Raw genomic sequence first — 57671 nt, 5'->3', positions numbered from 1 at the left:
GCTCGGCGCGTGTTCGAAAGATCAGGCTCGTGGCGGCCAGCGCCCCCCGACCGAGGTCGGTTTCATCACGCTCCAGCCGCAGCCATTGGTATTGCAGTCCGAGCTGGCGGGTCGCACGACCTCTTATCTGATGTCGGATGTGAGACCCCAGGTCTCGGGCATCATCAAGTCGCGTCGCTTCGAAGAGGGCGCGCAGGTCAAGGCGGGCCAGGTGCTGTATGAGATCGACCCGGCCCCCTACGCAGCGGCGGCCGCCCAAGCGAAGGCCGGGCTGGCCAACGCCAAAGCATCGGTCGAAGCTACGCGCCTGAAAGCGCAACGCTTTGGGGAACTGCTCGCCATCGAAGGCGTGGCTCAGCAGGAAGCCGACGACGCGAGAATGGCGTATGAGCAGGCGCTTGCGTCCGTCGCGCAGATGGAGGCGTCGCTGACGAGCGCTCAAATCAATCTCGACTTCACGCAGGTACGCGCGCCCATTTCCGGCCGCATCGGTAAGTCGAGTGTGACTCCTGGGGCGCTCGTGACCGCCAACCAGGAAACCGCGCTGGCCACGATCCGCACGCTCGATCCCATCTATGTGGACATGACGCAATCGAGCGCCGAGCTGCTGAAGCTACGCCGCCTGATCGGCGATGCCCGCATGAAGTCCGGCCAGGCAAATGTGCACCTGAAGCTCGAAGACGGCTCGCACTACAGCCACGCCGGCACCATCAAATTCCAGGAAGTGGCGGTCGATGTGTCTACCGGCTCAGTGACCTTGCGCGCAGAATTCCCGAATCCCGATGGCGTGCTGTTGCCAGGAATGTATGTGCGGGCGGTGCTCGATCAGGCCGTCAGCACGACCGCGATCCTCGCGCCTCAACAAGGCGTCACCCGCGATGTGAAAGGCAATGCGACCGCGCTGGTACTCACTGCGGATAACAAGGTCGAGCAACGCACGCTGGTGGCGGAGCGAGCCATCGGCGATCGCTGGCTGATCAGCAACGGCCTGGCCGAGGGCGATCGTTTGATCGTCGAAGGCACCAGCAAGGTGCGCATCGGCGACCTCGTGAATCCCGTGGATATGGGCACGGGTACCAAAGCAGCGTCCGCCGAAACGGCCTCCCCGACGACCGGAGGCTGATCGATGCTCGCCAAATTTTTCGTCGGGCGCCCCATCTTCGCGTGGGTGATCGCCATCGTCATCATGTTGGCCGGCACGGCAGCGATCACCACGCTGCCGATCGCGCAGTACCCGGACGTGGCGCCGCCCACCGTCGCGATCATGGCCAACTATGTCGGCGCGGATGCGCAGACCGTTGAAAACAGCGTCACCCAGATCATCGAGCAGCAGCTCACGGGTCTCGACGGCTTGTTGTACTTCTCCTCATCGAGCAGCTCGAATGGCCAAGCCAACATTCAAGTGACGTTCGAGCAAGGCACGAACCCGGATACCGCGCAGGTTCAGGTTCAAAACAAGGTGCAACAGGCGCTGCCGCGCCTGCCTTCGTCGGTGCAGCAGCAGGGCGTGACCGTCGTGAAGTCGCAAAATGACTTCCTGATGATCGTGGCGGTGTCGGATACCACCGATCGCGGCCAGGCCAGCGATCTCGCCGACTTCCTGGTCAGCAACCTGCAGGATCCGATTGCTCGCGTGCACGGCGTGGGTGGTGTGCAGGTGTTCGGCGCGCAATATGCGATGCGCATCTGGCTCGACCCCGCGAAGTTGCTGTCGTACAACCTCATGCCCAGCGATGTGCGGGCAGCCATCGAATCGCAGAATGCGCAGGTGTCGGCCGGCAAGATCGGCGGCATGCCCTCGCTGCCCGACCAGCAGCTCAACGCGACGGTCACCGCGCAGTCGAAACTGCAAACGCCGGAGCAATTCCGCGCCATCATCGTCAAGAATGATCCGAGCGGCGCAACCGTGCGGCTCGGCGATGTCGCGCGCGTCGAGCTCGGCAGCGAAAGCTACGACGCCGTGTCGCGCGCGAACGCCCATCCGGCATCGGGTCTTGCCGTAAAACTCGCCCCCGGCGCCAACGCACTCACCACCGCGGAAGGCGTGCGCAAAGTGGTCGACGAGCTGCGCTCCGCCCTGCCCTACGGCTACGAAATTTCGTTCCCACGCGATAGCACCGCCTTCATCAAGATCTCCATCGAGGAAGTGGTGAAGACGCTGATCGAGGCAATCGTGCTGGTGGTCATCGTGATGTTCGTGTTCCTGCAGAACTGGCGCGCGACCCTGATTCCAGCGATCGCGGTGCCGGTGGTGCTGCTCGGTACGTTCGCCGTGCTGCAAGTGTTCGGGTATTCGATCAACACCCTGACCATGTTCGCGATGGTGTTGTCGATCGGCCTGCTGGTGGACGATGCCATCGTCGTGGTGGAAAACGTCGAGCGCATCATGCGCGAAGAGGGTCTCGGCCCGCATGAGGCCACGCTCAAGTCCATGGGCGAGATCACGCCGGCGCTGATCGGCATCGCCACCGTGCTGTCGGCGGTGTTCCTGCCGATGGCCTTCTTCAGCGGCTCGACCGGTGTCATCTATCGACAATTCTCGATCACCATCGTGTCGTCGATGATCCTGTCCGTCGTGGTCGCACTGATCCTGACTCCGGCGTTGTGCGCGCAGATCCTCAAAGTGCACGGCGAGCAGGAGCATCGCGGCTTCTTCGGTTGGTTCAACCGCACGTTCGATCGCGCGGTGAATCGCTACGAGCACGGCGTTCTCAAAGTACTCAAGCGCCCCCTGCAAGGCATGCTGGTGTTCGGCGCGATCACGGCGGCGCTGGCGTTGTTGTTACTGCGACTGCCGACGGGCTTTCTGCCCTCCGAGGACCAGGGTCAGGTGATGGTGCAGTTCCAGTTGCCCGCCGGCGCTTCGATGAGCCGCACGCTGGAAGTGGCCAAGACCATCGAGAAACATTTCCTCGAAACCGAGAAAGACAACGTCAACACCCTGTTCACGCTGTCCGGCTTCAATTTCAGCGGCAGCGGCCAGAACGCCGGCATGGCGTTCGTGAACCTGAAGAACTGGAAAGAGCGCAAAGGCATCGAAAACCGCGCCGACACGATCGCACAACGCGCGACCATGGCGCTGTCCACGGTTCGCGACGCCCAGATCTTCTCGCTCAATCCGCCGTCGATCGCCGGCCTCGGCCAGTCGGGCGGCTTCGAGTTCCAGTTGCAGGCGAATGCGGGCACCAGCCGCGCGACGCTGACGCAGATGCGTGACCAACTGCTCGGCAGCGCGCGTGGCGATTCGGATCTCAGCGCCGTGCGCCTCGGTAGCCTGCCCGACACGCCGCAGCTGCATATCGACATCGATCAGGCAAAAGCCAGCTCGCTCGGCTTGTCACTTTCTGACGTCAATTCGGCGCTGAGCGCTGCATGGGCCGGCGTGTATGTGAATGACTTCATCGATCGTGCGCGCGTGAAGCGCGTTTACATGCAAGCCGATGCGCCGTTCCGTTCGTCACCGGACGATCTGGCGCAGTGGTACGTGCGCAGCCAGAACGGCACGATGACGCCCTTCTCCGCCTTCGCAACCACGAACTGGACGTACGGTCCGGAAAGCCTGAGCCGTTACAACGGTCTCGCTTCGTATTCGATTCAAGGCGCGGCCGCCCCCGGCGTCAGCTCGGGCACCGCGATGGACAAGATGGAAGAGCTGGTCGGCAAACTGCCGCCAGGCGCCGGCTTCGACTGGAGCGGCCTGTCTTATCAGGAACGTCTGGCGGGCGGCCAGAAAGCCTTGCTCTACAGCGTCTCCATCCTGGTCGTGTTCCTATGTCTCGCGGCGCTGTATGAGAGCTGGTCGGTGCCCTTCTCGGTCATGCTGGTGATTCCGCTCGGCGTCATCGGCGCCGTCCTCGCGGCGACGATGCGTGGTTTGGAGAACGATGTGTACTTCCAGGTCGCACTGCTGACGACCATCGGTCTGTCCGCGAAGAACGCGATTCTGATCGTCGAGTTCGCCGAAGCCGCCTACTTGCGAGGCGCCAATCTGATGGATGCCGCTATCGAGGCTGCACGGCTGCGGTTGCGCCCCATCATCATGACGTCGCTGGCATTCGTCGCGGGCGTGATGCCGCTGGCTGTCTCGACGGGCGCCGGCGCAAACAGCCGTATCTCCATCGGCACCGGCGTGGTCGGCGGCACTGTGACCGCAACCGTCCTCGCCATCTTCCTCGTGCCATTGTTCTTCGTCCTGGTCCGCAAGCTGTTCAAGGATCGCCCCGCGATCGTGCCGGCGCCGGAAGGCGGCGTGCGCAGCGAAGGGGCTCAACATGCGTAAGCACGCTTCCACTTTCACTCTCGCCGCTGCGGTCTCGCTCGTGCTGACAGGTTGCACGATGGCCCCTCGCTATCAGCGCCCCGCGGCTCCCGTGCCTGATACCTGGCCCGGCGGTGCCGCTTACGCTCCGGCGCAAGCCAGTGAGAAAACGGCGGCTGAGCTGCCGTGGCGCGAGTTCATCCAAGATGACAAGTTACAAAAGGTCATCGAACAGGCGCTCGCCAACAACCGCGACCTGCGCAGCGCGCTCGCCAACATTCAGTCGGCACGCGCGCAGTATCGAATCCAGCGATCCGACCTGCTTCCGAAGATCAACGGCACCGTCAGCGGTACGCAACAGCATACCTTGAACACATTTGGCGGCGTCGCGGGCTCGACGTTCGAAAACGAGTTCTACACGGCCAACCTCGGCTTCAGCGCCTTCGAACTCGACTTGTTCGGTCGCGTGCGCAGCTTGTCGAACGCTGCGCTGCAGACCTATCTGGCCACCTCGGAAGCGGGCCGAGCAACGCGCATCAGCTTGATCGCGGAGACGGCGAGCGCTTATCTCACGTTGGCAGCGGACAACAGCCGCTACGACCTGGCGAAGAGAACCCTCGAAAGCGCACAACGGTCGATGGAAGTGACGCAGAAGCGCCTGGAAGCCGGCGTCTCGTCACGACTCGATGTGCGGCAGGCTGAAACGATCTATCAGCAGGCCAAAGCGGATCTGGCCAACACAACGGCGTTGATCGCACAGGATCGAAATGCACTGGAGCTGCTGACGGGCGGGCGAGTTCCCGATGAGCTGTTGCCGTCGGAACTGCCTGAAAACCATCAGTGGCTGGCAGATGTGCCGGCGGGCCTGTCATCGTCGGTGCTGCTATCACGACCGGACGTGCTGCAGGCGGAGCATCAATTGCAGTCCGCCAATGCAAACATCGGCGCCGCTCGCGCCGCATTCTTCCCGCGCTTGTCACTGACGGCGAGCACTGGTCTTGCGAGCCCGGAGCTGTCGAATCTGTTCAGCGACGGTGCGTCGATCTGGTCCCTCGGTGCGAATCTGGCCGTGCCCATTTTTCAGGGAGGCGCGAACGTCGCGAACCTGGCTTACTCCAACGCGCAGCGAGATTTGTATGTTTCGCAGTATGAGCTCGCGATTCAGACGGCCTTCCGGGAAGTCGCCGACGCTCTTGCCGTCCGCGGCACGATTCAAGATCAATTGAATGCGCAACGCGCGCTGGTCGATGCGGCGGCGGATAGTTATCAGCTAGCCGATGCTCGCTACACTAAGGGTGTGGATACGTTCTTGAATGCGCTCGATGCGCAGCGCACGTTGTATAACGCGGAGAAGTCGCTGGTGTCCGCTCGCCTCACGGCTAGTAACAACGTGGTGACGTTGTACCGCGTGCTGGGTGGTGGGCTCGCTGGCGAAGAATAAGAGCTTTGCGTTTGATGTGTCGCGGCCCGCAGCGGAAGGCTGAGTTTGCTGCGTCGGTGGGCTGCAGCGGAAGGCTGAGTTTGCTGCGGCGGTGGGCTGCAGCGGAAGGCTGAGTTTGCTGCGGCGGTGGGCTGCAGCGGAAGGCTGAGTTTGCTGCGGCGGTGGGCTGCAGCGGGAGGCTCAGGGATGTCCTCCCGGCACCGCGACACACGCCGTCGCTCCGCTTCGCTCGCGCTGACGCGCGCGACTTTGCTGCACATTGCGCTGCGCAGTCCTGCTCCGCGCAAGCCCAGGGTGTACATCCATGTACACCCGCTCGGCGGAGCGAAGCAGTGCTTCGCTGAAAGACACCGCCGAGCCCATGTGGCTGCTAATGGACCACCATCCCTGGATGGATCCATTTGCCGGGAGGACATCCCTGAGCCTCCCGCTGCCGAGACGTCGGTGGAACGCAAAACTCGGCGTCTCAGCATCTTGGCGACTCCGAGTTCTTCTCTTTACACTCACCGCGCACTCCGACGTCTCGGTAACGAGGCGGTAACTCCGCGCAGCGCCTAACGCTACCGCGCTCTCTTCTCTTCACCCTCACCGCGCACTCCGACGTCTCGGCAGCGCCAGGGTGGGGTGTCTCCTCCCGGCAGCTTTGCGGTACAGGGACGGGACCGCAACAGCAGGGCTCATCATGGACGTGCGGTGTAGGAGCGCTAGCGCTCCGGCCGTGCCCGGTGCCGGGAGGAGACACCCCACCCTGGCGCTGCAACCCACCGACGCCGCAAACGCATTCCGGCAACAACGGCCGCCTTGCACCGCCAACCTCACTTCTTCTTCGAAGCCTTCGAAGCCTTCTTCTTCGAGGCGCCACTCGACTTCCGCGATGAGGTAGCTTTCTTTCGCGTCGTCGCCTTCTTCTTCGCCGAAGTCGACTTCGGCCACCCCTGCTCCATCTGATCGTACGATTCCTTGCTGACCGTGGAGCGCGATTTCGGTCTGCTCTTGCCCGCGCGTTTGCGGCGGTTGATGTTCTCCACGAGGGAGTTCTTGCGTTTGCTGGCCATGTCGCCTCCGCGTCGTTGCACGCCTCGGTAACGGCCGCGAGCTTGCGTTGGTTCGCCTGTCGGTACAAATCGCGCGTCCTCGATCGCGGGTGATTCGACATCGTGCCGTGGTGTAACCTGCGCCTCTAAATCGACACCGCGAGTCCTCCAATGAGCGAGACCAATCTGCAGCTGCGATCCTTGATAACCGCCGGCGGTGAGCTGCAACTGTCGTTGCGTCAGGTGCAGATTCCCGAGCCGGCGGCGGATGAGGTCGTGATTCGTGTGTTGGCTTCGCCGATCAATCCCTCCGATCTCGGTTTGCTGCTCGGCCCTGCCGACATGTCCACCGCCAAAGCGGGCGGTACTGCTGACAGTCCGACGCTGACAGCAAAGATTCCACCCAACCTCCTGGCCGGAATGGCGCCACGCGTCGATCAATCTATGGTCGTTGGCAACGAAGGCGCTGGTGTCGTCGTCAAGGCGGGCGCGGACGCGCAGAAACTCGTTGGCAAAACCGTCGCTGCACTCGGTGGCGGCATGTACGCGCAGTATCGCGTCGTCAAAGCCGCCGCATGTCTGGTGCTGCCAGAAGGAACCACGCCTGCTGAAGGTGCTTCCTGCTTCATCAACCCACTCACCGCGCTCAGCATGGTCGAGACCATGCGGCGTGAGAATCACACCGCGCTGGTTCACACCGCCGCCGCGTCGAATCTGGGGCAGATGCTCAGCAAGATCTGTCAGAAGGACGGCGTGCCGCTCGTGAACATCGTGCGCAGTGCTGAACAGGCCGAGACGCTGCGCAAGATCGGTGCGAAGTACATTTGTGACAGCACCTCGCCGAACTTCATGGCGGAGCTCACCGACGCGCTTGCGGCGACTGGCGCAACGCTGGCCTTCGATGCAGTCGGCGGCGGCAAGCTCGCCAATCAAATCCTGATCGCCATGGAAGCCGCCATCAACCGCAAGATCACGACCTTCAACCGCTACGGCTCGCCAGTGCACAAGCAGGTGTACACGTATGGCGTGCTCGATACGCGGCCGATCGAGATCGATCGCACCAACGTCGGCATGGCGTGGGGTGTCGGCGGTTGGCTGCTGACCTGGTTCCTGGAGAAGATCGGCCCGCAAGCGACGCAGAAGCTGCGCGAGCGCATCGTGGCCGAGCTGAAGACCACCTTCGCCAGTCATTACACCGCGGAGATCTCGTTGATCGAGGCTCTGCAGCCCGAAGTGATCCAGGCCTACAACCGGCGCGCGACCGGTGAGAAGTACCTGATCAATCCGAACAAAGGTTCTTGATAGTTCCGCGATGAATTCCGGTTCCCCAACCTCGGCGCATGCCGCAAGCGCCTGCGTGCGCTTCGAAGAAGTTCCCACGCAACACGGCTATCGTCTGGGCTTCGCCAAGCTCAACGCCGAGAAATCGTTGAACGCGCTGTCGCTCGACATGATCCGGCTGCTCGATCCGCAGCTGCGGCGCTGGGCGGAGGATCCGGGAATCGCGTGCGTTGTGCTGCACGGCGCGGGCGAGAAAGCCTTCTGCGCCGGCGGTGATATTCGCAGTCTCTACAAAGCCGTGAAGGAGCAGCCAGGCGTCATGCCGAATCCCACGGCGCTGGCCTTCTTCACCGAAGAGTATCGGCTGGATTATTTGTTACATCGCTATCCAAAGCCGCTCCTGGTCTGGGGCAGCGGCATCGTGCTCGGTGGCGGACTCGGATTGATGGCCGGTGCGAGTCATCGCGTCGTCACCGAAACATCGCGCCTCGCCATGCCGGAGATCACGATCGGATTCTTCCCCGACGTGGGCGCGACGTGGTTTCTGCAGCGGATGCCGAATCGCACCGGACTGTTCCTGGCACTCACTGGCGTGCAGATCAACGGCAGCGATGCGCTCGTTGGCGGCCTCGCCGATTACTCGCTGCGCTCCGCGGATCGAGACGCCTTGTTTGCACGCCTGCCACAAGCGATGTGGACCGCCGACGCGACCGAAAATCGCAACGTGCTCTCTGCCCTGCTCCGCGAGTTCGCGAGCCGCGCAACTGACATGATGCCGGCGCCTAACTTCAAGACTTACGAGCTAGAGATTCAATCGTTCTGTGACGGCGAATCCGTCGAGGACATGGTGTCTCGGATTGTTCGCTACGACGGTAAAGAGGAGTGGCTAAAGCGTGCCGCCGCAACGCTTGCCGCCGGATCACCGACTTCGGCCGTGTTGGGCTTCGAACTTCAGCGCCGCACGCGTGGACTCGATCTCGCCGAGACGTTTCGACTCGAGCTGATCGTTGCACTCCAGTGCTGCGCCCGGCCGGACTTCCCTGAAGGCGTGCGCGCATTGTTGATCGACAAGGATCAAAAGCCGCAGTGGCAACCGCGCACCTTGGATGCGATCACCTCGCAGTGGATCGACGGGCACTTCGCAGCGCCCGACTGGCCGGACTCGAGACATCCACTCGCCGATTTGTAACGGCGTTAGTTTTTCGGCGGTGTCGGCGGAATATTCAAACCCGCTTCCACCGCGGGCCGCGACAGGAACGCCCGCAGCACTCGCTGCACGTTGAGGAAGGTTTTGAAGCCCACCAGCTCGGCCGCCTCATAGAACCCGACCAAGTTGCGCACCCACGGAAAGATGGCGATGTCGGCGATGGTGTATTGGTCGCCCATCATCCAGCTCTTGCCTTCCAGGTGTTTGTCGAGCACGCCGAGCAGACGTTTCGATTCGTTGACGTAACGATCGCGCGGCCGCTTGTCTTCGATTTCCTTGCCGGCGAACTTATGGAAGAACCCGACCTGGCCGAACATCGGCCCGATGCCGCCCATCTGAAACATGACCCACTGAATGGTTTGGTAGCGCAGGATAGGATCCTGCGGTAGCAACTTGCCGGTCTTGTCGGCCAGATAAATCAGGATGGCGCCCGACTCGAACAACGGCAGCGGCTTGCCGCCCGGCCCGTTCGGATCGATGATGGCCGGAATCTTATTGTTGGGGCTCAGCGACAGGAATTCCGGCGTCAGCTGATCGTTGGTGTCGAAGCTGACCCGATGCACTTCATACGGCAGGCCGATTTCTTCCAGCGCGATCGACACCTTCACGCCATTGGGCGTGGGCAACGAATATAGCTGCAACCGGTCCGGATGCCGGGGCGGCCATTTCTTGGTGATCGGGAACGCTGAAAAATCTGCCATGACGAGATCCTCATTGCTGCGGACATTGTCGCACTATCCGAGGCCCTCGCGAGACCCCGACCGCGGAATAACTGTCATGTCAGATTTTCCTTGTCGAATGCAAACCGATCTGCAATCGACCGTCTGGACGGACCGTGGCCTTTAAGTTGTTGTAATCCAGGTAGCTGGGATGATGGGTGTCCATGGGGTGCTGATGTGTGGCGGTGATTACCACCACTGGGGCTCCGGAAGCTTCACCGGCACGAATGCCCGCGGCCGCATCTTCAAACACCACACAATCATCGGCGCTCCATCCGAGCTGGCGGGCGGCGAGCTGATAACACGCAGGATCAGGTTTGCCTCTGGGAATATCTTCGGCGGTGATGAAGACGGACGGTGTCGCCAATCCCGCCGCCGCCAGTCGCCGAACGGCCAGCGCTCGTGGCGCCGACGTGACGATGGCCCAGCGATCCTGTGGAAGTTTGGAGACAAATTCTCGCGCACCCGGGATCGCATGCACGCCTTCGACATCTTCGATCTCGGCGAGCGTGATTGCATTTGCCTCGGCTTCCGGATCGATGCCGGGAATATTCAATCGGCGTACCGAGTCCACCGCGCGCCGGCCATGAATGTCGTGCAGAAATGTGCGTGCGTCGATGCCGAATTGAGCGGCCCAGCGGGTCCAGACTCTTTCCGCCGCCTCGATGGAGCTGAGCAGCGTGCCATCCATGTCGAAGAGGATGGCCGCGAACGAGCGGCCGCCGAACAGAGCATCGAATTGAGTCATTCCAGCGACGGTCTCCAGGGGTACGGCGTAACTTAACACACCCTGCTGGCACGTCGCCCGAGCCTGCCCGGTCGCGGGCAAGCCGATTGTGTCAGACTATCCCTCCACCTCTTCATGGGCGAGCGCATGGTCATTCATCTGGTCGACGGCACTTACGAGCTGTTCCGTCATTTCTATGGTCTGCGCCGCTTCAATAAGGGTAAAGACAAGCCGCTCGGCGCCGCCAATGGCGTGCTGCACACCGTATTGGAGCTGATCGAACAAGGTGCAACCCACGTGGGCGTCGCGACCGATCACGTGATCGAGTCGTTTCGCAATCAGTTGTGGGCGGGCTACAAGACCGGCGAAGGCATCGACCCCGCGTTGTGGGCGCAATTTCATCCGCTGGAACGAGCGTTGCTTGCGATGGGCATCGCAACCTGGCCGATGGTGGAGCTGGAAGCGGATGACGCGCTGGCCTCGGCCGCTCACCTCGCCGCTGCGGATCCTCGCGTCGAGAAGATTTGCATCTGGACGCCGGACAAAGATCTCGCCCAATGCGTGCAAGAGGATCGCATCGTGCAGATGGATCGTAAGAGCAAAGCGATGCGCAATGCCAAAGAGGTGCAGGAAAAGTTCGGTGTGCCGCCCGCGCTGATTCCAGATTTTCTGGCGCTGGTCGGCGACACCGCGGACGGCTATCCCGGGCTGGAAGGCATCGGCCGCGTGGGCGCAGCGCGGCTCGTGAACAAATATGGACCGATCGAAAACTTTCCCGCAGAAGTGCTCGGCGCCGAGCGCATGGATCAAGCGCTGCTGTTCAAGCGCCTCGCGACCCTACGCACCGACGCCCCGCTGTTCGACAACGTCGATGCGCTTCAGTGGCGCGGTCCGAAGGAAGAGTTCGTTGCGTATGCAGAGCAGTCAGGCGATGCGCGATTGCTCGAACGATGCCGCAAGGCTGCCGCGAAGCTCGCCGCGTGACTATCGCATTGCCAAGTACTGCTTCGCTTCTTTGACCGCCAATCGCGGCGAATCTGGCGCCGCCAATTCGAGCAGCTGAGTGTAGAAAGCGCGCGCATTTGCCGTGTCACCAACAGCGCGCGCCGCTGTAGCCGCACCGAGCAGACTGTTGAAGCGCCTTGGATACAGCTGCAGTGATTGTTGATAGGACGCAAGCGCCTCGGCCGGTTTCTTTTGTTCGCTATAGAGATCGCCCAGCAGCTCGTACGCAGGCAACGTCGGCGCAGGCGTCACGGCATGTTTCGGCGTCGCGACTTCCAGCTCGGCCGCCTGCCGCATGATCTCGATGCTCTTTGCTTCCTGATGCTGTGCATGTGCGGACCAGGCTGCCAGCTCGAAATCCAGCACTTTGATCGTGCGAGCAAATTGATCCTCGCCCGCTTTGCGCGCGATGCCTTCCAACTCATCAAGGCGCGTCAGCACGAGCTGCACCTCTTCATTCTTCCCGAGATGAGCGGCACCGAGGCCGCGGGCGAATTGGGCCGTCGCTTCGGCCCACATGAAACGATCCCAATCGAGGTACGTTGGCGTGCGCGGTTCGATCTGCAACGCCGCCTTCCAATCACGTCGCTCGAGCGCATAGCGAGATTGCGTGGAGGCGAGATGAAAAGCAGTCTTGAAGCTCGGCTCCATGCGCGGCGTGCTTTGCAATCGATGCAGCTGTGCCGCCGCTTCCTCATCCGCACCCTGCTGCAAATACGCGTAGATCAGATACTCGATGGCATGCGCGAACTCGTCCCAGACCAGCTCGCCCCGCTCACCCGCCGGATGTAACAACGCGGCGTCGGCCGCTCGCAAGTTACCCTTGATGACGCCATCCCAATCGCCAAGACGCGTATAGATATGCGTCGGCATGTGTAGCGCATGAGGATTGTTCGGCGCGATCGACTCATACTTTTTGGTGATGTCCAGGAGCTCGCGCTCACGGCCCGGCACGTCGTTGGCATGCACGAGGTAATGCATCACGCCCGGATGGTCCGGCTGCTTCTGATACACCTTCAGCAGAATCGCCGCGGACTCGTCCGCGTGTTCTCGCAGATTGCCGCTCGCAGGTGTCGTCGCCAGATGGGACAACGCGTAGAAGATCGCCGCCTCGTCATCGCCGGGCAGCGCTTCGTAGGCTTGTCGTGACGCCTGTTCCCAACGACGAATGCGCGTCCAGTAATCAGTCGATTCGGGCGGCGCGAAAAATGCTTCCGCTGCGGCGATGAATTCCAGCTCACGCGTGCTCGATGGCAACGACTTTGCCTTGCGCACCTCGTCCCAGCCACGGGCCAGCGCAGCCGCATCCGGACGCGTCGGCCACAACGGTTGAAACAAGGTCATCGCCACGCCCCAGTGAGCCATGGCACAACTTGGTTCGGTCTGGAGGGTCTGTTCGAACGCTTCCCGCGCCTGCGGGTAAGTCATATGGTGGAGCAGCGTGATCGCGTAGTTGAACTGCGTCTGCGCCGGTGCCGTGCACGACACCGCAAAGTTGACCTTGCCCAAGGAGGAATGACTATGCTCGGCGGCGCTCGCCATTACCGTCAGTAGCAGCCCCATGAACAACGCGCTTCGCAAGTCCAATCCGCTCTTCATGCTCGCCCCCACCGCTGTGGCAAGGGTCAGCCTGGGCGCGTGGGAAGTCCGTTGCAAGGGGTCAATGAGACCCTGCGCCCGATATCGCCAAATGCGATCCGTTCGCATCTGCCTTGACTACTGACTGACCGCCAGTCATTATTTGGTCATGACACAGCACGACGTGAGCCAGTGGCCACTGGTCGTTTCCATCATCGACAGCGCCACCTTGAAGGACGACCTGCGCGAGGTCGCGGCGCGCTGGCGCGATTGGCTGTCGTGGAACGAGCCATTCGCAGCCCTGCAGATCTTCAGCGCCTGCGACGAAGGGCTGCTGGCCGAGCGCGACCGCGCGCTGAGCTGGTGGCTCGATGCGCAACGTCGTCAGATTCGACGCAACGTGGTCGCGCTCGCCTCCGTCATCCCCTGCGCTCATTATGAAAAAGTGCCGCACATGGGGACGCACGAGTTCTTCGGCATTCCCACCGCGACCTTTGCAACGATCGGCACGGCACTGTGCTGGCTCGAGGCACGAGCCTTCCGGCCGCACGAGCTCGCCTTCAATCGCGCGGCGGTCGAAGCCAGCCTCGCTGGGGTTGCATAGTGACGGTGGCACCCGTTCGAGCACGGGGCCGTCCACGCACCAAGCCCGCCGAGCTGCGGCGGGAAGAATTGCTCGATGCCGCTCAACAACTCTTCGTCGACAAAGGCATCGGCGCCACCAGCATCGATGACATCGCCAGCGCTGCCGAGGTCGCCAAAGGCACGTTCTATCTGTACTTCCCTTCCAAGGAGGCGCTGCTGCATGCTCTGCAGGAACGATTCGTTGCCGGCTTCCTGGAGCGTCTGGAGATCGCCATGGACCGCTGCGGGCCGGATCGCTGGCGGCCGAAACTTCAAGTCTGGGTGAGAACCGTCATCGAGGGCTATCTGGAACACGTCCGGCTGCACGATGTGATCTTCCATGAGGCCCAGCCGTACGATCGCCATTCGATGAGCAACAACCCGGTGATCGACCAGTTGACGACGCTGCTGAGCGAAGGCGCGAAGGCTGGCGCCTGGATCGCCGAGGAGCCCCGCTCCACCGCGATCATGTTCTTTCACGCCCTGCACGGCGGCGTCGATGCAGCCATCGCCGACAGCAAGAAAGTCAATCGGACCCGGTTGACTCGGACGATCACCACGTTCGTCGAGCGAGCCCTCAGCGTGAATTGAGCCTCGCGAGGGGCTTTCGGCGAGCGGCCTGGGTGGCGCAAGATGCTGGCCGTCCTTTGGCCATGGATGTCCCATGAAATATTCGAGCACCTGGTTATTGAGTCTGCTCGGCTGCCTGATCGCGCCGGCAGCCTTTGCGCAGCAGTTCAGCGTGGCAGTGTTCAGCAAGACCGCCGGCTGGCACCACGAGTCCATCAATGAAGCCGTCACGGCCATCCGCGGGCTCGGCAAGCTGCATCACTTCGACGTGTTCTGGACCGACGACCCCAATCGGCTGTTCAAGGAAGACGAGCTGACCAAGCACGCGGCGGTCATGTTCCTGCTCACGACGGGCGATGTGTTGAACGACGAGCAACAGGCTACGTTCGAGCGCTACATTCGCAGCGGCAAAGGGTTCGTCGGCGTGCACAGCGCTGCCGATACCGAGTATCGATGGCCCTGGTACACCAAGATGGTCGGGCACATGTTCCGCCGTCATCCCGCGATCCAGACCGCGATGGTCAATGTCGAGAGCCGCGACTTTCCCGGCATGGAACGCTTTGCACCGCGCTTCCTGACCACCGAGGAATGGTACGAGTTCGACGCGTCTCGCTCGCCGTCACTGCGCTATCTGCTCTCGGTGGACGAATCGACGTATGAACCTACGGAGCAGCGCCGGGCGGAAGCCAAGACCGTGCCCATGCATCCGATCAGCTGGTATCAGCCCTATGACGGCGGCCGCGCCTTTTATACGGCGTTGGGACATCTGCCGGCCACCTACTCCGATCAAGTGTTCATGCACCACTTGTACGGTGGGATTTATTGGGCAGCAACCGGCAAGGGCCTCAAGTCGCCTTAGCTCCGCGAAGGCGCAAGCCCAGCAATACCACCGCGCCACTGATCATCACGATGAGCGCGACATAGCTTGCGTGCTGCGACTCGGCGTAAGTGATGCTCGAATAGAGCAGATACGCGCACGTCGCGATGAAAATCAGGGGTAGCACCGGATACAGCGGCACACGGAATGGCCGCTCGCGTTCCGGATCCCGTCGACGCAGCACGAACAGTGCGATACCGCTGAGCATGAAAAAGAACCAGAACACCGGCGCGGTGAATTCCACCATGGTGGAGAAGCCGTCTTTCTCCAGTGCGCCGAAGGCGATGAGCGCCAGCGCAATCACGGCCTGAACGACAAACCCCACGATAGGCGCATGGCGCGTGCCCTGCCACTGCCCCATGAATCGCAACGCCGACCAATCCTGCGCCACCGAGTAGTTGCTGCGCGCGCCGACGATCATGGTCGAGTTCATGGACGTGAGTGCCGAGATCGCGACGATCACGCCGAGCAACTGGCCGCCCAACGGACCCAACGCGCCCTCCATCACATCGATGCCGACGGCCTTGCTCGCCTTGAGCTGCTCCAGGCCCAGGCCGTGCAACACGCTGGCCACGAAAATCAAATACGCGATCGTGATGATGCCGATCGAAATGACCAGCGTGCGCACCAGCGCACGCGGCCCGCCGCGAACCTCGGCCGAGACGTAGGCCGCTTCGTTCCAACCGCCGAACGTCAGCAGCACGAACACCATTGCGAGACCGAACGCCCCTACCCCCTCCGACGCAGCTGTTGCGGCGACCGGGGCCGAAGGTTCCAAGGTCATGCCGGCGATGGCGACCACCAACACCCCACCGATCTCCAGCAACGTGAGCGCGTTTTGCACGCGCGAGGAGCTGCGCAGCCCGATGAGGTTGACGACGGTCAGCACCACGACAGCCACCGTCGCATACACTGCCGAGGAGTACTCACCGAAACTGTACAGGCGCGTGAGATAGTCGCCCAGGATGAAGCCGAGCAGCGCAATCGAGCCGGTGCAGATCACAGCACTGCGCGCCCAGGCGAACAGGAAGCTCACATTCTTACCGTAGGCGCGCGTAAGGAAGGTGTAATCACCGCCCGCGCTTGGATAGGTGGCGGCCAACTCCGCGTAGGTGAGCGCGCCGACCAGCGACAGCACGCCACCCAACACCCACGCGAACAGCATTGTCGTGGGTGAACCGGCAATGCCGGCGACCAGCGAAGGCGTCTGGAAGATGCCCGCGCCGATGACGATGCCGACCGTAATCATGATCGCATCGAAGACGCTGAGCGTCGGCGTCGGTACGTCTGAAGCCGCCGAGCGCGTGGCAATTCCCTCTGGCGCGCGCTCTCCGTCGAGCGATCTGCTCACTAGAGACGGGTGCCCACGAAGTTCGAGGTCACATCGTTGCGAGTCACCTGCGCATCGATGCGATTGCCTGTTACCACTCCCTTCAGACGCGTTTGTACATTGCCTTCCGAGAACATCATCTCCACTTGAGTGCCACGCACTTCGGCGTTGCTGACGTCATCGCTGCGCTTGCCCACCGTCCCTGACAGCTTCTGGAAGGTCTGCACCAGATTCACATTGAAGCTGTCCTTGCCGCGCTCCTGCTTGAAAGTCCACTTGCCTGAAACATCGGCCGGCACGATCCACAGATAAGCCGCGCCGTCGGTCGACACGGAGCTCTCATCCGGCCGCCAGTCGTCCATCAGAAACGAATGCGAGACGACGCGCGTGCCCGGCCTCATCTTCAGGATGGTGGGGCGCAGTTTCAGATTCAGTTCCGGCAGCAAGTACAGCGTGACCACGGTGGCGGCACTGAAATCCGTCTCGAAGATATCGCCCTGGATGACCTTGACTTGGTCGCCGACCCCTTCGGCGCGCACCATGCATTGAGCCAGTTGCGCCATTTCCGGGTTGTATTCCACGCCTACCGCACGAGCGCCGAACTGCTTCGCCGCGGCGATCGCGATCTTGCCGTCGCCGGCGCCGAGGTCATACACCAGATCGTTCTTACCGACATGCGCCATCTCGAGCATTCGAGTGACCAGCGGATCGTTGGTCGGCACCCAGACCACGTCCTTGCCGGCCTGCCCGGTCGAGGGCTTGTACGACTTCTCGCAGTCTTCGCGCCTGGCTTCGGCACTCAGTGCCTGCGCTGCGACTCCACCGAGCAGCAGCCCGAGCCCCCAGGCTCGCACCCATCGTTGCAGACCATGACGAGTCGACATCGGCATGTTTGATCCTCCCCGCGAATCTGGGTGAACGCGGCTTCACCCGCAAAAGTTCACCGACAATAGCGTCATTGATTGACTCTCGTGGCGCTCAGGTTGCGCATCGTAGTCTCAGTAGTTCGCGCACGCCACGCAAAACCAGGAACCAGTCCGTGACACAAGCCGTCCTTGTGCCAGCTTCGGCGTCGTCACGGAGACTGTATGCCCGCCCTCACCGTCAATGGCAAATCGCATACCCTCGATGTTCCACCCGACATGCCCCTCTTATGGGTGCTCCGCGACGTCATCGGATTGACCGGGACGAAGTTTGGTTGCGGGATTGCCGCCTGCGGTGCATGCACCGTGCACGTCGATGGCCAACCCACGCGTTCGTGCGTCACGCCGGTCGCCGCGGTCACGGGTAAGAAAATCGTCACGATCGAGGCGCTGGACCAGGATCCCGTGGGCCGCAAAGTGCAGGTCGCATGGCGTGAGCTGGACGTCGCCCAGTGCGGCTACTGCCAGTCCGGGCAGATCATGTCGGCCGCTGCCCTGCTCGTCACCAACCCTCGGCCTTCGGACGCGGATATTGACGCCGCCATGGCCGGCAATATTTGTCGCTGCGGCACTTATGGACGCATTCGCACTGCCATCAAGCGTGCGGCGGAGGCGACATGAACGCAGTGATCCGCTCACTCAGCGAACAGAGCACCTCGCGGCGACTGTTTCTGCAAGGAAGCGGTGGTCTGCTGCTCGGCTTTGCGTTGCCCGGCTTCGGCGCGGAACAGCCGCGCAACGAGAAACCGTCCGAAGCGGTCGTCGGTCAGGCCACCAGCGCGATGACACAGGAGTCCGCCGGCCTGGCGCCGAATGCGTTCATCCGGATCGACCGCGCCGGGGTCGTGACGTTAATCATCCACAAGGTTGAAATGGGCCAGGGGACATTCACCTCTCTGCCCATGCTGCTCGCCGAAGAATTGGCCGTCGATCTCGATCGGGTCAAGTTGGAGCAAGCACCGGCAGACAACGCACGCTACGCCGACCCGCTGCTGGGCGGCCAGGTCACGGGCGGCAGCACGTCGATTCGCGCCACTTGGACACCTCTGCGGCAAGCCGGCGCGACGGCGCGAACCCTGCTCATCTCGGCAGCGGCACAGCAATGGAAGGTCGATCCCAGCACCTGTGTCGCACGCAATGGCGTGGTGACTCATCAAGCCAGCAATCGAACGCTCAATTACGGCGAACTGGTCGACGCCGCAGCGCAGCTTCCCGTGCCCAAGGAGGTTACGCTGAAGCAACCGAAGGACTTCACGCTCATCGGCAAGGCGCACCAGCGGCTCGACTCGCCCGAGAAGATCAATGGTCAGGCCCGCTTCGGCATCGATGTGAGATTGCCGAACATGAGTGTCGCGGCGATCGCGATCTCTCCGGTGCTGGGTGGCAAGCTGCAAGCCGGCGACGAAAACCAGGCCATGGCAGTCAAAGGCGTGCGCCAGGTCATCAAGCTCGATCATGCGGTCGCGGTGCTCGCCGATCACATGTGGGCTGCAAAGCAAGGACTCGCGGCGCTGTCGCCGACTTGGAACGAAGGCGCCAACGCCACGCTCACGACGCAAACGCTGGTCGCAGGCCTGCGTGCCGCTTCGGAGAAACCAGGCGCAGTCGCTCGCAACGATGGCCAGGCGGACAAGGCGATTGGCGCTGCGACCCGTAAGGTCGAAGCGATCTACGAAATGCCTTATCTCGCGCACGCGACGATGGAGCCCGTGAACTGCACCGTCGATCTGCGCGACGGGCTATGCGAGCTTTGGGTCGGCACCCAAGTGCCCGCACTCGCTCAAGGCGTCGCCGCCAAGATCACCGGCTATCCGCTCAACAAAGTGCGCGTCCACAATCATTATCTCGGCGGCGGTTTTGGCCGCCGCCTGGAAACTGACTTCATTGCGCTGGCGGTGGAAATCGCCAAACAGGCACGCGGCCCGGTGAAGGTGGTTTACTCGCGCGAAGACGACATCCAGCACGACATGTATCGTCCTTACTACCTTGATCGCATGTCCGCGGGGTTGGACGACAAGTCGTTGCCGGTTGGGTGGTTTCACCGCATCACCGGCTCTTCCATCCTGGCGCGCTTCGCGCCGGCCGCCGTCCAGAACGGCATCGACAGCGACGCAGTCGAAGGCGCCAAAGATCAGCCGTACGCCATTCCAAATGTGCGCGTCGAGTATGTGAGGCATGAGTCGCCGGTGCCGACCGCGTTCTGGCGCGGCGTGGGTGCGACTCATAACATCTGGGTGGTCGAAAGTTTTATCGACGAACTGGCTGCGGCGGCCAAGCAGGATCCGCTGGCTTATCGTCAGGGCCTGTTGAAGAACCAGCCTCGCATGCGCAGCGTGCTCGAGCTCGCTGCCAACAAAGCGGGATGGTCCAAACCGCTCAGTGCCATTGAGGGACGGCGCATGGGCCGCGGCCTCTCGGTGCAATTCGCATTCGGCAGCTACATGAGCCAGGTCGCGGAGATTTCCGTCGGTGCGGATGGCGAGGTGCAGGTGCATCGCGTCGTATGCGCCGTCGACTGCGGGCACATCGTCAATCCAGACACGGTCATCGCGCAGATCGAAAGCGGCGTCGTATTCGGTCTGAGCGCCGCGCTCTGGAACGAAGTCACCTTCGACAAAGGCCGCGTGCAACAGAACAACTTTACCGACTATCGCGTGATGCGGATCAACGAGGCGCCCACCATCGAGGTGCACCTGGTCAAGAGCAACGATGCGCCGGGCGGCATTGGCGAGCCCGGTACGTCGGCGATTGCCCCGGCACTGACCAATGCTATCTTCGCCGCCACCGGCACGCGGCTGCGCAAGTTGCCAGTGACTGCGACGTCATTGAAGGCGTAGTTCAGCGCTCGGCCACGCCGTCGGAAACAGGCGGCGGGCATTGCCGCTGTAGATCTTATCGATCACGTCACGCGGCAACGACAGACCGCGAAAGGGGGCTTCGAACTCAGCCGATCGCAACGTATCGCCACTACTCAGAAACCGCCAGTCGTCACGCCAGGCCTCATCCGCCTGGGCCGCGCAGGCGCTGTCCTCCTGCGGCCCCTGACAAGCAATATCGGTCGCGTACAGGATGCGATCCTGAAACTGGAGGAAGAAGCGGCGCACCTTGTCGCGCTCAATGCTCGCTTGTCGCTGCAGATGTGACAGACGCGCGGCGAGATCGACCGATGTGTTCGGATAACGATTCAGAAACTCGCTGATTCGATCGACACTCCACTCGAGCGACGCGAGGTGCACGCCAACGAACCGCAGCTTCGGATGACGTTCGAGCAGCCGATCGCGCGCCGCAATCTGCTGCTCATAGCTCGGCCACTCGGCATGCGTGGCCATGTGATATTGCGGATGGGTCTTGAAGTACTCACGGTCGCTGCTGATGGTCATTTCCGACAACGGCAGCCAGGCGTTACGTGGCTCTCCCAGATGACCGAGCACAACGATGCCCTGCCCTTCGAGCATGCGAAAAATGGGCGTGAAACGCGGATCGTCGATCATCACGACGCGGCCATCGGCGTCACGCTGCTGCATGCCGATATCCTTCCATACTTTCACCGCGACGGCGCCCGCAGCGAGTGCATCGCTCAGATGACGCATTACGCCCTGCTCCCAACCCGGCTGATCGCTGCCGGCCGCATCGAAGGTCGTGGCGAACGCCACGCGGTCGGGATAGGCTTCGCGCAGCGCCAGCGCATCCCGATGCTGCTCTGGCAGCGGTGGAAAATCGCTGTAGTTGACGTTGATGGTCAACAGCCGAAAGTTATCGGCGCTCGCGCGAGACAGCAGCGTCGGCAGCGGTCCATGCAAATGGACGTGAGTATCGATCTTCTCGATGTTCGCAAAATCACTGGCCTGATAAAGAGGTTGCTCTGCGTGGGCGGTTAACGCGACTGTCAGCAGGATCGCTGCCATCCAACGGCGAACTGATGCTACGCCGTGCACTGTTGCCTCAGTGTTTGCTTGGCTGATTCATCGAGCGGCTGCGCTGCGAGCTGCGCCGCATACAGCGCGGCGCCAACGTCAGGTGTGTACACCGGCGCACGGTACTCAAATCCCTGGTTCACCGACTCGAGCGCCGAGCGGAAAGCGTCGCGTGAGAACATCGCGCCATTGAACACGCCGCCACTGTGCGATACAGGCACGACGTCGCCCACCGGCACAGCCAACGACCGGCGCACGGCCGCCACGCACTCGACCAATTCCTTCGCCGCCCGATCGAAGATTGCCAGCGCCTGCGCATCGCCCGCTTGAGCAGCTTCATGCACGAGCACGGCCAACTGAGCAAACACGCTACGCACGCTGCCCGACTCGCCATAGATGCGTGCACACAGATCCAAGTCGATCGCAATGCCGAACCGAGCACGCACGAGCTCGTACAACGGCCCGCGCGTGGTTCGACCATCGCTCATGCGAGAGAACAGATTCAATCCCTCGCGTGCAATCCAATAGGCCGAGCCCTCATCGCCGATCAGCTCGCCCCACCCGCCCGCTCGCGCCTTGCGTCCGGCGTACTCGCCATATGCGATGGAGCCTGTGCCCGCAATGACACTGATGCCATCTTCGCAAGCCAAAGAGCCTGCCCAGCTGCAGATCGTGTCGTTGCCACAGCGATAGCGGCTCACATCGAGTAGCGACGCAGGCATCGCGTCCATCGTTGCAGTCGTCGCGCTATCTTCGCCGTAAGCGGGCAAGCCAACGAACGCGAAGGTGACATCGCCCGGCGTGCAAGCGGCCTGCGCCAGGGTCGTACCGATGCCATCGATCAGCAATTCCGTGGCTCGCGCAAATCCTTCGGCCAGATGACTGACGCTCGGACCAACATGCCGCGCGCGGATGCGACCGCCCGCCTCGATCAGCGCGTATGCCGTTTTGGTGCCGCCGCCATCAACGCCGAGAAACATGCTCTCTATGCTCTGACCAAGGATGAATCGTCACTCCCTGCACGACCCGATTGACCACGCCCGCCGCATTCGGACGATCCGGTGTCAGCCCGAGCGCCAACGATTGCAACAGCGCGTAGCTCTGCGCGACCAGGATGTGCGCAAAGGCCAGCTCGAAATCGCTGTTTTCGCGCAGGCCGTCGTAAACCACGTTGTCTCCTTCCGGCAAGCCATCCTGCCTCGCGCTGAGCGCGAGCACAGCGCCGGCGCGTGCCTCCCGCCGCAGCTCGGCGAGCAGGTCCAGATCGTAAGCACGCGTGTACGCATCATTCGCGACCATCACGACCACCAACGTCTTGTCGTTGATCACCGTCTTCGGACCATGGCGGAAACCCAGCGTCGACTCCGCCAACGCGACGACCTTGCCGTCGGTCAGCTCCAGCAGCTTGAGCGCCGCCTCCGAAGCCAACCATCGCAGCTCATTGCTACCAAGATACACAACCCGCTGAAATTCGCGCCTCACCAGGCGCTGCGCAGCCGCCGACGCCTGTTGTAACACCTTGGTGGCGGCATTTGCCACCGACGTCACGCTCTGCGGCCGCAAGACACCGAAAGCCAATGCAGCCGTCAGCAACATCGATGTAAAGCTCGAGGTCATGGCAAAGCTGCGATCGTTGGTGGCCTCCGGCAGCACGATCAAATGAGCGCTGCGTAGGCCACTCACCCGTTTCGCGAGCTCGCCTTCGGCGTTGCAGGTGATGATTAGATGATGGATGTCGGTCACCGCGCGTTCAGCGAAATCGACGGCGGCAACACTCTCCGGGCTGTTACCGGAACGCGCAAAAGAGACCAGCAGCGTCGGCACGTCACTGTGCAGGCGCAACTGCGGACCGCTGACGAGATCGGTCGTGGCGATCGACTCGACGCGACGCTGCAACCGAACCGACAACGCCGGCACGAGACAATCGCCGATGAACGACGATGTACCCGCGCCGCTCAGCACCACACGCAATGAAGACTGGGTCAGTAACGGCTGCAGGAATCGATCGAGCTGAGCGCGCTGCTCAGACACGAGCCGCTCAACTTGCGGCCAGACGGACGGTTGCTGCGCGATCTCGCGAGCCGTCCATTCGGCGCCACGGGCTTGCAGCTCTGCCTGCCCCACGCCCGGAAAATCAGTCGCCATTGACTATTACTCCTGAGAATCCGGCACACCGCACGCGCGCATATAGGGACGCAGCGCCAGTGCGATGCCTTCGTTGAGCAGCGCGTCGACCTCGGCCGGCAGTCGGCCGGCACGCACTGCCTCGTATTGATGAGGTAAGAACTGACTCAGCAGCGTGAGCGGCAACGTGACGCCTCTGAGTCGCATCAGCAGCGACTCAGAGGCCTGCTTCACCCGAGGATGCGGCCAGTAGTAACGAATGCGATCGCTGAGACTGAATTGCAGGTCGAGCGTCTGTCGCTCGGCGTCGTGGTAATAGCTGCGCCAATGGCGAGGATCGTTGCGCATGACTTCGAGTGCCGTCGCACGCAAGTCTTCCTGAGTGGCGCCGCCTGGCAACTCGTGTGCGATGGCGGCCAGGCCCCAAAGCGTTTCGCGAAGCGCATAGGTAGCGCCCGGCCCCACCTTGAGGATCGCGAAGTGATCGCGCACCAGCGCCTCGAGATTCGGCGCCGTCTGATAATCGGTGGAATGCGCCTCGAAAATGAACTGCCGATCGCCGGCAATGAAGGCGCTCAGGGCCTGCGCTTTGTTGGGTCGATAGTCGATCACCTTGTGATGATCGAATTCGACGCCGGGCTGGACCACCAAAGCGATGACCCGCGACCAGGCTGCATCCAGGCCAAGGTCGGCAAATGCCGCCTGGTGAGCCCGGATGGTCGCGCCAGCCGCATCGGGGCTGGTGACTGCCAACTCCCCGAGAGATTCAGTTGCACCGCCCGGTACCGGCACTTCGGTGCCAATCACATACACCGGCGGCTCGCCGCCCGCCTCGTGCCAGGTGTTCTCGGCGACCGCACAAAGCCGCGCCGCCCGCCGGGCGATGATGGCTTCGGGCAAGGGCTCGGGATCGCCGCCGCACGCCATGGAACAATCGAGATGAATCTTCCGAAAGCCCGCCGCGACGTATTGCCGAATCATTTCGGCAGATTTCACCAAGGCCACGTCCGCCGGCTCATGCCGCCAGGCATTGGGGCCGAGATGATCGCCACCCAGCCACAGCATTGCTTCGCGGAAGCCAACTTGCTTCGCGATATCGAGCACGAAGCCCCGGAAGTCGACCGGCGTCATGCCGGTATAGCCGCCGAATTGATTGACCTGATTCGACGTGGCCTCGACCAGCAACGGCGCGTTGCAAGCGCTCGCCTCTCGCATCGCGCTCTCAATGACGCGTGGATGCGCCGAGCACAAAGAGTAAACCCCCGCATGCTCTCCTCGCTTATGCCGCGCCACGATGTCGAGCAACGTTCTCATCGCTGCGCCGACTCCTCGGGCTGCACGGCCAACAGCAACGCCGCAGTGAGCGCCAGCGCGATCCCCGCCACCTTGTAGGGGCCCGGCATCGCACCCGCGAGTACCAGCGACAGCAGCGCCGTCAACAACGGCGCGCCGGCATTCACCAGCGGCGAAACGATGATGGCCTTGCCGAAGCGGAACGCATACACGAGCGTGAGAGCACCAATGGCATTCAACAGTTGAATGCCCGCCGCCAGGCCCGGACCATCGAAGGAGTAGTTGATCGGTTGCGAGAAATCCGTCATGGCGAGCGCCACGGGGCTGAGCAGCAAACCACTCAACATCATGTAGAAGAAGATGCTCGCCGCGTCCATGCTCGCATTGGCCAGCCTGATCACGTATGCCTGCACGCCCCACGCCGCCAGCACCGCGAGCGCCATTGCAAACCAACTGCCGTATGCAGCCACCTCGCCATCGGCACGATAGTCAAACAAGGGAAGCGACAACAGCGCGAGCACGATTCCTACCAAACCGAGCAAGCCCGTGCGCTCGCGCAGCAGCGCGAATGACAAGGCGATCGTGAGCGCCGGCGATAACGAGATGATGGGAAAGATGAGATACGGCGGTCCGATCCGCACCGCGTGGAATAACACCAGCTGCCCGCCCGCTCCGAGCAGGCCAATGGCCAGGCCCAATGTCACCGAACGGCGATCACGCAGTAACGGCTGACCGCTGCGACTCAAAACCACCAGCGCCGGGGGAATCATCGTCAGCGACCAGACGACGTAGTTCAGTGTCTCGGGAACGCCGTTGGCGCTCGGCAGTCCGGCCAATGCACCCCACACTCCCCACAGGAGCAGCGTGGTCAACGCATAGAGCAGCCAGGGTTTCATTGCGCCGACTCTTGCTCGGCTGCGTCGCTGACGGAGCGACCATTCGCGCTGGTTGCCAGCTGACGAATGCGAAACACGCGCGCTTCGTGACTCTGCACCTCGGTCGTAAACGGAATGTCGTACGTGCCGAGGTCGCGGTGCGCCCAAAGATCGCGGATGCTGTAGCGATCCATCGGCACTTGCAGGTCCGCCCGCGGACTGAAAGTCATCGTTGCAGTCGCGGCGCCTCGATTGAGCAGCAAGACGGCGTGACTGCCATCGGCAAGCTCTTTGGCGAACACTTCGAGATCGCCGTCGTCGCGCACCTTGTGGGCGATGTTGCCGGCGGAATCTTGATTGAGCGCGATGATCTCCTGGTTCGTCAGCGTCGCCAGCGAATACTGATCGAGCTTGCGCACGTCCGCGCCCACCAGCATCGGCGAGGACACCATCGCCCACAGGCTGAAGTGAGTGCGGTACTCGATGTTGGACGCACCCGTGCCGACCAGCTGCTTGCTCTTGCCGTCGAGCCCGACGATGAGCATGTCGTAATCGTTCCAGTGGCCCGGGCCTGCGTACTTCTCCAGACCGACGCCGCGATCCAGCTGATCGAGCACGTCGAAGTAATATTGCTCACGGTTGCCGGGATAGTTGAAGTCATCGGAGATGTCCTGCCCGATGCGCCAATGATTGATGCCGAGCGCCGCCGCCCATTCCCAGATATCGCCCCAGCCACAATGACAGGCATGCAGCACGATGCCGCGCTGCTGCGACATCAATGCATTCGACATGCTCCGGAAGATTTTTTGCAGCTCTTCCTTGGGCGCGTCCCGGTGTGAACAGCAGCTGTCGTACTTCAGATGATCGACGCCCCAGCTGGCGAACATCCTGGCGTCTTCGGCTTCGTGCCCTTCACTGCCCGTGTAGCCGGCGCACGTGGTCTGCCCCGGCCCGGAGTAGATACCGAGCTTCATGCCGCGTTGATGGGCATAGTCCGCCAGATAGCTGATGCCGCGTGGGAACTTCTTCGGATCGTATTCGAGCGGATGATCGCGACGCGCACCCTTGTAGCGCTGCCAGCCGTCATCCAGGTTGACGAACACGTAGCCGGCGTCGCGCATTCCGTTGCCAATCATGGCATCGATGGTCTCGATGACGATCTGCTCGTCGATGTCATCGCCGAAGTTGTTCCAGCTGCTCCAGCCTATCGGCGGCGTTTGCGCCAGACCGTTGCTACGAGGTGCCGGCTGCGACGCTGGCGAAGCCGTGGCAAACACTAGCGTTAGGATCGCGAGCATCCAGGTCAGGTCGACGCTACGGCGTGGTTGTTTTTGCTTGACCACAAACACTCCCCGTCAGAATTTCGCGCTAGCGCCCAACAGATACGAGCGTCCCCAGGTCTCGAAGCCAGCCAGCATGTCGCGGCGGCCGAGATAGGCGACGTAATATTCGTCGAGCAGGTTGCGGCCTTCCAGAGAAACGCTCAATCCATCGGTGATCTTGTAGGCCACCGACGCCGTCACCCAGGTGATGGGCTCGACCTGTTGCGAGCGGTCGGCGACCGAATCGCTGACTTCGGTGTACTTGCCGCTGTAATCGGCCGCGAGCTGCACGTCCCAGCGCTCGTTCTCGAACATCAGCGCGAGGGAATATGCCGATTCGGAAACATTCTCGAGCGGACCGACGTGCACGCCACCGACATAGGCCTTGGTATCGGTGTACGTGTAGTTGGCGCGCATGCCGAAGCCGTTGTCGAAGAAGTGCTGCAGCCCCAGCTCGACGCCCAGCACCTTGGCTTTGTCGCCGTTGATCGGACGGCTCACGTCGTACAGCACCGGCGCCTCGCCGGCACCGCCGATGTTGCCGACGACGCCGATGTCGACGTTCTCTTGCAGCTCGGTAGTGATGAAGTTCGTGATGTGCTTCCAGAACACAGCCCCGCTCAGCACCGACTTGCCGGCGAAGTACCACTCCGCCGACAGGTCTGCTTGATCGGCCTCGACTGGCTGCAGATCCGCATTGCCGTCATAGATCACGAGATAAGTGCGATCGAGCGTGTTGTCGATCCGCGTGGGCGCAAGCTGATTGAGCGAGGGACGCGCCATCACCTTCGCGGCGCCCACACGCAACAGCAGATCGTTGCGCAGCCAGTAACCTACATTGAACGCTGGCAGGAACTTGTCATAGCTGCCCTTCTGCGTCAGCGGCTCGGCGGGACTGTAGGTGACAGTGGGGCTGGAGGTGGGGATCTGGGGCGTCGGATCGTCGACGAACTCGATGCTGTCGACGGCGGTCCTGGCTGTCGTATCCGTCGACACCCATCGCACGCCGGCGCTCGCGAACCACTTGTCACCGCGAAAGTTCGCGTTCAGATATAGCGCGGTGGTCTCTTCGTCCACGTCATAGGACTGCACCGGATTGAATTCCGGTGCCGTCAATGACGAATCGAACACGGCACCGGTGGGATCACCGTGCTCATCGAGGATGGGCTGGCCATCGAGCGCGCGCAGCGCATTCAGATACGAGCTGGCCTCGATCGATACAAAACGGCGCGGATAACTGCCGCCGGCGTTGCGCATGAAATTTGGCAAGGACACGGGCCGCACGACATGCGCCCCGAGACTTTCGAAGGTCGTGTCGTACATGTTGCAGTACTGGCACGAGCCGCCGTTGGTGTCGTTCTCGATGGTCTTGCGTACTTTGTTACGGTCGGTGCTGGCGACGCCGAACTGCAAGGTCTGCAGCGCGCCGAACTCGAGCTTCAGTTCGCCGGCAATGGAAAGGCCTGTCACTTCATCGGTCAGGTCCGTCCCCGACAGACCGATGTAATGCAGACCGTAGTCGGCATCGCCCAGCGCCCCGCTCTGCAGTGCCGTCGCAAGATCGCGTCCATCTTCCAACGTCACACTGATGTTCGGCAGGCCGCCATTGCGCATAGCCACCCGGCCGGTGTGATGCCCGCCGATGCCGGACACCATCCACGTATTCTTGCCGCCCGAGTCGCGCTCAGCCTTGGAACGATACGCATCGAACGTAAATTTGAGGTTGTCCGTGCTCTGCCAGACCGCGTTCCAGCCGAACTGCGTGGTGTCGACGACGCGATGCTCGGTGATCGTGGAAACCTCCGGCACCAGCTGGTCGATGCTCATGCCGGTGACCCAGTGATCGCGAATGCTCACATCGCTCCAGCGATGCAGGCCCGTCTCTTCATCGAGGATGGAGTCCTCGACGTAGTACGACTGGTGGTAACCGACGGTCGGTGCATCCAGTCGAGTGAACATGCCGTCCACGGTCATCTGAAGTGAGCTATTGACCTGCCATTGCCACACGGCCGTGACGCCGGAGCGCTTTCGTTGCTGGATGCGTGTGCCAAAGCTGGTACAGCACAGGCCGAGCAGCTCACTCTCGGCGTCTGAAATCTCGCCGTCACCATTGGCATCGAACTCGCCGGGCGAATCCGGCGTGATATAGAACTCGTGCACGGCGTCCGAGCGCACCTTGGTGTCTTGATAGACCGCCGTGAGCAGCACGCCCATGCGGTCCTCAGCAAAGGTATCGCTGAACACGCCGCTGACTTTGTAACCTGAGTTCTCGGACAGGTCGTTGTAATCGCCTTTGACCGATAGCGACGTGCGCAACCCGGGCCGATCGAGCGGTCGGGCCGAAGTCAGATTGACCGCACCGCCAATGCTGCCTTCGAGGTTGACGGCGTTGGCGGACTTGAACACGTCCGCGCCCGCGATGATTTCCGAGGGCAATACATCGAACGCGAACTCACGGCCGTCGCTTTCGGTCGCAAGGATGCGATTGTTCAATGTGACGATGCTGAACTCGGGACCGAGCCCTCGCACGTTGACGTACTGTCCTTCGCCGCCGCGGGTACGTTGCAAGGTTATGCCGGTGATGTGAGACAGCGAGTCGCCAACGTTATCGTCGGGAAAGCGCCCCAGGTCTTCGGCGACGATCGAGTCCTGCACGACCAGCGCTGCACGTTTACGGTCCAGCGATTCGACGAGCGCCGCGCGCGTGCCGGTTCACCANCAACCACAATTTCTTCGAGCTGATCCGAGGAGGATCCCTGACGGGTTTCCTGGGCCAGCGCCGCAGCGCCGAGCGTGACGCCGAGCAGAGCGAGAGAGACGGCTTTATATGTGTGAGACATGGGCTCCACCGCATGTTTCTTTGGCCAGGCGCTGCCATCCTATGCGACGGATTTCGAAAGCACAAGAAACTTTCGTTTACTTTCGTTTTTAATTTGACCGCAAGAATTAATGGGTTATGCTTTCGTTAACGACTGAAACGAAAGCCATTTACCCATCTCACGCAACCATGACCAAACCCAAGAAAGGCGCCGGCGCGCTGTCGATGGAAGAGCGTCGCCGACGCATTCGCTCGCTCATCGAGACGAACACTCAAGGCACGGTCGCCGAGCTCGCGGACAGCTTTGGCGTCTCAGCCGTGACCATTCGTACGGACCTGACGGCGCTCGAACAGATGGGCGTCGTGGTTCGCACGCATGGCGGTGCCCTGCCCCGCGGCGACAGCGATGAACTGCCGATCGACGTCAAACAAACATTGCATCGCGCGGAGAAAGTGAGGATCGCCGCGGCCGCGGCCGAGCTGATCCGGGATGGCGAGACCGTCATTCTGGACTCGGGCACGACCACTGCTGAGATCGCGAAACAGATCCGCACCTTGAAGCTCGCGTCGATCAACGTCATCACCAACGCATTGAATATCGCGGTGCTGCTGGCGAACTCCTCGCACGTGAACGTGATCATTCCCGGCGGCGTACTGCGCCAGAAGTCATTCTCCCTGTCCGGCCCGCAGGCCGAGCAGGCACTGAGCACGCTGCATGCCGACCTGCTGTTTCTTGGCGTCGACAGCCTGGATCCGCAGATCGGACTGATGACTCCGTACGTGCTGGAAGCTCAGTTGAATGCGCAGATGATCCGTATTTCGCAGCGCGTCGTCGCGGTCACGGACTCATCCAAACTGCTGCGGCGAAATCTTTCGGTGATCGCCCCGGTAGATCAAATGGATATTCTGATCACCGACAGCGGCGCGGACGCGGCATGCATCGAAGCCATCCGCGCGCAAGGAGTGGACGTTCGGCTGGTCTGAACCTAGAACAGCTGCACGATGCCGTAAATCACCAGCACCGGGATGGCGATCAAGAGCAGCACCATCAAGGTCAGCAATAGAAAGAATCCCGCGACGAACCAGCGACTGCCTCGCTGGCTGCCGGCGGGGTCGAGCTGATAGCGGGCGAGCAGCGCGATATTGCGAGTGTTGGCTTTGTAAGCGGCGTCGAAAACATCGCCGGCAAACGGAATGGCGCCGAGGATGGTATCGATCATCACATTGCTCATCATCCGCAGCAGCACGCTACGGGGCGCGCCCATGCCACGGGCTTCATTGATGATGTAAGCCGAGATCAATGCGCCGATGGCATCGCCCAGTCCGGGCACCAGGCCGATGATGGGATCCAGGCCTATGCGATAGCCGCCGGGCAGCGGAATGGAGTTGTCCATCAGCCAGGCAAGCGCGCGCAATCGCTTGGTGCGCTCAGCGCTGTCGGCTTCCCTGGCGGTGATCAACGTACCGGTGACTGTCTTCATTGGTGTGGAACGCGCACCGGAAAAGCGGGTTCCGAGCGGCGCTGGCGTCCACCATACACCAGTGATACGAAGCGGTTAAGCCGCCGCGGCGTCGTCCTTTTTCTCGGGCTCGCTTGGCGCCAGCGACAACGTCTCGGCCGTCTGCGGGCGGCCATTGAGCTTGATGTTCAAACGCAGCTCGTTGGCCGAGTCCGCGTTGCGGATGGCTTCGTCGAACGAAATCACGCCTTCGTTGTACAGCTCGAACAGCGACGCATCGAAAGTACGCATGCCCAGTTCCTGAGACTTGGACATGATGGCCTTGATCTCGTGGAATTCGCCCTTGAGCAACTTGTCCGCGATGATCGGCGTGTTCAGCAGGATCTCGACGGCGGCCCGACGACCCTTGCCATCGGCGGTACGTACCAGACGTTGCGAGATGATGGCGCGCAGGTTGCTGGAGAGATCCATCAGCAACTGCTTGCGGCGATCCTCTGAGAAGAAATTGATGATGCGATCGAGTGTCTGGTTGGCGCTGTTGGAATGCAGCGTGCCCAGACACAGGTGGCCGGTTTCCGCGAACGTGATCGCATGCTCCATCGTTTCGGTATCGCGGATCTCGCCGATCAGAATCACGTCCGGCGCCTGACGCAGCGTGTTCTTCAGCGCGTTGTGCCAGGAGTGCGTGTCGATGCCCACCTCACGGTGGGTGATCAGCGACTGCTTGGACTGATGCACGAACTCCACTGGATCTTCCACCGTGACGATGTGACCCGGTGAGGTGCGATTGCGATGATCGATCATCGCCGCCAGCGAGGTGGATTTGCCGGAACCGGTCGCGCCCACGACCAGCACCAGACCGCGCTTGGTCATGATGATGTCCTTGAGCGTCTCGGGCAGACCGAGCTTGGCCAGATCGGGAATGTCGTTGGCGATGGTTCGAATCACCATGCCGACGTTCTGCTGCTGCACGAACACGTTCACACGGAAGCGCGCCACGCCCGGCAGGGAGATGGCGAAGTTGCATTCCAGGTCGCGGGCGAACTCTTCGCGCTGCTTCTCGTTCATCAGCGAGTGCGCCAGCGCACGCGTCACCTCGCCGGTGAGCTTCTGGTTCGTCATGGGCTTCATCGAGCCCTGCAGCTTCATCGAGGGCGGGAAGTCCTTGGAGACGAACAGATCCGAGCCACCCGCCTGGCTCATGGCCGTCAATAGCTTGACGATATACGACTTGGCTTGGTCTTCCGTCAGCGCACCCATGGCCTACCCGCTTGCAGCTGTCGCAAAGCCCCGGATGCTAGCCAAGCCGCCCGTCTTTGCCTGCGACGCTCGTCGCAAGCCCGGACCTGACGTTGGGACACGCCTACATAAACTTGAGGATCATTCTGCGCGGCCGGGTCCTCGACCGCGCAGAGCTTGCGGTGAACCGCAGATCAGGCAGGCTGAGCGCCCGTACGCGTACGCGTCAGATGGCCGAGCAATCCCCAGTTCTGCAATGACTGCAGATGGAAATGCAGCAGCGGCAACCAGCCCTTCTTGTGCAACTCGAGCACCTGCGCATCTTCCAGCGCGCGGGCGCGCTCCGTGTTCAGCAGCTTGAAACCACGCAGGGTGAACGTCTGACCGCCACCGATATCGGCGCGAGCCGTGCGGTCTTCCAGCATGTTGTTCTGGTCGAGCCATTCGCCGAAGCTGCGCGTATCCATGTAATGCGCCTGGAAAGTCTCGTTGAACTGCAGCGCACGCTGCAGGCCCTCGGTCGGCTTGCCATCGACGAACAGCGGCTGCGCCGAGGTCGCCTCGAAATTGGCAGCGGCCTCATCGATGCACAACACCAGGCGCTGCTGCTCGGGGACTTCGGAGAAAATGAACGGATAACGGCGCACGTAAGCCGGAATGTAGCTGTCGTCGCGCCACACGCCTTCGGCGTTGACGAACAGATTCTCGTTGTCGCGCAGACCGACCACCGCGAACGGCACGGTCGGGGCGTTGATCGAAAACACGATTGGATAGGTGCGCGCCGCATGCGGCATCTCGCTGGCAGTCAGCGGGATGGCATTGGTGTTGGCAGCAAAGCGAAAGTCAGCCCCCGACTTCAACCCAGCCTGCCCGTGGCGAGCCGGCTCCAATGGCACGGGGTTCTTATAAAACATCGGCAAAGGCGCGGCGGGCGCGGCAGCAGCGTCAGTCATGATCATTCCGTATCGGTAAAAAGGCGGCGCATTCTGTACCGCCAGTGGACGCGCGGCAACGCTAAATTAACCACGGCTGCGTCGTCGTTCCGGCCACGACCGCGAACTGTGCCCCAGGTCATACCTCCAGCAAATCCCGAGACTTGCGATTCGAGCCCCGAGAACTGTCAAACCACGGCTGGAAGTCGCCATGACCACCGCTCGCCAACAATGTTGCAATAAGTGTTGCAAACCGCCGGCGACTGGATCATCGTATTGGCCAAGAATGATAGCGGTATCACCAGGGGATACACGTGTCGTACAGGGCGGAACGACAACACGAGCACCGCGAATTGACAGCGATGTCACGCTTCACCGCCGCTGACCGCTGCGCCCCGTCTGCAGGGCCATTCATCCGTATCGATCTTTCCATGCCGGCTGACTCGTACAGCCAGCGTGTAACTGCGCGTCACTTTCTCCTGCTGCCACACAGCCATTGAGCAGAGGCATGAGCGCACGAGCATTCAACGGCGATGGTAGCGGTATCTGCGCCCTCGCCCACACCGATGGAGCCACTTTCAGTCAGTGAATTGATCGACGTTCGTTAATCAGGGGGACTCGATATGATGAGAAATAACACGCTCGCGGTAGCCATAGCCGCGGCGCTGGCTTCGGTTGCGCCTCTACAAGCCGCGAGCGCCCAGCAGGCTGCCGCGCAAAATGCCACTTCGCCCGCTCAGTCCGAGCTCGAGGAAGTGGTCGTCACCGGCATGAGAGCCAGCCTGGAAACCGCGATGGATATGAAGCGCGAGGCGATCGGCGTCATCGATGCCATCAGCGCTGAGGACATCGGCAAGTTTCCGGACAGCAACCTGTCCGAATCATTGCAACGTATCACCGGCATCTCCATCGACCGTCGCAACGGCGAAGGCGCACTAGTGACGGCACGCGGCTTCGGCGCCCAATTCAACATGGTGACGTTGAATGGCCGCACCATGCCGGCAGCCGATGCGTTTGCCGGCGGCAACTCAGGTGACGGCGGCATCGCCGGCCAGTCGCGCGCTTTCAACTTCTCGAATCTGGCGAGCGAAAGCATCAGTGCCATCGAGGTGTACAAGACCGGCCGCGCCGACCAGGCCACCGGCGGTATCGGCGCCACGCTGAACGTCCGCACCGCGCGGCCGTTCGACAACGCCGAGCCGGTGATGAACGTCGGCATCAAGGCGGTGACCGACACTACCAATCGCACCGGCGATGACATCACCCCGGAAGTCTCCGGCATCTTCAGCTTCGCCAATGACGACAAGACCTGGGGCGTCGGCCTGTCCGCAAGCTATCAGAAGCGCGACAGCGGCTCCTCCAGCTCCACCATCAACGATTGGAACATCCGGCGTTGGACGCCCGGCGACCAGACGACGAATTTCGCTCCGAACGCGGTCATCCTCAATGCGCCGGCGGAAGGCTCGCTGTACGCGATTCCGAACGACATCCGCTATCACTTCTCCGATCGCGAACGCGAGCGCACCAACGCGCAGCTGACCGTGCAGTTCGCCCCGACCGACACCCTCACGCTCACCGCCGACTACACGTACGCGGAGAACAACCTGACCGAGGATCGCGGCGACCAGACGCTCTGGATGAACGCGAACCGCTATAGCCTGGTCGATTTCGACACGGGCCACGCGGTCGCGACCCCGTTGCTGCTGCAGGAAGACGAAGGCACTTCGAAGGACTTCGGCTTCGAGCAGCAGCATCGCGAGCAGAGGAACGAGTTGAAGTCGATCGGCTTCAACGCCGCGTGGAACGTCACCGACAACTTCTCGTTGTCCCTGGACCTGCATGACTCGAAGGCCGAGAGCTTGCCGGACGATCCGATCACCGGCGGCGGCGAAACGCTCTTCAGCTTCGCGGCCCGCGTGCCGAGCACCTGCGCCGCCGAGCCCAACCAGAATCTCTGCACCAATCGCTTCGTGCAAACGTTCCGGTTCAACAATGGCCTGCCGATCGCGCAGCGCACGCTCTTTCGAGATCCGACGACAGCCGCACCGACGGACGGCAGCGGCGATCCGAACTACGCGTTCACGACCGCCGACCTGGGCAGCCAGTACCTGCGTATCAACTATCAGGAACAGACCAGCGATATCACGCAGGCGCGCCTGGATGGCAACCTCAAGTTCGATAACGACAGCCGCGTGCAATTCGGCATCGAGACCCGCGCGATGGAGTCTCGCCAGCGTGCTTCTAACGCGCAAATGACATTGGGCGATTGGGGCGTGGCGCGCCCGGGCGAACTGCCGCCCAATCTGCTGCAGGCTTTCAGCCTGGTCGGTCAGTTCAACGACTTCGCCACCGGGGGCGCGCCGCGTTCCGGCTGGAAGGGCAACGCCAATGCACTGGCGCAGTGGGCCGTCCAGAACCCGAACTACGGCGTGTGGCGTGACGCGACTCAGACCAACGGCGTGCTCGAGTACAACCCGGCCTTCAATCAGGACCACACCATTTCCGAAGACAGCAACGCCGCGTACGTTCAGTACGGCATGCGCTTCGATCTGTTCAACCGGCGCTCCAACCTGTTGGTGGGCGTGCGCTACGAGCAGACCGACGTGGAATCGGTGTCCAACCAGCTCCAGCCGCGCGGCCTGATCTGGCAAGACAACAACGACTTCTCCGTGTGGCAGGGTGTCACCATGGTGACACTCAAGGAAAAGAACGATTACGACTATTTCCTGCCGAACCTGGACTTCGACATCGAGGTGGTGGACAACGTCAAAGCGCGCTTCTCGTACAGCAAGACCATCGCCCGCGCGCAATACAACCAGCTGCGCGCCGCGATCGAGCTGGTCGGTTCACAAGGCTCGACGCTCAATGGCATGCGCCCGACGGCGAACGAAGCGAACCCGCAGCTGCAGCCGCTGGAATCCGATAACATCGACCTGTCGGTCGAATGGTACTTCGCCGATGCGAGCTACCTGTCGGCCGGCTTCTTCCACAAGAAGGTGGCGAACTTCATCGGTCAGGAAGTGACTACGCGAGGTCTGTTCGGCATCACCGATCAAACCGGTGGTCAACGCGCCCTGGCGGCGCGTGAGGAACTGCGAAGTCGAGGCTTCGGCACGGACGACACCAATCTGTTCGTGATGATGGCGATGATGGAGCATCCCGACGAGACGTTCACCGATTCCAAAGGCGTGACCTGGACCGGCGGCGCCGCGAACTTCAACGGCACCGAAGCACAGCATCTGGCCTTTGCCACTCAGTACGACCTGTACCCGAATGCCTCGGATCCGGAGTATCAGTTCAACGTCACCAGCCCGGTCAACAACAAGGATGCCAACATCTACGGCTGGGAGTTCGGCGGACAGCACTTCTTCGGCCGCAGCGGCTTCGGCATTCAGGCGAACTACACCATCGTCAAGGGTGACGTGAGCTTCAACGACGCCGGCGATCCGAACGTCAACCAGTTCGCCCTGCTCGGCCTGAGCGACTCGGCCAACCTGATCCTGATGTACGAGAACTACGGCTTCCAGGTGCGCCTGGCCTACAACTGGCGCGATGAGTTCCTGCAAAACACCAACCGCGGCAACTTCCGCAATCCGGAGTACGTCGAGGAGTACTACCAGATCGACCTGAGCATCGGCTACGAGGTCAACCAGCACCTCACGGTGTCCTTCGAGGGCCTGAACCTGACCGAGCAAGACGTGCGCTGGCACGGCCGCTCCGTCAATCAACCCTGGTATCTGGAAGACCAGGGAGCGCGTTACGCACTGGGCGCGCGTTACAAGTTCTAAGCCGATCGGGCGGCCGGATACGACAGATGTATCCGGCCGCCTCGCGCTCGTGGCAGGATGCCTGGGGCTCGAGGTCGATGTTGGGGGAAGTCTTGGCCAGGCACGTGATGCTCAATAACGTCGCCCACAAGGATTTGCGGGTGATCGCTCGGCATGGCGCCGAGCTCGGCGACAACCTTGGAACGGTACTCACCTTCCCCACCGAATATGGGGATGTGCAGCGGGAGTATCCGATCTTCTTCCGCAAGGATCCGCACAGCGGCGAGTTCCAATCCATCGCCCTGCTCGGTTTTCAGCAGGACGAGAATTTATTCCTCGACGAGAACGGCTGGAACGCTGCCTACATCCCAGGCATCGTCGCGCGGGGACCGTTTCTAATCGGCTTCCAGAACCAGGATGTGGACGGCGAGTCGCGCAGGGAACCGGTAATCCACGTCGATCTGGACAGCCCGCGCGTCAGCACCACCGAAGGCGAGCCGGTGTTCCTGCCGCAGGGGGGCAACACGCGATACCTCGATCGCATCAGCGACATCCTCCAGGGCATTCATCAGGGGCTCGCTGTCAGCAAGGCGATGTTCGAAGCCTTCAGCGCGCACCAGCTGATCGAGCCGGTGAATGTGGAGATCAAGTTCAGCGCCGAGGAGCAATTCAACCTGCGCGGGCTATACACCATCAGCGAGGAAAAGCTGCGCACCTTGAGTGGCGAGGCCCTGTTCCAGTTGAACAGCGCCGGGTTCTTGCAGGGTGCGTTCCTGGTGATCGCCTCGCTCAACAACATGAAGAAGCTGATCGATATGAAGCATCGGCGCCGGCGCCAATTGGCGGGGGTGGCCGCCGCATCATGACCGGCACACCGAAGCGCACCCGCGAGCTGCACGGCTACACGGCCGAAACACTGCCGCTCGAGGACCTATTGGCCGGCGACGAGCCGGTCGTGTTGCGAGGGCTGATCGCGCAGTGGCCGCTGGTCCAGGCCGGCCTGCGCTCGCATCACGAGGCGATGAACTATCTGCGCTCCTTCTATAACGGCAAGACAGTTGGCACCTCGCGCGGCGATCCGCAGATAAAAGGTCGATTGTTTTACAACGACGACTACACCCAACTGAACTTCCTCAGTCAGCGCGCGCCCCTCGATCACGTGCTGATGGACATCGAGAAACATCTCGAGGACGAGCACCCGCCGACCAACTACATCGCCTCGACGACCATCGATGCGTGCCTGCCGGGCTTGCGACGAGACAACGATGTAGCGTTTGCCGCGCATGGCTACGAACCGTTGGCCAGCATCTGGATAGGCAATCGCACCATTGCCTCGTGCCACTACGATGCGCCCAACAATCTCGCGTGCTGTGCGGTCGGTCGACGTCGCTTCACCCTGTTTCCGCCCGAGCAGATCGGCAACTTGTATCCAGGTCCGCTCGAGCCCACCCCCGGCGGCCAGGCCGTGAGCCTGGTGGATTTCTCGAATCCGGACTTCGAGCGCTTTCCGCGTTTCCGGGAGGCCCTGGCCGCGGGCCAGTCGGTGGACGTCGAGCCAGGCGATGCCGTGTTCATTCCGAGTCTGTGGTGGCATCACGTCGAAGCGCTGAGTCCCTTCAATACGCTGATCAATTACTGGTGGAGCACGGCGCCAAAGTTCATGCCGTCGCCGATGAACGCGCTGTATCACGCGTTGTGGGCCTTGCGCGACCGGCCGGAACGCGAGAAGCGCGCATGGCAGAGCATTTTCGATTACTACGTGTTCGGCCGTGCCGAGCAGGCTGGCGAGCATTTGCCCGAGCAGGCGCGGGGCGCCCTGGGGCCCATGGATGACAGCAGCGCGCGCCGCATCCGGGCCATGCTGCTCAACAATTTGAATCGTTGATCTGGAGCGATCATGACGCCGATCAAGAGAGTGGTCATCGCCGGCGGCGGCACTGCCGGTTGGGTCACCGCCGCCGCCCTGTCGCACCAGCTCGGTCAACTGCTCGACATCACCCTGATCGAATCGGACGACATCGGCACCATCGGCGTCGGCGAGTCGACCGTGCCGCCGATCCGCGTCTTTCATCAGCTGCTCGGCATCGATGAGCAGGAATTCATGCGCAGCGTGTCGGCCACCTTCAAGCTCGGTATCTGGTTCGAGAACTGGAGCCAGATCGGCGACCGCTATATCCATCCCTTCGGCCGTCATGGCCAGCCCACCTGGCTGTGCGAGTTTCATCACTTCTGGCTGCATGGCCTGCGCTCGGGCATGAACTCGGAGCTCGGCGAATATTGCGTCGAGTGGCTCGCGGCAAAACAGGGCCGCTTTGGCACCTCGCCGCAGTCCGACATCAACTACGCATTTCACATCGATGCCACTGCGTATGCGCGCTTCCTGCGGCGCTTCGCGGAGAATCGCGGCGTCAAACGCGTCGAGGGCAAGATCAAATCCGTCCAGCAGCATCCGACGACAGGTTTCGTCGAGTCGCTCACGCTGGCCTCGGAGCGGGTCATCCCTGGCGATCTGTTCATCGATTGCACCGGCTTCCGTGGCCTGCTGATCGAACAAACATTGCACACCGGCTTCGAAGATTGGTCCCACTGGCTGCCTTGCGATAGCGCCGCGGCCGTGCAAACGGAAATCACCGGCCCACCGAATCCCTATACCTGCGCGTTTGCGCACGAAACCGGCTGGCGCTGGATGATTCCGTTGCAGCATCGCATGGGCAATGGGCTGGTGTACTGCAGTCGATACCTGTCCGATGACGATGCCAAACAAAAGCTGCTGCAGGCCGTCAATGGCAATCCGGTGCGAGCGCCGTTCACTTTGAAGTTCCAGCCCGGCCGCCGGCGCAAGACCTGGAACAAGAACGTCGTCGCCATCGGCTTATCCAGCGGCTTCGTCGAGCCGCTGGAATCCACCAGCATTCACGTGATCATGACCGCGGCGACCCGCCTGATGCAGCTGTTTCCTTTCGATGGCGTGAACCAGCCGCTGGTCGATCGATTCAACGAAGAGTCGCGCGCCGAGATGGAGAAGATTCGCGACTTCATCATCCTGCACTATCACACCACCGAGCGCGACGACTCGCCGTTCTGGCGCTACTGCCGGAACATGGATATCCCCGAGTCTCTCGCCCAGCGCATCGAGATGTTCAAGGAAAGCGCCCACGCCTATCAGGATGCCGGCGAGCTGTTCCGCGTCGACTCCTGGATCCAGGTACTACTAGGTCAGGGGATCGTGCCCAAGCACTACCATCCGCTGCCCCGTGGCATGCAGGAGCACGAGCTTGCGCGGGTACTCAATGGCCTCAGGGCGAGCGTCGCCCAGACGGTGGCCCGGCTGCCCAAGCACCAGGACTTCATCAATAGCTACTGTCGGACCACGGCTTAACAACATCCGGCGGGCTTGGTGCAGAATAGCGGCTTCCTATGCAGCCGAACCGCTCCGCCATGCCTGCCAAGTCAAAGTCCTCCGCCCAGCACCGCCCTGCTCCGTCCGCCCGGCAGGAGGCTGCCCCGGCCAAGGTCGTCAAGATCGCCAGGCGCCTGGAGTCGGTCGCTCGCGAGATCAAGGACGCCGACGACTTCGTCGAGCATGTCGCCGGCCTCGCCAAGCGCTATCGGCGCGAGCATGCCCTGCGGATCGGGGACGCCCAGGCCGAGGTGCGGCAGTCGCTGCGCGCATTCCATAAGCACGCCAGCGCGCTCGCCGAGTGGCTGGAGCAAGCGAACAACGGCAAGGCAACGGCTATCGAGCGCAAGGCCTTCGATGCCCTGGGCACGAAACTGTACGGCTCGCCAGTTCTGGCCCGTCCGCCCAGCACGCAAGCGCTGGACTGGCTGACGCGCGCCGGCGAGGCTGCCGACGCGGTTGCCGCTGAAATGAAGCAAGGCGGTGCTGACGACGCCCTTCGAATCGCGGCCGAAGGACTTCGCGCCACCTTCGAACATCACAAACTCAAGCTCGCCGCCGGCACGGATAAGAAGCCGGGCGATGCCGTCCGCTTGCTGTGCGCAATCGCGCGTGAAGCTGGCGAAACAGTCGAGCCGGCGGCGGCGAAGGCCGTGCTCAAAGACAGCAATCGTCCAGCAGCGGCCGCGTAATGATCTAAGTGGCGTCGTGAAAGATGACGCCAAGCGTGTGCCGGTGCCCTGAACGCAGGCGACTCACGCCGTGCCGCATGTTCACGCGATAGATCCCTCGCGTTCCTTGCACCGGTCGATGGTGAACCGCGAACACCACCGCATCGCCCTGCTCCAGCGGCACCACCTCCGCCCGCGACTGCATTCGCGGCCGCTGTTCGGTGAGCACGAACTCACCGCCGGTGAAATCCCGGCCAGGCTGCGACAGCAGCACGGCGACTTGTAGTGGAAATACATGCTCTCCATACAAGTCTTGATGCAGACAGTTGTAGTCATCCGCTTGGTACTGCAGCAGCAACGGCGTCGGCCGCAACTGCCCGGCCGCGTGACAACGGGCAATGAACTCGCCGTGCTCGCTGGGAAATCGCTCCTCACTGCGCAGCAACTCATTCCACCGATTGGCGATGGCAGCCAGATGCGGATACAGCGAGCTGCGCAATGAAGCGATCACGTCTGGCAGCGGGTACCTGAAATACTGATACTCGCCGCGGCCGAAGCCATGACGGCTCATGACGACGCGACTGCGAAACAGATCCTGCGCCGCGTACAGACCGGCGAGCATCGAGCACTGCTTCGGCTGCAGCAGACTGGGAATAATCGCATGACCCTGCGTGCCCAGTTCGTCCGAGACGCGCTGCCAATCGATCGCAGCAATGCGATCGAGCAGTCCACCGCTCGCCACCTCACAGACCTTGCCTGCAACCGAAGCCGCCATGTTCGTCGAACCCTGCTGAATCACTTGTTCGCAAGCCTAAGCCGAATCAGGCACCCGCACACTCCGAGTCTTGCGGAAATGGGCGGGACATGACGCCCGCGGCTACCGGAACTTGCTTCCCTGGACGGCGTTGATACCCACGCCCGAGCACGCCGCTGATGGCGTGGCGGAGCATAAATCCAAACCTGGCGAGCCGGCGGCGACAGTCGCGACGAACCTCATGGGAGGCGGGTGCATGAGTGGGTTCGGACGAATCATGCGGACCTTGGCGCGGATCTCGCGGACCCGTTATCCGGGCTTCGTTTTCGGCTTACCGCTCGCGCAGCACGAAATTCCCGTCTTCATCTATCACGACGTTGAATCGCATGTGTTCGCGCGCGATCTGGAGTTCCTGCAGAGGAATCACTACCGCACGCTCGGCTTGGATGAATATCTGGCCGCGCGCGAACGAAAAACCCGGCCCCAGCGCTGCGTGCTGCTGACGTTCGATGATGCGCGCAAGAGTTTCGGCGAGGTGGCCTTGCCGCTGCTCCATCAATTCGATGCCCGTGCCGTGCTATTTGCGCCGTCGTATTGGATGCAGCCTGCGCAATACGCCGAGGATGATCTGTTCATGTCCTGGGAGCAACTGCGCGCCTGTGCCGAATCAGGTCGTGTGGACGTGCAATCGCACGCACATCGCCATGCGCTCGTGGCCACGTCGGCGCAGGTGGTGGACTTCACGAACCCGACGGCACTGGCGCGCTTCGATATCTATGACTGGCCCATTCGCTGCATCGACGGCCAGGACGAGTTGGGCAAGCCTGATCTGGGCACACCGGTGTATCGAGCCGCCCCGCTGCTGTCGGCCCAAGGCCGCTATCTGGAAAACGGCGATGTGACTCTCGCCTGTCGCGATTTCGTCGACAACAATGGCGGCGCCGAATTCTTTGCGCGACCGGATTGGCGCGCGGAACTCGAAGACCACTTCGTCGAGCACGCACGACGCGCCTCCGGTCAATACATGGATGCAGCCGCATTCGATGACTTGATCGCGTCCGAATTCGAGATCTGCCGCGAGCAGTTCAAGCGGCATCTCGGCTACGCCCCTGACTGCATCGCCTATCCCTGGAGTCTGGGCTCGACACGTTCGATGCAACTGGCCCGACACCACGGCTTCCGGACAGCCTTTGGCGTCGCGATGGACTATGGCGCCGAGCGGCATCGCGCCCGTCTGCCACTGCCGGTGTACGGCCGACTGAAATCCGATTGGCTGCAGTTTTTGCCCGGGGAACAGCGCGCCAGCATCCTCGGTGCCCTACGTCGCAAAGTAGCGGGGTTCGATACGGTTCAACACCTGGCACATTGAGGTTGGTCGACACGAGGGCTGAAGGCCATGACACAGCGAACGATCGCAGTGATGGCTCGCTTGGTGGACCAGAAGGATGGGCTCGGTATCTATGGACAGTATCTGCTGCGCGAGATGCTCAAAGCGGACCCCGAGACGCTCTATATCATCCTGCTCGAGTCTGCGAAGTCTCAGGATCTGTTTCGCGATTTCAGTAACGCGCAGGTGGAAGTGATGCCCGGGCGCAGCAAGCTCTACTGGGATCAAGTGCGCGTACCCCGCGCGGCTCGCAAATTCGGCGCGGATCTGATCTTCAATCCGAAATTCTCACTGCCGCTGTTCACGCGCCGGCCTTGCGTATTCGTGCAGCAGGGCTCGGATTGGTACATCAACCCGCAGAACTATCCGTGGTGGGACAATATATATATCCGCTTGATGCTGCCTCTATACAGCTGGAAAGCGACCCGCACGCTGGCTATCTCGCAGACGACGCTCGACGATCTCGCCCACTGCACTCGCATCAACGTACGTAAATCCGTGGTGAGCTATGCCGGTGTCGGTGCGAATTTCACTCCGCAACGCGACGAGCGCGCACTCGCAGAGTTTCGCGCCGAGTATCGCCTACCGGAGCGTTTCATCCTGACCGTCGCCCGCGTTCTCCATGGCGCACAACGGCAGATTCGAATATACCCCGGCGGCAACAACGAAACGTTGCTGCGCGCCTACCAACGCTACCGTCGCGAGGGCGGCAACTTGCCGCTGGCCGTCGTCGGGCGCCATGTGGAGGAATATCTCAGGTCGCGGGACTTCTCAGATGAGGACTTGAAGGACGTGCAGTTTCTGGGCTTCGTACCGAACCAACGACTGCATCTCGCTTATCAGCTGGCAGAATGTTTCGTGCTCGCAACGCTGTGCGAGAGCTTCGGCATTCCCATCGTGGAAGCCTTCGCATGCGGCTGTCCCGCCATCGTGCCCAATACGTGTTCGGCGCCGGAGATCGCTGGGGGTGCGGCTTTCCTGGTCAATCCACGCAACGAAGCCGACATCGCGCGTGCATTCACCCAAGTGACGACTTCGGAGCCGCTGCGCCACCGTCTGCGCGAACTGGGGCTGCAGCGCGCACGAACTTTGACCTGGAAGGAAACCGCACGACGCACGCTGGATCTATTGAATGAGATCGTGCCGCTCCAGCCTCGCGCGCGCGCGGCCGCGAACATGCTCAGGTTCTGAAAGTCCGTCAGCTGCCAGGTGCCATGTCATCGGTTCGGAATAATCTGCTGCGCCGCAAGTATCGAGCGCTGAAAGTCTTGCCGAGATAGGTGCTCTGAAGCAGTTCATTGATGTGACGATCGAGCATCGACCGGTCGTAGTCGGCCGGTGCATCCCGGAAGTAGCCTTCGATGAACATGCGCGCAAGCTCCCGCAGCTGCGGCCGGAACGCCAGATACAACAGCTGCGGTGGATATTTCGCCCGTACAAAGAGCACGAACGTAGCGATGTCCCGGTAAGGATTTTCCTGGTTGTAGCGGCGGAAGGCGCTGTACTCCGGAGGCGTGAAATCCACGAATACGATTCTGTCGGCGCCTCGTTGCACGAGGATGTTGTCGAAATCGAAGTCGCCGTGGATCCGGTGCGTGCGCCGATGAAACTCCTCCAATGCCGCGCCGACCATCCAGAACATGTGCGTCAGCTCGGTCGCCGGCAGCCCCGCGAACGCGCGATCGCGAAGTACCGTATGCAAGGGATTCCAGCCGGCGAGAAACTCATAGTCGATGCGCAACTCGCGATCGTCGGTATGCAGCACCTGCGGCACCCGCAGCCAGGAAGATCGCTGTGAGGCCGCCCACGCCCGCAGCGAATTCCGCAGGGTGGCGCGAAACAGCCACTCCTCCGTGAAGCGCTTGCTGAAGCAGGAAGGCGCTGTCATTTTTTCCTCCGTCGTTATGCTGACGCGCGCTTGGGCAAAGGGCGACCGGCCGTTGCCAGCACAATGGCGCCGGGCAACAAAGAAATCAAGAACATCACAACCAGGGTCATCAACAGAACCAGCGCCGTGGAGTAGTCGTAGCCGAGCGCAACGAGCAATGCGGCCGCACTGCCCTCGCGTAGCCCCAACCCGCCATAGGTCAGCGGCAGACGCTGAATGACAACGGCGACCGGTGAGACGGCCAGACAGACCAGCCAGGGCAAAGGCGCACCGAGCGCGTGCGACCCGATCCACATCGTGAAGACCGGCATGGTCTGCTCGATCATCGACAGCCCAAGATTGATGGCAAGCGTCAGACGTTTCCTGGAGTAAGCGCGAGCGGCCTCCACGTACTTGGCAAAACGGCCGCTCTCGATGGACGCGGGCAATCTGAAGAGCCGGATGAGCGCGCGGCCGAGCGCTGGATAAAAGATCAACGTTGCGCCAATCAGGCCGGCAACACCGGCAACGATGGCCGAGATGAGCGCAAAATGCTGCAAGCCCGGGGGTGGCGCGAGTCTGGCGAGCACGACACAGCCCACCGTGATGAACGCCAGCGTCGCAATCGCGCCATTCAGCCGCTCCATCACCATCGATGACAATGTCACGTGCGAATCGATCCCCCGGCCCCGCAGCCGCACGAAGCGCACGAGGTCCGGACCGAAGCCACCGAGCGGCAAGGCAAAGCCGATGAACGTGCTCTCGTAATAGACGGCGATCGCGCTCCGGCGCTCGAGCCGATCATCGAGCACCCGCAGCAGTTGATGCCACTTCAGCGCCATCAACACGCGGTCCGCCGCGTGCACCATGAGGATCGATGCCAGCAACAACGGATTGGCACCGCGGATCATCACCAGGCTTCGCTGCCAGTCGAGTCGTGACAGCAGAAACACAAGCAGCCCGACGCTCGCGCAGAGCTGCAAAGCCACACGAATCTTCGGCTCGATATGCAGCTTCATAAACCATCCCCGATTCGTTGAATCTATCGTAACGCGCCGGAACAGTCGCAGGTATGGCTGCATTCATAACACGTGAACCACATAGCCGAACAACGCTTCCACAAAAACCTCTACTACGTGCTGCAATCGATGCGCGGCCGACATGTCGGTCCGTTCGTGCGCCGCTTGCAGACTTGGGAGAGGTTTGATCGTGCATCGTTCGAGCACCTTACACGTAGGCTGCTTCGCGACGCGCTGAGTTATGCTCGCACGCAGGTGCCGCTCTACTCTTCAGGCGCATGGCAAACATCACTGTCGCGCGCCGACGCCGATGAGTTGCGTCACTGGCCCGTGCTCGAGCGCAAGATGCTTATCACGCATCGCGCGCAGCTAAGGGCGCGCGCTTTCACGCCAGGTGTTTTCGCACGACACAGCTCTGGCTCGACGGGCGAAGTCGTCACCGTCCTATATAACCCTAACGCGGGCGGTTGGAGTTGGGCGCAGGAATATCGCTCCATGCACTGGTTCGGCATTCCCACCGGCAGCCGCACCCTGCTACTGTGGGGCGGCGGTCACCCGATGCTCGATTGGGTGCGCAACTGTCGGGTGTTCTCAACCAAGAACCTGACCTTCAATCAGCTCGAGCGGGCCACACGCTATTTACTGCAGCAACGTCCAGTGCTCGTTATGGGGCTTCCGTCTGCGATTGCTCAGCTCGCTCGCCACGTGCGCACACACCGGCCAGAAGCGCCGGCGCAGCTTGCACCGTTCGTGAAACTCGGCGGCGAACAGGTCTATCCGTTTCAACGCGACGAGATCGCACAACATCTTGGTGCGCGGGTGTTCGAGTCGTACGGCTCGACTGAGATGGGTCCGATTGCGCACGAGTGCCCCGCCGGCTCTCGTCACATCATGGCGGACCACATCTATCTCGAAATATTCAACGGCGATGAGCCGGCGCCGGTGGGAGAGTTTGGCGATCTGGTGGTCACGTCATTGTTCAATCGCGCCATGCCGCTCGTGCGTTGTCGCATCGGCGACCGCGGACGGATCTCGCCAGACCCCTGCCCGTGTGGACTGCCACATCCCGTGCTATCCGAGCTCGTAGGACGAGCTGCCGACATGTTTGTCACGGCCGATGGCAAGCTGGTCCACGGCTCGGAGCTGGGGCGCCGCTTGCAGTTGTTTCTTTCACTGGCGCCGCTCGGTTCGGTCGCGCAGGTACTCTTTCAGCAGAAGAATGCGGCGCACTGGAACGTGCTGGTCGAAAGCGCGGCCGGCTTCAATGAGGAATTGGCTGCGCAGCTACGGCAGATCGTGCACTCGACGTTCGGCGAGAACTGTCAGGTCGATATCGAGCGCGTGGCGCTCGTGCCTCGCGAAAAATCGGGCAAGTACCGCTATTACCGACGAGCGCCCCAGTCATCTTGAGGGTGATTACGCCGAGTGCACCAGGCGCAGCTGCGGATGCGTCCGAGTGATGCGACTGAGCGACTCCACCGACTCCGGCATGGCGATATAGATTCCCTGCGCGTATTCGACGCCGATGTCCGCCAGACACTTGAGCACCTCGGCGCTCTCGACTCGTTCGGCAACGGTCTTCAGGCCCATGGCGCGGCCGATCTGGGTGATCGCCTCGACCATGCTGCGATCGACATGATCGGTGGTCACGTTCTGAATGAACGAGCCGTCGATCTTCAGGAAGTCCACCGGCAGATTCTTCAAGTACATGAACGAAGACAGGCCGCTGCCGAAATCGTCCAGCGAGAACAAACAGCCGCGCGCCCGGAACTCACGCATGAAGTGAACGACGTTGGCCAGATTGGAGATCGCTGCGGTCTCGGTGATCTCGAAGCACACCGCGCCCGGGCTCAGATCGTAGGTCTGCAGCTCGTTGATCAGGAACTCCAGGAAGCGATCGTCGTTCAAAGACGTGCCGGATAGATTGATGGATAGTGTGTAGCCGTGGCGCGGATCACCATCGGCGCGATAATGAGCGAGCGCCCCGAGCGCCTGGCTCACGACCCAACGGTCGATCATCGGCATCACGTTGTAGCGCTCCGCCGCTGGAATGAATTCCGCCGGCTGCACCAGTTCGCCGTGCTCGCCGCGCATGCGAAGCAGCAATTCGTAATGACCACGCGTGTCGCGAGTCGCGCCGATCGGCACGATGGGCTGATAGTAGAGCTCGAGCCGGTTTTCCTCGCAGGCGCGCGTCAGACGCGACACCCACTGCATCTCGCGATGCCGCTCCGGTGCCGAGCTGGACTGATACATGTGGACGCGATTGCGTCCCGAATCTTTCGCCGCATAACACGCCACGTCGGCCGCGGCCATGACGCTCGCAATGCTTTCGCTGGAGCTGTTGATCTCGACGATGCCGATGCTGACACCGACGTTCATGGCGCCGTCCTGCCATTCGAATCGATATTCGCGAATCGCCTGCCGCAGGTTATCGGCGATCTTCGCCGCGCGATCGGCGGTGCAATCCTGTAGCAGCACACCGAACTCGTCGCCACCCAAACGGGCGATCGTGTCGCTGGTGCGGATGCGGGTCTGAAGCAATCCGGTAATCTGTTTCAGCAGCCGATCGCCCGCCTGATGTCCGCAGGTGTCGTTGACCAATTTGAACTGATCGAGATCCAGATACATGAGCGCGTGCGTCGTGCCCTCGTCCGAGCGGGCCGTCAACAACGCTTCGTTGAGACGGTTCTCGAACTCGCGACGATTGATCAGGCCGGTCAACGCATCATGGCTCGCCTGATAGGCCAGCGCACGACGCAGCCGTCGCTCCTTGCTCACGTCATGGAACACCATGACTGCGCCAATGATCTTGCCGCTGCGGTCGCGAATCGGCGCAGCGGAATCCTGAATCGCGATTTCCTGACCGCGACGATTCACGAGCACCGTGTGGTCTGCGACCGCGATCACCTTGCCTTCGCGAATCGCGCGAGTGACCGGATCCTCCAGCGGCTCGCGAGTCGCTTCATTCAGGATGTTGAACACTTCCTGCAGCTTCTTGCCTTTCGCCTCGGCCCCTTCCCACCCCGTCAGGTTCTCGGCGACGGGATTCAAGGTCTCGATGCAACCATTGGCGTCAGTGGTAATGACGCCGTCGCCGATCGACTGCAAGGTAACTTGCGCCTTCTCCTTCTCCTCGAACACCGCGGTTTCGGCACGCTTGCGTTCGCTGATATCGGAGATCGTGCCTTCGTTAGCCGATCAGTTTTGCCCGCTTCTTTTGTCGCGGACCGCGCGAGCGCTTTTTTTTCGATTCACGGTTCAGCACCGTGCCATCCAGGCGCTGCATTTTGAAACTCGGCGTTTGCGAAACCTTCGCCGTTCGCGCTGAAATGGTCGCGATGATGGCATCGCGCTCGGCCGGATCGCGATACATGCTCGCGGGCGGCAGCGCGAGCAATTCGGCTGGCGATGAATAGCCAATCATGCGAGCGAGCGCAGGATTCACCGAAACGAAGCGTCCATCGCTGGTCGAGCTGTAGACGCCTTCCATGACGTTGTCGAACAGGCGTCGATAGCGAGCTTCACTGTCACGTAGCGCGTTTTCAGCGACGCGTCGTTCGATCGCGATGCCGGCCAGCTGTGTCATGCGCGACATCAATTCGAAATCCCGGCGCAGCGGGCTTTTCGGCGTGCGAAAGTACAGCGCCAACGTGCCAAGAATGCGGCCGTCGGACGAGTGGATCAACGTGGACCAGCAGCTACGCAAGCCGGCCGCGAGCACGGCATCGCGAGTGTTTTCCCACAATGCATCGCGGGCAATGTCCGCGACGATGACCTGTCGTTGTAGATAAACCGCCGCCGCGCATGAACCATTGCGTGCCGCGATCCCGATGCCTTCCATCGCCTGCGCGTAGACCGCCGGCAAGCGCGGACCCGAGCAAAGATTCAAATGCTTGCCCGCATCGTCGAGCATGCGAATCGCGCACACACAATCCAGCGCGACGCGCTCGACCACATCGGTGATCGCCTGCAACGTGATCCGCAGATCGACATTGGCAGCGAGACGCTCGAATACGCGCCGCTCGCCAGCGGCCAGCAATTCAGCGCGCTTACGTTCGGTGATATCAGTAATGCTGCCGCGAACCAGACACTGGCCGTGGGATTGCAGCCGCACCCAGCGCACTTCACAAGGAATATCGTTGCCGAAGCTGTCGCGGAACATCCATTCGAGCACCGGCGCCTCACCCGCCAGCGTGCGATCCAGCTGCGCTCGGTTGGCGTGCGATGACAGCGCGCCGTCCGGTTGATGCGGCGGACACAACGTATCCGGACTGCTCTTGAGCAGCGCCTCGCGATCCATTCTGAAGAACCGCACCGCGTTTTCGTTCACATCGACCAGCCGGTTCTGATCCAGATCGACGACGACGATGATTTCCGGTGCATGCTCGACCAGCGTGCGATAGCGAGCCTCGCTGTCACGCAACGCCGCTTCCGCGATCTTGCGATCGCTGGTGTCTCGCAGACAGACGACGAACACTTCGCGACGGTTCATCCTGGTCTTGCTCACCGCGATCTCGGCGGAGAACTGCGTGCCGTCGCTGCGCTGACCGAGGGTTTCGTGGGGCGCGAGGTCGACCTGGGTATCGTCGAGACGGGCCGCCAGGTGCTCCAGCTCGGCGGTGATCGATTGTTTTGCCGTCACTTGCGGCAACAGGAAACTCAACGGACGGCCGATGGCGTCGGATTCGGCATGGCCGAACACCCGCTGCCCGGTGGCATTGATGGACGCGATGTGGCCGGCATCGTCGACGGTCATGATCACGTCCTTGACGTGATCGAGTACGGCCTGCAATTGGCTGGCGGTGCTCTCGCGCAGCTCGCGCGTCAGCGCCGTCGCCTCATCGGACATCAGCTGCATGGAGCGCACGATGCCCCGGCGTTCCTCATCGGTCTTGCTATAGGCAGCACCGACCGCGGCAAGCAGCTTGCCTAGATCAAGCTCACCGTCGGAGCGCGTCGCTTCCCTGACTTGCTGTTCGAGCAGTCGATGCATGTCGCCTTGTATGACGTTGCACGACGGTGCGCTCGTGCTCGTCCCCGCTTGTTAGTGTGAACCACTACCGATGCGAGTCATCGTAAGGCGTTGACGCCCAAGGAGGTGTGAAACAGCTCCCGGTTTTATGTGAAAGCAGGGCAAAGCACTGAGCGTGCTTTGCGGGTTATGTCCTATGGGACAGACCGGATTGCGTTTTTGGGACAGGCGCCGGTGCCCCGCACCGGCGCCCTCGTTCATTACTCGTCGGAATCGTCGGACGACGACTTGTAACCGGCACGCTTGCGGTCGCTTTCCTTCAGCAGGCGCTTGCGGACGCGAATATTATTCGGCGTCACCTCGACCAGCTCATCGTCGGCGATGAATTCCATCGCCTGTTCCAGCGAATAACGGATCGGCGGCACGAGAATGAGGTTCTCGTCGCGGCCGGCGGCGCGTATGTTGGTGAGCTTCTTGGCCTTCAGCGGGTTCACGACCAGGTCGTTGTCACGGCTGTGAATGCCGATGATCTGCCCTTCGTACACTTCATCGCCGTGCGAGGCCATGAGCTTGCCGCGTTCCTGCAAGCTGAACAGCGCATAGGCCAGCGCCTTGCCCTGCCCGTTCGAGATCAGCACCCCGTTCTGGCGCTGACCCACTTCCTTGTCGAGCACCGGACCGAAGTGATCGAAGATGTGATGCATCAGACCCAGGCCCGAGGTCATGGTGCGGAAGTCGGTCTGGAAGCCGATCAGGCCGCGCGACGGAATCTTGTAGTCGAGGCGCACACGCCCCTTACCGTCCGGCATCATGTTGGTGAGCTGGCCACCGCGCTCGCCGAGCGCCTGCATGACATAGCCTTGTGAGCCTTCATCGAGATCGACCGCGAGCGTTTCCCACGGCTCGCACATCACGCCGTCGATTTCTTTCTGCACCACGCGCGGCCGCGAGACCGCGAGCTCATAACCTTCGCGACGCATGTTTTCGAGCAGCACGCCCAGGTGCATCTCGCCGCGGCCGTAGACCTGGAATTTGTCCGGATCGCCGGTGTCTTCCACACGCAGCGCCACGTTATGGCGCACTTCACGCTGCAATCGCTCGCGAATCTGACGGCTGGTGACGAACTTGCCTTCGCGTCCACAGAACGGCGACGTATTCACTTCGAACGTCATGCTGATGGTCGGCTCGTCGACGACCAGCGCCGGCAGCGCTTCGGGCTTGGCGGGATCGCAGATCGTGTCGGAGATCTGCGGATGCTCGATGCCGGCGAACGCAACGATATCTCCGGCGCTCGCCTCTTCCACTTCCACGCGGTCCAGACCGAGGAAGCCGAGCACCTGCACGATGCGCTCGTTACGTACCTTGCCATCCTTGTCGATGACCGCGACCGGACTGTTCCTACGGATCTTGCCGCGCTTGATACGGCCGATGCCGATCGCGCCGACGTAGTTGGAGTAATCGAGCTGGCTGACCTGCAATTGCAGTGGGCCGTCCTCGTTCACGTCCGGCGGCGGGCAGTGCTTGACGATCGCTTCATACAAAGCGGTCATGTCGGTGCCCATCTGGTCCGGCGCATTGCCGGCGATGCCCTTGAGCGCCGACGCATACACGACCGGGAAGTCCAGCTGCGACTCGGACGCGCCGAGCTTGTCGAACAGATCGAACGTTTGATCCAGCACCCAGCTCGGACGAGCCTCGGGGCGGTCGATCTTGTTGATGACGACGATGGGATGCAGACCGTGCGAGAACGCCTTCTGCGTCACGAAGCGGGTCTGCGGCATCGGGCCGTCGACGGCGTCGACCAGCAGCAGCACCGAATCGACCATCGACAGCACGCGCTCGACCTCGCCGCCGAAATCGGCGTGACCGGGGGTGTCGACGATGTTGATGCGATAGTCGCGCCAGCGGATCGCGGTGTTCTTGGCGAGGATGGTGATGCCGCGTTCTTTTTCGAGCGCGTTCGAATCCATGACTCGTTCAGGCACAGCCTTGCGGGCATCGAGTGTGCCCGACTGTGTCAGAAGCTTATCGACCAGGGTGGTCTTGCCATGATCGACGTGAGCGATGATGGCGATGTTACGAAGCTGGGAAGTGGACACGCGGGGGACCGGTGGGAGGGCAAAAACGGCGCGCATTGTAGAGGCACGGCAGGGGTCCCGGCCACCTCCGCCGCATTATTTACTCAAATAATCAAGCCTGACGCCCCGATACGCCCTTCCCGGAGGGCACTTGCCTACGTCCCGACGGGCTCCCCTTACCCGTTTCCAGCCCCTCAGGTTCCGGCCGGCTCGCTGCTCGAAATTGGTGCATAAGCCTCATTCAACGTCCTGGCGCAGTCGTCGCAGCAGACTTCCACGGTCTTGCCGCCCACTGTCACTGTGATCGCCGGGCCTTCGATCATGCAGTCGCATGCGGCACAGGTCTTGTAGTTCACGCTCTCGCCCTCCACCTCATGACCTGGGTGCATTCTTCCCGGGGCGCGGCCGGGGCGCTGTCACAATCTTTAGCTAAAGATTTCAACAGCGCGGCGCGCCGTTGGAATGTTCAGCTAGACGTGGGTTAGCTACTGAGATCGAGCCGTTGCGCCAGCAGGAAGATCTGTTTTCGAGCCCCGGGGCATTGGCCATCGATCCGGGCTTCGCCAGTGCCCGGCGCACTGCGCTGGATGACAGCTCATGGGTCGAGCTCGTGCCGGGTTGGATGTCGGGATCCGAACGCTTGTTCGATACGCTCGCAACGGCAGTGCCGTGGAGCCAGCACTACCGCACACTGTTCGAACAGCGATTCCTGGAGCCGCGACTCACTGCCGAATATCGCAGTCTGGGCAGCGTACCTCACGATATGCTCGTGGCAGCCGCAACCGCCCTGTCGAGCCATTACGGCGTCGTTTATGACAGCCTGTGGCTGAACCTCTACCGCAACGGCGATGACAGCACCGGCTGGCATCGCGACCGGTTCTCGTGCCGCAAACCAGAATGTATCGTGCCGGTCCTGACCCTCGGCGCGACGCGTCGCTTTCAACTGAAACCGCGCGCTGGCGGCGCATCGCTCTCGTTCGCGCCCAACTCAGGCGATCTGATCGTGATGGGCGGTCGATGTCAGCAGGATTGGGTGCATGGCGTGCCCAAACTGCCGCAGCTCAGCGAGCCTCGTATCAGCGTGAACTTTCAAAGCTCGCTGCAGGCTGGCGGTCAGCGCAAACTGGCGGAGCGTTGAAACTGTGCCGGCGTACGACCGTATGCTTGCCGAAACGCTGCCGTGAAATGGCTGTGACTGGAGAATCCCAAATCCATCCCGAGCGTCGACAGATCGTCATAGCTGCCCAGCAGATCCAGCGCGCGAGCCAATCGCAGGCGCAATTGATATCGATATAGCGGCACGCCTTCGACCTGTGCGAACGCCTGGGTCAGATAGACCGGCGATACGCCAACCTCCGCGGCAATTTCGCCAAGCGTCCAACGACGCGACAGCTCGGATGACAGCACCAGCTTGGCTCGGTCGACCAGTTTCTGCCGACCGTAAGTTGCGCGCGTTGCATGTGAGGCGCGTTCACCCAGCGCGCGGCGAATCAGCGTCAACGTCAGCGTCTCGGCTTCCAGCATTTCGATCGAACGATTCAACAAGCTATGGCGCAGCAGCGCGACGAGCACCTGCGCTCGCGGATCGACTTGCCAGCGCTGCCGACGAAACATCACCGCAGGGTTGTCATGCAGATGCTGTTTCGGCGCCAGCTCGCGCAATAGCTCTTCGCGCACCGCGATCGACAGACAGGCATCGCCGCCCTGCACCGGATGGCTGATGCGATAACTCTCCGTCCGATTGAAAAACAAGACCTGGTTCGCTTCGGCGACAGCGTCGTTACTGCCCAGGTGCCGCATGTAGACACCGCGATACGGAAACACCAGATAGGTGGCACTGGGACACTCCTCCGCACTTTTGTGGCGACACTTGCCATCGCAAACGACGTCCCGGATCGAGACGGTCTGACTGTCCAGCAAGTCCTGTATGGCGAGCGCCGTCATGGAAAGCCGAAAGTGAGGCTGGAGAAGGTCGTATCGAAGTCTACATCGGACGGCGCGGTCACCGGCCGGGTCCACACCACATTCAACAACCAGGTGCCGCTCGGCAGCACCGAGAAACTGGCACGGCCAGCCTGATCCGTCCGACGCTCCTCGACCGGCGCATCGTCGTGTTCGAGTCGAGTGAGCTTCACCAGTGCGCCCGCCAACGGCTCACCGTCAAAAAACACACGCACGGGCAAGTCGCCCCCGGGCGCCGCATACGGATTGCGTTCCGGAACAATCTCCAGTGGCAGTCCGAGCGGTGTCGTGACGTTGCCCGCAGACTGCGCAGCTACTGTTCCAACCTGAACGATCGCCTTCGTAACACGGCGATAGCTTTCGGCGGCATCCGCGGCCATCTTGCTCGTGCGTTGCCGGTGTTCGAGCGCTGGCGTCAGCCCCTCATCCTGCGCGTACTTGTTGAAACGCTGCGCAGGCAACGCGCTTCGCCCGCGATTATCGGTTTCCAGCGCGACTACATACGTTCCCGGCGCCACGAAGCGCAGACGACCGTCATCATTCGCACCGCGCAGCTGTAAATCGGAACGCACATCTCGTGCTGCTCCGTCCGGGGCGAATGCGACCAGGCGCGCGATTCTATTTGAACGAATCTGCGATCGCTGCCGCTGCGCGCCGTGCCCGACCTGTAACGTGATCGGAATCGATGCGTCCGCATCGGACCAATAAGCCGCGGGCTGGATCCAGAAGTCATGCGCGTGCGCCGCGGAGGCGCAGATCACTAAAGCGAGAAACACAGCCGTGATCCTGCAGCGATGCTCGAGGGGTGCCCGCCTCACGGTGCCGCCAGGAATGGAAAGTCGCTGATCGAATGCTCGCGCTCATCGCGATCGACGCCGTCATCGATGCCTTTCGCCTGCCCCAGCGACAACACCGAGCGATAGACATCGATGGCATCCTCGGTCGGTGTCCGTCCGCCGCAATAGATCACTTTCGACGGATCGGCCCCGAGCGATGCGAATTCGACCGAGAAGAACTCGCCGCAGATCGTCGATTCGCTGTTGATCCACAACCGGTCATCGGCGAGCACGGTGGCAAGCGCACGATATCGCGCCGGCGATGCGGCTTTCGGATCCGCGAGCAGCTGATTGCCGCACTGACCATCGAAGCCATCGTAGATGGCTAACGTTCTTTCCATCTCGGGAATGAATTCGGCGGCCGTGGCGGGAGTCGCGCTGTTGTAACGTTCCTTGAGCCGATCGCTCACATCCTCATCCGTAAACGAGCCCAACAGCGCATTGCCGGTCAGCGGCCGCCCCATGCGATCGATCTGTTTGTCACCCTGCATGGTCGTCGCCCACACGCCCAGCATCGCGCCCCCGCGATTGACCACGCTCAGATCCACCGAGACGACCAGCGACGCCGGCGTCCAGCCCGCCAGAAAATTCTTGGCTGGCCCTCCACCGGTGTGTCGCCAGGTTTCCAGAATCGATCTGGAGACGGCCGCGCTGAATACCGGGCAGCCCGCCGCATCGGTTCTGGCGCTGCCCATTATTGCGTCCGCCGCCACGGCATAGGCTTCTCGAGTGCCCTTCACGTTGTTGAAGAATGGATCGTCGCGCAGCCCGGCAAAAACGCGCAGGCGTTTGTTCCGACCTTCCAGACCTTTCGGGTCGCGCGCGTCGCCGCTGGCGACATCGGCATGACCCGCTTTACAAAGGACGTTGCTGGCGCTGGCGATCCGACACACGATGTCGACGCTTGCCGTGGTGTCACCGAAACGTTTGCCACTATCGATGTGGAACACGTATTCGAGCTGGTCCGAGAAGGTGTGCCCGACGATCGTCATGACCAGATTCAGCCGACGTGCGTCATAAGATGTCCACGCATACAGATCGCCGATATCGGCACGTGGATCGGCAATCACACTGGGCGTGTCGAGATGATCGGCTGCAAACAAAGGTGGGCTGGCGAGCAGCGCCGCCATGAGCGCAGCGCGATTGCGAATTCTTTGCGTCATACGTTCCATCCATCGCCAAAGATGGACGACACGGTAGGCGCGACGCGCGGGCGGGGCTGTCGAAATCTTTAGCTGAATGATTTCGACGGCAGGAAACGGGCGCGGTCTCGACCGCGCCCGTGGCGAAACTAGGGCCTGTTAACACTCATTGGGTGGGCTGCGTTGCGCCTCCAATCGCCTGCAGCAAGGCGCAAAGCGCAGCCCGTATGTCGATACGGGCAAGCTTTGTAACGCAGCGGCA

Annotated in this window: 45 protein-coding genes and 1 pseudogene (1 of these 46 running past the window's edge); 21 read left to right on the top strand and 25 right to left on the bottom strand. The window is 61.8% G+C overall.

What is annotated here, in order from left to right; translation table 11 throughout:
- The 3 genes in view from D0550_RS12960 to D0550_RS12950 are tightly spaced (at most 3 nt apart) and all read left to right on the top strand, a layout consistent with a single transcriptional unit that may run on beyond the window.
- Positions 1-1123 carry the 3' portion of an efflux RND transporter periplasmic adaptor subunit gene (locus D0550_RS12960; RefSeq protein WP_116809729.1) on the top strand. The gene continues 89 nt to the left of window position 1, outside the view, so 1123 of the gene's 1212 nt are visible here — the last part of the coding sequence; the start codon falls outside the window, past its left edge; it ends in the stop codon at positions 1121-1123.
- Positions 1124-1126: 3 nt separating this feature from the next.
- Positions 1127-4279: an efflux RND transporter permease subunit gene (locus D0550_RS12955; RefSeq protein ID WP_116809615.1), complete on the top strand. Its 3153-nt coding sequence runs from the start codon at positions 1127-1129 to the stop codon at positions 4277-4279.
- Entirely contained in the window at positions 4272-5699 is a 1428-nt protein-coding gene (locus D0550_RS12950) for an efflux transporter outer membrane subunit (protein ID WP_116809614.1), read from the top strand. Before D0550_RS12955 ends, D0550_RS12950 begins: the two co-directional genes overlap by 8 nt.
- Positions 5700-6514: 815 nt before the next feature.
- Here D0550_RS12950 and D0550_RS35180 read toward each other — a convergent pair.
- On the bottom strand, positions 6515-6754 hold the full coding sequence (locus tag D0550_RS35180) for a hypothetical protein (protein ID WP_116809613.1): 240 nt from the start codon (positions 6752-6754) through the stop codon (positions 6515-6517).
- Between the two features lie 150 nt (positions 6755-6904).
- Between D0550_RS35180 and D0550_RS12940 the strand changes: the two genes are divergently transcribed.
- Both D0550_RS12940 and D0550_RS12935 read left to right on the top strand, forming a co-directional pair.
- Positions 6905-8035 carry a zinc-binding dehydrogenase gene (locus D0550_RS12940; protein ID WP_116809612.1) on the top strand — a complete coding sequence of 377 codons (1131 nt, stop codon included), beginning with the start codon at positions 6905-6907 and terminating at the stop codon, positions 8033-8035.
- Positions 8036-8045: 10 nt separating this feature from the next.
- A complete protein-coding gene (locus tag D0550_RS12935; protein WP_116809611.1) occupies positions 8046-9203 on the top strand; it encodes an enoyl-CoA hydratase/isomerase family protein in 1158 nt (385 codons plus the stop codon).
- A 5-nt stretch (positions 9204-9208) separates the two neighbouring features.
- On the opposite strand, the gene D0550_RS12930 is transcribed toward D0550_RS12935, so the two are convergent.
- Together D0550_RS12930 and D0550_RS12925 are read right to left on the bottom strand one after the other, a co-directional pair.
- Positions 9209-9922 (bottom strand): glutathione S-transferase N-terminal domain-containing protein, encoded by a 714-nt coding sequence (locus D0550_RS12930; RefSeq protein WP_116809610.1) that lies wholly within the window; start codon positions 9920-9922, stop codon positions 9209-9211.
- Positions 9923-10001: 79 nt separating this feature from the next.
- On the bottom strand, positions 10002-10688 hold the full coding sequence (locus D0550_RS12925) for an HAD-IA family hydrolase (protein ID WP_116809609.1): 687 nt from the start codon (positions 10686-10688) through the stop codon (positions 10002-10004).
- 126 nt (positions 10689-10814) lie between these two features.
- Here D0550_RS12925 and D0550_RS12920 point away from each other — a divergent pair, with 126 nt between their 5' ends.
- Positions 10815-11651 carry a 5'-3' exonuclease gene (locus D0550_RS12920; protein ID WP_116809728.1) on the top strand — a complete coding sequence of 279 codons (837 nt, stop codon included), beginning with the start codon at positions 10815-10817 and terminating at the stop codon, positions 11649-11651.
- Here D0550_RS12920 and D0550_RS12915 read toward each other — a convergent pair whose 3' ends face one another.
- Positions 11652-13271, bottom strand: coding sequence for a tetratricopeptide repeat protein (locus D0550_RS12915; RefSeq protein ID WP_116809608.1), 1620 nt, complete (start codon positions 13269-13271; stop codon positions 11652-11654).
- A 148-nt stretch (positions 13272-13419) separates the two neighbouring features.
- Here D0550_RS12915 and D0550_RS12910 point away from each other — a divergent pair, with 148 nt between their 5' ends.
- The 3 genes from D0550_RS12910 (at position 13420) to D0550_RS12900 (ending at position 15303) form a co-directional block, all read left to right on the top strand.
- A complete protein-coding gene (locus D0550_RS12910) occupies positions 13420-13854 on the top strand; it encodes a hypothetical protein (RefSeq protein ID WP_116809607.1) in 435 nt (144 codons plus the stop codon).
- Positions 13855-13859: 5 nt separating this feature from the next.
- Positions 13860-14465, top strand: coding sequence for a TetR/AcrR family transcriptional regulator (locus D0550_RS12905; protein ID WP_161965803.1), 606 nt, complete (start codon positions 13860-13862; stop codon positions 14463-14465).
- A 73-nt stretch (positions 14466-14538) separates the two neighbouring features.
- A complete protein-coding gene (locus tag D0550_RS12900; RefSeq protein WP_116809605.1) occupies positions 14539-15303 on the top strand; it encodes a ThuA domain-containing protein in 765 nt (254 codons plus the stop codon).
- Here D0550_RS12900 and D0550_RS12895 read toward each other — a convergent pair.
- Positions 15290-16672: an APC family permease gene (locus D0550_RS12895; RefSeq protein WP_206606247.1), complete on the bottom strand. Its 1383-nt coding sequence runs from the start codon at positions 16670-16672 to the stop codon at positions 15290-15292. The two genes, D0550_RS12900 and D0550_RS12895, sit on opposite strands and share 14 nt — an antisense overlap.
- Entirely contained in the window at positions 16672-17541 is an 870-nt protein-coding gene (locus D0550_RS12890) for a class I SAM-dependent methyltransferase (protein WP_206606246.1), read from the bottom strand. The genes D0550_RS12895 and D0550_RS12890 overlap by 1 nt, the downstream gene beginning before the upstream one ends.
- Before the next feature lie 198 nt (positions 17542-17739).
- On the opposite strand from D0550_RS12890, the gene D0550_RS12885 reads away from it, so the two are divergent.
- Positions 17740-18195, top strand: coding sequence for a (2Fe-2S)-binding protein (locus tag D0550_RS12885; RefSeq protein ID WP_116809604.1), 456 nt, complete (start codon positions 17740-17742; stop codon positions 18193-18195).
- On the top strand, positions 18192-20411 hold the full coding sequence (locus D0550_RS12880; RefSeq protein ID WP_116809603.1) for a xanthine dehydrogenase family protein molybdopterin-binding subunit: 2220 nt from the start codon (positions 18192-18194) through the stop codon (positions 20409-20411). Before D0550_RS12885 ends, D0550_RS12880 begins: the two co-directional genes overlap by 4 nt.
- Here D0550_RS12880 and D0550_RS12875 read toward each other — a convergent pair.
- The 7 genes and pseudogenes from D0550_RS12875 to D0550_RS12845 all read right to left on the bottom strand — a co-directional run.
- A complete protein-coding gene (locus D0550_RS12875) occupies positions 20397-21479 on the bottom strand; it encodes an amidohydrolase family protein (protein WP_116809602.1) in 1083 nt (360 codons plus the stop codon). The two genes, D0550_RS12880 and D0550_RS12875, sit on opposite strands and share 15 nt — an antisense overlap.
- Positions 21480-21496: 17 nt before the next feature.
- Positions 21497-22468: an N-acetylglucosamine kinase gene (locus D0550_RS12870; RefSeq protein ID WP_174842492.1), complete on the bottom strand. Its 972-nt coding sequence runs from the start codon at positions 22466-22468 to the stop codon at positions 21497-21499.
- Positions 22452-23633 (bottom strand): SIS domain-containing protein, encoded by a 1182-nt coding sequence (locus tag D0550_RS12865; RefSeq protein ID WP_116809600.1) that lies wholly within the window; start codon positions 23631-23633, stop codon positions 22452-22454. The genes D0550_RS12870 and D0550_RS12865 overlap by 17 nt, the downstream gene beginning before the upstream one ends.
- A gap of 6 nt (positions 23634-23639) precedes the next feature.
- The gene (locus D0550_RS12860) at positions 23640-24926 is read right to left on the bottom strand and encodes a D-tagatose-bisphosphate aldolase, class II, non-catalytic subunit (protein ID WP_116809599.1); all 1287 of its coding nucleotides are present in this window, start codon (positions 24924-24926) and stop codon (positions 23640-23642) included.
- Entirely contained in the window at positions 24923-25801 is an 879-nt protein-coding gene (locus D0550_RS12855) for an EamA family transporter (protein ID WP_116809598.1), read from the bottom strand. Before D0550_RS12855 ends, D0550_RS12860 begins: the two co-directional genes overlap by 4 nt.
- Positions 25798-27123, bottom strand: a complete 1326-nt coding sequence (locus D0550_RS12850) for a glycoside hydrolase family 27 protein (RefSeq protein WP_153067141.1) — start codon at positions 27121-27123, stop codon at positions 25798-25800. Before D0550_RS12850 ends, D0550_RS12855 begins: the two co-directional genes overlap by 4 nt.
- A gap of 12 nt (positions 27124-27135) precedes the next feature.
- A pseudogene (locus D0550_RS12845) lies at positions 27136-29802 on the bottom strand (TonB-dependent receptor); the annotation flags it as partial.
- 307 nt (positions 29803-30109) lie between these two features.
- Between D0550_RS12845 and D0550_RS12840 the strand changes: the two are divergent.
- Entirely contained in the window at positions 30110-30904 is a 795-nt protein-coding gene (locus D0550_RS12840) for a DeoR/GlpR family DNA-binding transcription regulator (protein ID WP_116809595.1), read from the top strand.
- A gap of 2 nt (positions 30905-30906) precedes the next feature.
- Here D0550_RS12840 and D0550_RS12835 read toward each other — a convergent pair whose 3' ends face one another.
- From D0550_RS12835 to D0550_RS12825, 3 genes are all read right to left on the bottom strand, one after another.
- Positions 30907-31401 (bottom strand): DUF4112 domain-containing protein, encoded by a 495-nt coding sequence (locus D0550_RS12835; protein ID WP_116809594.1) that lies wholly within the window; start codon positions 31399-31401, stop codon positions 30907-30909.
- Positions 31402-31476: 75 nt separating this feature from the next.
- Positions 31477-32583 (bottom strand): PilT/PilU family type 4a pilus ATPase, encoded by a 1107-nt coding sequence (locus D0550_RS12830; RefSeq protein ID WP_241520798.1) that lies wholly within the window; start codon positions 32581-32583, stop codon positions 31477-31479.
- A gap of 230 nt (positions 32584-32813) precedes the next feature.
- Positions 32814-33572: a SapC family protein gene (locus D0550_RS12825; protein WP_161965802.1), complete on the bottom strand. Its 759-nt coding sequence runs from the start codon at positions 33570-33572 to the stop codon at positions 32814-32816.
- A 605-nt stretch (positions 33573-34177) separates the two neighbouring features.
- Here D0550_RS12825 and D0550_RS12820 point away from each other — a divergent pair.
- The 5 genes from D0550_RS12820 to D0550_RS12800 all read left to right on the top strand — a co-directional run bounded on the left by D0550_RS12820 (position 34178) and on the right by D0550_RS12800 (position 41410).
- The gene (locus D0550_RS12820) at positions 34178-37339 is read left to right on the top strand and encodes a TonB-dependent receptor (RefSeq protein ID WP_414717290.1); all 3162 of its coding nucleotides are present in this window, start codon (positions 34178-34180) and stop codon (positions 37337-37339) included.
- Positions 37340-37431: 92 nt separating this feature from the next.
- Entirely contained in the window at positions 37432-38184 is a 753-nt protein-coding gene (locus D0550_RS12815; RefSeq protein WP_116809725.1) for a SapC family protein, read from the top strand.
- A complete protein-coding gene (locus D0550_RS12810) occupies positions 38181-39203 on the top strand; it encodes a cupin-like domain-containing protein (RefSeq protein WP_116809590.1) in 1023 nt (340 codons plus the stop codon). The genes D0550_RS12815 and D0550_RS12810 overlap by 4 nt, the downstream gene beginning before the upstream one ends.
- 12 nt (positions 39204-39215) lie before the next feature.
- Complete coding sequence (locus tag D0550_RS12805; protein ID WP_116809589.1) at positions 39216-40697, top strand: tryptophan halogenase family protein; 1482 nt, start codon at positions 39216-39218, stop codon at positions 40695-40697.
- Positions 40698-40756: 59 nt separating this feature from the next.
- Positions 40757-41410, top strand: coding sequence for a hypothetical protein (locus D0550_RS12800; RefSeq protein WP_153067140.1), 654 nt, complete (start codon positions 40757-40759; stop codon positions 41408-41410).
- Between the two features lie 4 nt (positions 41411-41414).
- Here D0550_RS12800 and D0550_RS12795 read toward each other — a convergent pair whose 3' ends face one another.
- Positions 41415-42164, bottom strand: a complete 750-nt coding sequence (locus tag D0550_RS12795) for a 2OG-Fe(II) oxygenase (protein ID WP_116809724.1) — start codon at positions 42162-42164, stop codon at positions 41415-41417.
- Positions 42165-42399: 235 nt separating this feature from the next.
- Here D0550_RS12795 and D0550_RS12790 point away from each other — a divergent pair, with 235 nt between their 5' ends.
- On the top strand, positions 42400-43512 hold the full coding sequence (locus D0550_RS12790) for a polysaccharide deacetylase family protein (protein WP_161965801.1): 1113 nt from the start codon (positions 42400-42402) through the stop codon (positions 43510-43512).
- A gap of 27 nt (positions 43513-43539) precedes the next feature.
- Positions 43540-44721, top strand: coding sequence for a glycosyltransferase family 4 protein (locus D0550_RS12785; protein WP_116809586.1), 1182 nt, complete (start codon positions 43540-43542; stop codon positions 44719-44721).
- A gap of 7 nt (positions 44722-44728) precedes the next feature.
- On the opposite strand, the gene D0550_RS12780 is transcribed toward D0550_RS12785, so the two are convergent.
- Positions 44729-45418, bottom strand: a complete 690-nt coding sequence (locus D0550_RS12780; RefSeq protein WP_116809585.1) for a BUD32 family EKC/KEOPS complex subunit — start codon at positions 45416-45418, stop codon at positions 44729-44731.
- 14 nt (positions 45419-45432) lie between these two features.
- Positions 45433-46416: a lysylphosphatidylglycerol synthase transmembrane domain-containing protein gene (locus tag D0550_RS12775; RefSeq protein ID WP_161965800.1), complete on the bottom strand. Its 984-nt coding sequence runs from the start codon at positions 46414-46416 to the stop codon at positions 45433-45435.
- Between the two features lie 72 nt (positions 46417-46488).
- On the opposite strand from D0550_RS12775, the gene D0550_RS12770 reads away from it, so the two are divergent.
- Positions 46489-47826 carry a phenylacetate--CoA ligase family protein gene (locus D0550_RS12770; RefSeq protein WP_116809583.1) on the top strand — a complete coding sequence of 446 codons (1338 nt, stop codon included), beginning with the start codon at positions 46489-46491 and terminating at the stop codon, positions 47824-47826.
- Between the two features lie 6 nt (positions 47827-47832).
- On the opposite strand, the gene D0550_RS12765 is transcribed toward D0550_RS12770, so the two are convergent.
- The 3 genes from D0550_RS12765 to typA form a co-directional block, all read right to left on the bottom strand.
- The gene (locus D0550_RS12765) at positions 47833-49560 is read right to left on the bottom strand and encodes an EAL domain-containing protein (RefSeq protein WP_206606244.1); all 1728 of its coding nucleotides are present in this window, start codon (positions 49558-49560) and stop codon (positions 47833-47835) included.
- A 49-nt stretch (positions 49561-49609) separates the two neighbouring features.
- Positions 49610-51412 (bottom strand): PAS domain S-box protein, encoded by a 1803-nt coding sequence (locus D0550_RS12760; RefSeq protein ID WP_116809581.1) that lies wholly within the window; start codon positions 51410-51412, stop codon positions 49610-49612.
- 239 nt (positions 51413-51651) lie between these two features.
- Positions 51652-53490 (bottom strand): translational GTPase TypA, encoded by a 1839-nt coding sequence (gene typA / locus D0550_RS12755; protein WP_241520792.1) that lies wholly within the window; start codon positions 53488-53490, stop codon positions 51652-51654.
- Between the two features lie 481 nt (positions 53491-53971).
- On the opposite strand from typA, the gene D0550_RS12745 reads away from it, so the two are divergent.
- Entirely contained in the window at positions 53972-54607 is a 636-nt protein-coding gene (locus D0550_RS12745; protein ID WP_116809578.1) for an alpha-ketoglutarate-dependent dioxygenase AlkB, read from the top strand.
- Here D0550_RS12745 and D0550_RS12740 read toward each other — a convergent pair.
- The 3 genes from D0550_RS12740 to D0550_RS12730 are packed head-to-tail and all read right to left on the bottom strand — an operon-like array spanning position 54583 to position 57430.
- Positions 54583-55413 carry a helix-turn-helix domain-containing protein gene (locus tag D0550_RS12740; protein ID WP_116809577.1) on the bottom strand — a complete coding sequence of 277 codons (831 nt, stop codon included), beginning with the start codon at positions 55411-55413 and terminating at the stop codon, positions 54583-54585. The two genes, D0550_RS12745 and D0550_RS12740, sit on opposite strands and share 25 nt — an antisense overlap.
- Positions 55410-56207 (bottom strand): DUF4198 domain-containing protein, encoded by a 798-nt coding sequence (locus tag D0550_RS12735; protein WP_161965799.1) that lies wholly within the window; start codon positions 56205-56207, stop codon positions 55410-55412. Before D0550_RS12735 ends, D0550_RS12740 begins: the two co-directional genes overlap by 4 nt.
- 38 nt (positions 56208-56245) lie before the next feature.
- Positions 56246-57430: a DUF4331 family protein gene (locus tag D0550_RS12730; RefSeq protein ID WP_161965798.1), complete on the bottom strand. Its 1185-nt coding sequence runs from the start codon at positions 57428-57430 to the stop codon at positions 56246-56248.
- Positions 57431-57671: the final 241 nt, after the last annotated feature.

The sequence above is a fragment of the Steroidobacter cummioxidans genome (assembly GCF_003104955.1).
Note: the sequence above shows the minus strand (reverse complement) of the source record. Positions and strands in the feature narration are given on the sequence as shown.

Coding starts and splice junctions, on each gene's coding strand:
- D0550_RS12840 (WP_116809595.1), top strand. CDS start 30,110: ATGACCAAACCCAAGAAAGGCGCCGGCGCGCTGTCGATGGAAGAGCGT.
- D0550_RS12810 (WP_116809590.1), top strand. CDS start 38,181: ATGACCGGCACACCGAAGCGCACCCGCGAGCTGCACGGCTACACGGCC.
- D0550_RS12865 (WP_116809600.1), bottom strand. CDS start 23,633: ATGGCGACTGATTTTCCGGGCGTGGGGCAGGCAGAGCTGCAAGCCCGT.
- D0550_RS12955 (WP_116809615.1), top strand. CDS start 1,127: ATGCTCGCCAAATTTTTCGTCGGGCGCCCCATCTTCGCGTGGGTGATC.
- D0550_RS12915 (WP_116809608.1), bottom strand. CDS start 13,271: ATGAAGAGCGGATTGGACTTGCGAAGCGCGTTGTTCATGGGGCTGCTA.
- D0550_RS35180 (WP_116809613.1), bottom strand. CDS start 6,754: ATGGCCAGCAAACGCAAGAACTCCCTCGTGGAGAACATCAACCGCCGC.
- D0550_RS12730 (WP_161965798.1), bottom strand. CDS start 57,430: ATGACGCAAAGAATTCGCAATCGCGCTGCGCTCATGGCGGCGCTGCTC.
- D0550_RS12790 (WP_161965801.1), top strand. CDS start 42,400: ATGAGTGGGTTCGGACGAATCATGCGGACCTTGGCGCGGATCTCGCGG.
- D0550_RS12775 (WP_161965800.1), bottom strand. CDS start 46,416: ATGAAGCTGCATATCGAGCCGAAGATTCGTGTGGCTTTGCAGCTCTGC.
- D0550_RS12900 (WP_116809605.1), top strand. CDS start 14,539: ATGAAATATTCGAGCACCTGGTTATTGAGTCTGCTCGGCTGCCTGATC.
- D0550_RS12950 (WP_116809614.1), top strand. CDS start 4,272: ATGCGTAAGCACGCTTCCACTTTCACTCTCGCCGCTGCGGTCTCGCTC.
- D0550_RS12890 (WP_206606246.1), bottom strand. CDS start 17,541: ATGCCGATGTCGACTCGTCATGGTCTGCAACGATGGGTGCGAGCCTGG.
- D0550_RS12830 (WP_241520798.1), bottom strand. CDS start 32,583: ATGAGCCAGGCGGGTGGCTCGGATCTGTTCGTCTCCAAGGACTTCCCG.
- D0550_RS12780 (WP_116809585.1), bottom strand. CDS start 45,418: ATGACAGCGCCTTCCTGCTTCAGCAAGCGCTTCACGGAGGAGTGGCTG.
- D0550_RS12885 (WP_116809604.1), top strand. CDS start 17,740: ATGCCCGCCCTCACCGTCAATGGCAAATCGCATACCCTCGATGTTCCA.
- D0550_RS12820 (WP_414717290.1), top strand. CDS start 34,178: ATGAGAAATAACACGCTCGCGGTAGCCATAGCCGCGGCGCTGGCTTCG.
- D0550_RS12835 (WP_116809594.1), bottom strand. CDS start 31,401: ATGAAGACAGTCACCGGTACGTTGATCACCGCCAGGGAAGCCGACAGC.
- D0550_RS12800 (WP_153067140.1), top strand. CDS start 40,757: ATGCCTGCCAAGTCAAAGTCCTCCGCCCAGCACCGCCCTGCTCCGTCC.
- D0550_RS12925 (WP_116809609.1), bottom strand. CDS start 10,688: ATGACTCAATTCGATGCTCTGTTCGGCGGCCGCTCGTTCGCGGCCATC.
- D0550_RS12940 (WP_116809612.1), top strand. CDS start 6,905: ATGAGCGAGACCAATCTGCAGCTGCGATCCTTGATAACCGCCGGCGGT.
- D0550_RS12860 (WP_116809599.1), bottom strand. CDS start 24,926: ATGAGAACGTTGCTCGACATCGTGGCGCGGCATAAGCGAGGAGAGCAT.
- D0550_RS12785 (WP_116809586.1), top strand. CDS start 43,540: ATGACACAGCGAACGATCGCAGTGATGGCTCGCTTGGTGGACCAGAAG.
- D0550_RS12825 (WP_161965802.1), bottom strand. CDS start 33,572: ATGACTGACGCTGCTGCCGCGCCCGCCGCGCCTTTGCCGATGTTTTAT.
- D0550_RS12855 (WP_116809598.1), bottom strand. CDS start 25,801: ATGAAACCCTGGCTGCTCTATGCGTTGACCACGCTGCTCCTGTGGGGA.
- D0550_RS12920 (WP_116809728.1), top strand. CDS start 10,815: ATGGTCATTCATCTGGTCGACGGCACTTACGAGCTGTTCCGTCATTTC.
- D0550_RS12795 (WP_116809724.1), bottom strand. CDS start 42,164: ATGGCGGCTTCGGTTGCAGGCAAGGTCTGTGAGGTGGCGAGCGGTGGA.
- D0550_RS12760 (WP_116809581.1), bottom strand. CDS start 51,412: ATGCATCGACTGCTCGAACAGCAAGTCAGGGAAGCGACGCGCTCCGAC.
- D0550_RS12880 (WP_116809603.1), top strand. CDS start 18,192: ATGAACGCAGTGATCCGCTCACTCAGCGAACAGAGCACCTCGCGGCGA.
- D0550_RS12930 (WP_116809610.1), bottom strand. CDS start 9,922: ATGGCAGATTTTTCAGCGTTCCCGATCACCAAGAAATGGCCGCCCCGG.
- D0550_RS12935 (WP_116809611.1), top strand. CDS start 8,046: ATGAATTCCGGTTCCCCAACCTCGGCGCATGCCGCAAGCGCCTGCGTG.
- D0550_RS12740 (WP_116809577.1), bottom strand. CDS start 55,413: ATGACGGCGCTCGCCATACAGGACTTGCTGGACAGTCAGACCGTCTCG.
- D0550_RS12870 (WP_174842492.1), bottom strand. CDS start 22,468: ATGTTTCTCGGCGTTGATGGCGGCGGCACCAAAACGGCATACGCGCTG.
- D0550_RS12910 (WP_116809607.1), top strand. CDS start 13,420: ATGACACAGCACGACGTGAGCCAGTGGCCACTGGTCGTTTCCATCATC.
- D0550_RS12875 (WP_116809602.1), bottom strand. CDS start 21,479: ATGGCAGCGATCCTGCTGACAGTCGCGTTAACCGCCCACGCAGAGCAA.
- D0550_RS12805 (WP_116809589.1), top strand. CDS start 39,216: ATGACGCCGATCAAGAGAGTGGTCATCGCCGGCGGCGGCACTGCCGGT.